Source organism: Devosia sp. BK, assembly GCF_032907385.1.
GTDB lineage: Bacteria > Pseudomonadota > Alphaproteobacteria > Rhizobiales > Devosiaceae > Devosia.
This window is the reverse complement of sequence record NZ_JAIMBX010000001.1, coordinates 1,823,030-1,880,700: the sequence shown is the minus strand read 5'-3', so window position 1 is coordinate 1,880,700 and position 57,671 is coordinate 1,823,030. Positions and strand designations below refer to the sequence as shown.

45 protein-coding genes, 1 pseudogene and 1 other annotated feature (1 of these 47 cut by a window edge) are annotated in these 57,671 nt (G+C 61.0%); of the genes and pseudogenes, 13 read left to right on the top strand and 33 right to left on the bottom strand.

Features of this window, described 5'->3' with window-relative positions:
* Window positions 1-73: 73 nt before the first annotated feature.
* The 11 genes from DevBK_RS09145 to DevBK_RS09095 form a co-directional block, all read right to left on the bottom strand.
* On the bottom strand, window positions 74-3,349 hold the full coding sequence (locus DevBK_RS09145) for an efflux RND transporter permease subunit (RefSeq protein WP_317185200.1): 3,276 nt from the start codon (window positions 3,347-3,349) through the stop codon (window positions 74-76).
* An 11-nt stretch (window positions 3,350-3,360) separates the two neighbouring features.
* Window positions 3,361-4,629, bottom strand: coding sequence for an efflux RND transporter periplasmic adaptor subunit (locus DevBK_RS09140; protein ID WP_317185199.1), 1,269 nt, complete (start codon window positions 4,627-4,629; stop codon window positions 3,361-3,363).
* A 16-nt stretch (window positions 4,630-4,645) separates the two neighbouring features.
* Complete coding sequence (locus DevBK_RS09135) at window positions 4,646-5,194, bottom strand: PadR family transcriptional regulator (protein ID WP_317185198.1); 549 nt, start codon at window positions 5,192-5,194, stop codon at window positions 4,646-4,648.
* A gap of 175 nt (window positions 5,195-5,369) precedes the next feature.
* A complete protein-coding gene (gene cysQ / locus DevBK_RS09130) occupies window positions 5,370-6,197 on the bottom strand; it encodes a 3'(2'),5'-bisphosphate nucleotidase CysQ (RefSeq protein WP_061908035.1) in 828 nt (275 codons plus the stop codon).
* A 150-nt stretch (window positions 6,198-6,347) separates the two neighbouring features.
* Window positions 6,348-7,133: an SDR family NAD(P)-dependent oxidoreductase gene (locus DevBK_RS09125; RefSeq protein WP_317185197.1), complete on the bottom strand. Its 786-nt coding sequence runs from the start codon at window positions 7,131-7,133 to the stop codon at window positions 6,348-6,350.
* A gap of 171 nt (window positions 7,134-7,304) precedes the next feature.
* On the bottom strand, window positions 7,305-8,579 hold the full coding sequence (locus DevBK_RS09120; RefSeq protein ID WP_317185196.1) for an AGE family epimerase/isomerase: 1,275 nt from the start codon (window positions 8,577-8,579) through the stop codon (window positions 7,305-7,307).
* A gap of 281 nt (window positions 8,580-8,860) precedes the next feature.
* Window positions 8,861-9,808 carry a class 1 fructose-bisphosphatase gene (locus tag DevBK_RS09115; RefSeq protein WP_317185195.1) on the bottom strand — a complete coding sequence of 316 codons (948 nt, stop codon included), beginning with the start codon at window positions 9,806-9,808 and terminating at the stop codon, window positions 8,861-8,863.
* Between the two features lie 135 nt (window positions 9,809-9,943).
* Window positions 9,944-14,623, bottom strand: coding sequence for an NAD-glutamate dehydrogenase (locus tag DevBK_RS09110; protein ID WP_317185194.1), 4,680 nt, complete (start codon window positions 14,621-14,623; stop codon window positions 9,944-9,946).
* 376 nt (window positions 14,624-14,999) lie between these two features.
* Window positions 15,000-15,311 (bottom strand): DUF6894 family protein, encoded by a 312-nt coding sequence (locus DevBK_RS09105; protein WP_317185193.1) that lies wholly within the window; start codon window positions 15,309-15,311, stop codon window positions 15,000-15,002.
* Window positions 15,312-15,375: 64 nt separating this feature from the next.
* On the bottom strand, window positions 15,376-15,915 hold the full coding sequence (locus tag DevBK_RS09100; RefSeq protein ID WP_317185192.1) for a flavin reductase family protein: 540 nt from the start codon (window positions 15,913-15,915) through the stop codon (window positions 15,376-15,378).
* A gap of 126 nt (window positions 15,916-16,041) precedes the next feature.
* Window positions 16,042-16,644 (bottom strand): superoxide dismutase, encoded by a 603-nt coding sequence (locus tag DevBK_RS09095; protein ID WP_061908040.1) that lies wholly within the window; start codon window positions 16,642-16,644, stop codon window positions 16,042-16,044.
* A 195-nt stretch (window positions 16,645-16,839) separates the two neighbouring features.
* Here DevBK_RS09095 and DevBK_RS09090 point away from each other — a divergent pair, with 195 nt between their 5' ends.
* The 4 genes from DevBK_RS09090 (at window position 16,840) to DevBK_RS09075 (ending at window position 19,940) form a co-directional block, all read left to right on the top strand.
* A complete protein-coding gene (locus DevBK_RS09090; protein ID WP_244487052.1) occupies window positions 16,840-17,445 on the top strand; it encodes a helix-turn-helix transcriptional regulator in 606 nt (201 codons plus the stop codon).
* Window positions 17,442-17,930, top strand: coding sequence for a group III truncated hemoglobin (locus tag DevBK_RS09085; protein WP_061908042.1), 489 nt, complete (start codon window positions 17,442-17,444; stop codon window positions 17,928-17,930). The genes DevBK_RS09090 and DevBK_RS09085 overlap by 4 nt, the downstream gene beginning before the upstream one ends.
* 146 nt (window positions 17,931-18,076) lie before the next feature.
* A complete protein-coding gene (locus tag DevBK_RS09080; RefSeq protein WP_317185191.1) occupies window positions 18,077-19,009 on the top strand; it encodes a manganese catalase family protein in 933 nt (310 codons plus the stop codon).
* A gap of 97 nt (window positions 19,010-19,106) precedes the next feature.
* Window positions 19,107-19,940, top strand: coding sequence for a Ku protein (locus DevBK_RS09075; RefSeq protein ID WP_317185190.1), 834 nt, complete (start codon window positions 19,107-19,109; stop codon window positions 19,938-19,940).
* On the opposite strand, the gene DevBK_RS09070 is transcribed toward DevBK_RS09075, so the two are convergent.
* The 4 genes from DevBK_RS09070 to DevBK_RS09055 form a co-directional block, all read right to left on the bottom strand.
* Window positions 19,937-20,815: a Ku protein gene (locus DevBK_RS09070; RefSeq protein WP_317185189.1), complete on the bottom strand. Its 879-nt coding sequence runs from the start codon at window positions 20,813-20,815 to the stop codon at window positions 19,937-19,939. The genes DevBK_RS09075 and DevBK_RS09070 overlap by 4 nt on opposite strands.
* Window positions 20,816-20,905: 90 nt before the next feature.
* Window positions 20,906-22,507, bottom strand: coding sequence for an FAD/NAD(P)-binding protein (locus DevBK_RS09065; protein ID WP_317185188.1), 1,602 nt, complete (start codon window positions 22,505-22,507; stop codon window positions 20,906-20,908).
* Between the two features lie 157 nt (window positions 22,508-22,664).
* On the bottom strand, window positions 22,665-24,146 hold the full coding sequence (locus tag DevBK_RS09060; protein ID WP_317185187.1) for a SulP family inorganic anion transporter: 1,482 nt from the start codon (window positions 24,144-24,146) through the stop codon (window positions 22,665-22,667).
* A gap of 61 nt (window positions 24,147-24,207) precedes the next feature.
* Window positions 24,208-24,263, bottom strand: a sequence feature (sul1 is cis-regulatory element that is thought to sense ions involved in sulfur or methionine metabolism; They are found in Alphaproteobacteria).
* A gap of 62 nt (window positions 24,264-24,325) precedes the next feature.
* Entirely contained in the window at window positions 24,326-25,231 is a 906-nt protein-coding gene (locus DevBK_RS09055; RefSeq protein ID WP_317185186.1) for a LysR family transcriptional regulator, read from the bottom strand.
* Between the two features lie 16 nt (window positions 25,232-25,247).
* Between DevBK_RS09055 and DevBK_RS09050 the strand changes: the two genes are divergently transcribed.
* On the top strand, window positions 25,248-26,174 hold the full coding sequence (locus DevBK_RS09050; protein ID WP_317185185.1) for an NAD(P)H-binding protein: 927 nt from the start codon (window positions 25,248-25,250) through the stop codon (window positions 26,172-26,174).
* Here DevBK_RS09050 and DevBK_RS09045 read toward each other — a convergent pair.
* The 9 genes from DevBK_RS09045 to DevBK_RS09005 form a co-directional block, all read right to left on the bottom strand.
* Window positions 26,152-26,985: an alpha/beta hydrolase gene (locus tag DevBK_RS09045; protein ID WP_317185184.1), complete on the bottom strand. Its 834-nt coding sequence runs from the start codon at window positions 26,983-26,985 to the stop codon at window positions 26,152-26,154. The genes DevBK_RS09050 and DevBK_RS09045 overlap by 23 nt on opposite strands.
* A 221-nt stretch (window positions 26,986-27,206) precedes the next feature.
* Window positions 27,207-28,148 carry a hypothetical protein gene (locus tag DevBK_RS09040; protein ID WP_317185183.1) on the bottom strand — a complete coding sequence of 314 codons (942 nt, stop codon included), beginning with the start codon at window positions 28,146-28,148 and terminating at the stop codon, window positions 27,207-27,209.
* 236 nt (window positions 28,149-28,384) lie between these two features.
* Entirely contained in the window at window positions 28,385-29,299 is a 915-nt protein-coding gene (locus DevBK_RS09035) for an ABC transporter ATP-binding protein (RefSeq protein WP_317185182.1), read from the bottom strand.
* Window positions 29,296-30,336, bottom strand: a complete 1,041-nt coding sequence (locus DevBK_RS09030; protein WP_317185181.1) for an ABC transporter ATP-binding protein — start codon at window positions 30,334-30,336, stop codon at window positions 29,296-29,298. Before DevBK_RS09030 ends, DevBK_RS09035 begins: the two co-directional genes overlap by 4 nt.
* 2 nt (window positions 30,337-30,338) lie before the next feature.
* Window positions 30,339-31,196: an ABC transporter permease gene (locus DevBK_RS09025; protein ID WP_061908053.1), complete on the bottom strand. Its 858-nt coding sequence runs from the start codon at window positions 31,194-31,196 to the stop codon at window positions 30,339-30,341.
* A gap of 4 nt (window positions 31,197-31,200) precedes the next feature.
* Entirely contained in the window at window positions 31,201-32,205 is a 1,005-nt protein-coding gene (locus DevBK_RS09020) for an ABC transporter permease (RefSeq protein ID WP_061908054.1), read from the bottom strand.
* A 268-nt stretch (window positions 32,206-32,473) separates the two neighbouring features.
* Window positions 32,474-34,357, bottom strand: a complete 1,884-nt coding sequence (locus DevBK_RS09015) for an ABC transporter substrate-binding protein (RefSeq protein WP_410494065.1) — start codon at window positions 34,355-34,357, stop codon at window positions 32,474-32,476.
* Between the two features lie 359 nt (window positions 34,358-34,716).
* Window positions 34,717-36,228, bottom strand: coding sequence for an alpha-N-arabinofuranosidase (locus DevBK_RS09010; protein WP_317185179.1), 1,512 nt, complete (start codon window positions 36,226-36,228; stop codon window positions 34,717-34,719).
* Between the two features lie 267 nt (window positions 36,229-36,495).
* The gene (locus DevBK_RS09005; RefSeq protein WP_062630890.1) at window positions 36,496-37,425 is read right to left on the bottom strand and encodes an ArsR/SmtB family transcription factor; all 930 of its coding nucleotides are present in this window, start codon (window positions 37,423-37,425) and stop codon (window positions 36,496-36,498) included.
* 207 nt (window positions 37,426-37,632) lie between these two features.
* Between DevBK_RS09005 and DevBK_RS09000 the strand changes: the two genes are divergently transcribed.
* Window positions 37,633-38,625 carry an MDR family oxidoreductase gene (locus tag DevBK_RS09000; RefSeq protein ID WP_062630891.1) on the top strand — a complete coding sequence of 331 codons (993 nt, stop codon included), beginning with the start codon at window positions 37,633-37,635 and terminating at the stop codon, window positions 38,623-38,625.
* Between the two features lie 3 nt (window positions 38,626-38,628).
* Here the strand turns inward: DevBK_RS09000 and cobA are convergent.
* From cobA to DevBK_RS08975, 5 genes and pseudogenes are all read right to left on the bottom strand, one after another.
* Window positions 38,629-39,399: pseudogene (cobA, locus tag DevBK_RS08995) on the bottom strand (uroporphyrinogen-III C-methyltransferase); the annotation flags it as partial.
* Window positions 39,400-39,480: 81 nt separating this feature from the next.
* Window positions 39,481-39,816, bottom strand: a complete 336-nt coding sequence (nirD, locus tag DevBK_RS08990; RefSeq protein WP_156352160.1) for a nitrite reductase small subunit NirD — start codon at window positions 39,814-39,816, stop codon at window positions 39,481-39,483.
* A gap of 5 nt (window positions 39,817-39,821) precedes the next feature.
* A complete protein-coding gene (nirB, locus tag DevBK_RS08985; protein ID WP_317185178.1) occupies window positions 39,822-42,311 on the bottom strand; it encodes a nitrite reductase large subunit NirB in 2,490 nt (829 codons plus the stop codon).
* Between the two features lie 557 nt (window positions 42,312-42,868).
* Complete coding sequence (locus DevBK_RS08980; RefSeq protein ID WP_317185177.1) at window positions 42,869-44,035, bottom strand: CmpA/NrtA family ABC transporter substrate-binding protein; 1,167 nt, start codon at window positions 44,033-44,035, stop codon at window positions 42,869-42,871.
* 6 nt (window positions 44,036-44,041) lie between these two features.
* The gene (locus DevBK_RS08975) at window positions 44,042-44,632 is read right to left on the bottom strand and encodes an ANTAR domain-containing response regulator (RefSeq protein WP_061907240.1); all 591 of its coding nucleotides are present in this window, start codon (window positions 44,630-44,632) and stop codon (window positions 44,042-44,044) included.
* A gap of 144 nt (window positions 44,633-44,776) precedes the next feature.
* Between DevBK_RS08975 and DevBK_RS08970 the strand changes: the two genes are divergently transcribed.
* The 7 genes from DevBK_RS08970 (at window position 44,777) to DevBK_RS08940 (ending at window position 54,715) form a co-directional block, all read left to right on the top strand.
* Complete coding sequence (locus DevBK_RS08970) at window positions 44,777-45,763, top strand: LacI family DNA-binding transcriptional regulator (RefSeq protein WP_062630894.1); 987 nt, start codon at window positions 44,777-44,779, stop codon at window positions 45,761-45,763.
* A 95-nt stretch (window positions 45,764-45,858) separates the two neighbouring features.
* A complete protein-coding gene (locus DevBK_RS08965) occupies window positions 45,859-47,139 on the top strand; it encodes an ABC transporter substrate-binding protein (RefSeq protein ID WP_317185176.1) in 1,281 nt (426 codons plus the stop codon).
* A gap of 223 nt (window positions 47,140-47,362) precedes the next feature.
* Complete coding sequence (locus DevBK_RS08960; protein ID WP_061907298.1) at window positions 47,363-48,208, top strand: carbohydrate ABC transporter permease; 846 nt, start codon at window positions 47,363-47,365, stop codon at window positions 48,206-48,208.
* Window positions 48,205-49,017, top strand: a complete 813-nt coding sequence (locus tag DevBK_RS08955; protein ID WP_061907238.1) for a carbohydrate ABC transporter permease — start codon at window positions 48,205-48,207, stop codon at window positions 49,015-49,017. The genes DevBK_RS08960 and DevBK_RS08955 overlap by 4 nt, the downstream gene beginning before the upstream one ends.
* A gap of 9 nt (window positions 49,018-49,026) precedes the next feature.
* Window positions 49,027-51,228: a glycoside hydrolase family 2 protein gene (locus DevBK_RS08950; protein WP_317185175.1), complete on the top strand. Its 2,202-nt coding sequence runs from the start codon at window positions 49,027-49,029 to the stop codon at window positions 51,226-51,228.
* Between the two features lie 11 nt (window positions 51,229-51,239).
* Window positions 51,240-52,301, top strand: coding sequence for an ABC transporter ATP-binding protein (locus DevBK_RS08945; protein WP_061907236.1), 1,062 nt, complete (start codon window positions 51,240-51,242; stop codon window positions 52,299-52,301).
* Between the two features lie 215 nt (window positions 52,302-52,516).
* Window positions 52,517-54,715: an AI-2E family transporter gene (locus tag DevBK_RS08940; protein ID WP_317185174.1), complete on the top strand. Its 2,199-nt coding sequence runs from the start codon at window positions 52,517-52,519 to the stop codon at window positions 54,713-54,715.
* Window positions 54,716-54,718: 3 nt separating this feature from the next.
* On the opposite strand, the gene DevBK_RS08935 is transcribed toward DevBK_RS08940, so the two are convergent.
* From DevBK_RS08935 to DevBK_RS08920, 4 genes are all read right to left on the bottom strand, one after another.
* Window positions 54,719-55,609, bottom strand: a complete 891-nt coding sequence (locus tag DevBK_RS08935; RefSeq protein WP_317185173.1) for a lipid kinase — start codon at window positions 55,607-55,609, stop codon at window positions 54,719-54,721.
* A gap of 66 nt (window positions 55,610-55,675) precedes the next feature.
* The gene (locus DevBK_RS08930; RefSeq protein ID WP_062630899.1) at window positions 55,676-56,833 is read right to left on the bottom strand and encodes a glutathionylspermidine synthase family protein; all 1,158 of its coding nucleotides are present in this window, start codon (window positions 56,831-56,833) and stop codon (window positions 55,676-55,678) included.
* 3 nt (window positions 56,834-56,836) lie between these two features.
* A complete protein-coding gene (locus tag DevBK_RS08925) occupies window positions 56,837-57,421 on the bottom strand; it encodes a DUF1190 domain-containing protein (protein ID WP_062631347.1) in 585 nt (194 codons plus the stop codon).
* A gap of 11 nt (window positions 57,422-57,432) precedes the next feature.
* Window positions 57,433-57,671: the 3' portion of a DUF350 domain-containing protein gene (locus tag DevBK_RS08920; protein ID WP_061907232.1), read on the bottom strand. Its footprint extends 163 nt past the window's final position; 239 of the gene's 402 nt are visible here — the last part of the coding sequence; its start codon lies off the right edge, out of view — the gene reads right to left on this strand; the stop codon is at window positions 57,433-57,435.

The following is a 57,671-nucleotide window of genomic DNA, read 5'->3' as shown; positions in this document are numbered from 1 at the left end:
TTCATGGTGCTAAGCCAATAAAAAAAGGCCCGCAGCGCTGCGGGCCTTTTTCATTCGTTTCAATTCCAAACCTCTATTCCGCCGCATCCCGGCGATCGTCCAGCCCGGCATCTTTGCTGACGACAAAGCGCTGGGTGCCATCGGCGGTTTCTTCGACGGCCATGCCGTCAAAGCCTGCCGGAGTAGCCGTGGCCGGCCGGCGGCGCATGCTGCGGATCCATTCGCCCGTGCCCTTGATCTGGCGCCAGAGAACGCTTGGCGCAGTGATCATCACCGGAACCATGATCAGCGTTAGGAGCGTCGAGAAGAAGAGACCAGACACGAGCGCTGCCGAGAGGTGGATGAACCACGAACCCGCCAGACCACCCACCACGATTTCGCGGCGGATGAAGTCGAACTCGACGTTCGCCCACATCGGGATAACGCCTAGCGCCGTGAGGAACGCAGTCAGCAACACCGGACGCACACGCTGCGCGACCGTCAACAACATGGCCTTCACCGGCTCGACATGCTGGTGGCGGTTGTAGTCATTGTATGTATCGATCAGCACGATGCCGTTCTTCACCACAATGCCCGCCAGCGCCACGATGCCGAGACCGGTCATGATGGCCGAGAAGGTCATCCCCGTTGCCAGCATGCCCAGAAGCACGCCTGCGACCGACATCACCACCGTCGAGAGCGTCACCATTACCTGGAAGAAGCTGTTATATTCGAGCAGCAGGATGAAGAAGATCAGCGCCATAGCCATGCCCATCGCCGTAACGATAAAGGCATTGGCATCACCCATCTGCTCTTCGGCACCACCAAAAGCGACGTTGACGCTTTCTGGGAAATTCTGCTCGCCAATCCACTTCTGCAGTTCCGCAACCTTATCGGCGGCATAGACGCCTTCGGGCAGGTTCACCAGCCCAGCCGCCACGTTCATCACATAGACCTGGTTGCGGCGCTCGATATTGGCGACCTTGGGCACAGCCTTGCGGTCGATGAAGTTCGAGACCGGGATCATGCCGCCCGCGGTTGCGATGCGCATGGAATCGAGCGCATCAAACGTGCGTTCGTCCTTGGGCAGGCGAACGCGAATATCGAGCTCGTCGCCTTCCTCGTCGCGATAGGTGCCGAGCTTCACGCCATTGGTGATGAGCTGCACATAGGGCACGAGTTCACGCACGCCGAGACCATATTTGCCGGCCTCTGCCCGATCGACAGTGATCTGCCAATCGATGCCGGGGGAGGGGCGGCCGTCTTCGGCATCAACCACTTCAGGCCAAGTGGAGAGGTGATTGCGGATCGCAGTCACCACCGGCACGAGGTCGTCGTAATTGGTGCTCTCCACCCGCAGGTTGATATCCTTGCCGGCCGGAGGTCCGTTCTCGACCGCCAGAACCTGAACATCGAGCCCGGCAATGCCGGCAACGCGGTTGCGGATATCGGCGAAAATCTGTTCCGCCTTGATGCGCTGGTTCCAGTTGGTGAGCTGGAGCTGGAAATTGCCGATCGTGTCAGGCGGCATGGTGCCGGCGGCGCCGGTCGTGCCAAATTGCATGATCACATCCTGGATGCCATTGACCTGCAAAAGCTGGTCCTCGACCTCGATCAGCATGTCGCGCACTTCTTCGGGCGAGTAATTGCCCTGTCCGACCACGGCCACCGTCGCATATTCCGGCTCGGAAGCCGGGAAGGCTTCGGAGCCCGTCGGATGCGTGGCGTACGTAACGAAGATCGCGACGATGATGCCGAACCCGACAGCCAGTGTCGGCACCGGCCAGGAAATCAGCTTGTCCATCAACCGCACATAGAGCCCGGTCAGGCCCGACACCTTCTTGGTGTCGAACTTGTCGGGATACATGACGATATCGGCCTTGGCCTTTGCAACCGGATCGACATGGGTCGAAGCGATGACGGAGCCGATAACTGGCATGAAGATCAGCGCCGAAATGAACGAGGCGATCATGACGATGATCACGATCATCGGCAGATAGCTCATGAACTTGCCGATGATCCCAGGCCAGAAGAGGAGCGGAATGAAAGCGCCAAGAGTCGTCGCCGTCGCGCCAACCACGGGCACGAACATCTTGCGCATGGCCATGATGAAGGCTTCCTTCTTCGGAACGCCCTCCATCAGTTTTCGCTCGGCATATTCGACCACCACGACAGGGTCGTCGACGAGCACACCAACCGCGATCACGAGCCCGAACATCACCATCATATTGATGGTCATGCCCAGCATTTCGGCGACGAGGAAGGCCATCATGAACGAGAGCGGGATCGAAAGCCCGATCATCAGCGCAGGGCGCAGGCCAAGCGTTGCGATACAGGTGATCAGCACCAGCGCCACAGCGGTCAAAACAGCGGCTTCGAGCGAGCGGAAGAGGTTGGTGGTTGTCTCCGCCTGATCGAGGAAGAAGCTGTAGCCAACCCCGTTACCCCAGCTCTTCGCCAATTCAGCCGTCGTCGCGCGGATCTGGTTCGAGACGTCGATAATGTTGGTGCCGGCTTTCTTCGACACGCCCAGAATCTGCGCCGGCGAGCCGTTCACCTGCGTATATTCCGTAGCGTCGGCCAGCGTGCGCGTAATTGTCGCCACATCGCCGAAGGTGACGACGGTGTTGCCGTCCGTCTTGATCGGCAGATTGTAGACGTCCTCGGCATTGCTGATGAGGCCGGGCACTTCGATATTGAATGAGCCCTGTCCGGTGTTGAGCGTACCGCCAGGCACGACCATGTTGTTGCGCGAAAGCGCGTCGAAGAGCTGGTTGGCCGTCAGGCCATAGGCCTCGAGCCGGAGCAGGTCGATGCGGACTTCGAGCTGTTCCTTGCGCGCGCCCGAAAGCTTGACTTCGCGGACGTCGCCCAGCGCTTCGAGCGCATCCTGCAATTGCTCGGCGCGACGGTTGAGTTCCTTTTCAGGCGCCGTGCCATAGATGGCCACTGACATGACAGGGCCGATGAAATCGACCTCGCTCACGGTCGGATCGTCGGCGTCGGCGGGGAGCTTGGCCTTGATCGCGTCCATCTTGGCGCGCGTATCCTGCAGCGCCTGGTCCTTATTGGTGTTGATGTCGAATTCGAGGATCACCGAGGCATGGCCGGTGGTCGAGGTCGACGAGATGTTCTGGAGGCCCGGCAGATTGGCCAGTTCCTCTTCGGCAGGCTTTGCCAGAAGGTTTTCTGCGTCGCGCGGTGAAACGCCGGTCTGGCTGATCGAGACGTAGAGATAGGGCACGTCGATGGCCGGGAAGCTTTCCTTGGGCATGGAAAGATAGGCCGCCGTACCAGCCGTCAGGACGATCGCCATGACGGTGAGGACGACTCTGGGCATCCTCAAAATCTTTTCGATGAAGTCGAGCATGAAACTCGTCCTTAGCTGGCTACGGGTTCAGTCGGCGTAGTCGCCGCCGGGCTGGCCTTCACGGCCTGTCCGGCAGTCACACTTTCCTGGCCCACGGTAATCACATCGGCCGTTACGGGCAGGCCTGTCACCCACACGCCCTGGCGTGTGTCGCTCACGATCGTCACGGGATGGAAGGCGACGACGCCGTTCTCCACAGTGCGCACGCCAAGCGTACCTTCGTCGTCGAGCGTCAGGACCGACTGCGGCAGCAGGTGTCCGGGCGCAGCGCCGAGATTGACCTTGGCTTCCGCCGTCACGCCGTCCTTGATGGCAAAGTCGGCGTTCGGGATTTCGATTTCGACCGGGAAAGAGCGCGTCGCATTGTCGGCCTGCGAGGCGATATAGGTCACCTTGCCCTCGACACTCTGGCCGGTCACGGTCGTGATCGTCGCCTCAAGCCCGACTTTGGCGAGGCCGATATGCTTTTCCGGAACCATGCCGGCAAAGACCATCGGATCGAGCTGCACGATCGTGGCGCAAGCACCACCGGCATTGAGCATCGCACCAGCCGTCGCAACCGGGTCCTGCACGAGGCCGGCGACCTTGGCCGTAATTTCCGTGCGGTCGAGTTCGGCCTGGGCATTGTCGAGACCCGCCGCGGCCTGGCTCACGCCGGCCTTCGCCTGGGCAAGCGCCACATCAGCGGCGTTGGCGGTGTTTGCAGCAGCAAGGCCACGCTGGCGAAGGTCGGCATTGGTGTCGAAGTTCAGCTGCGCCTGGGCGAGCGCTGCATTGGCCTGATCGACGCCGGCCTGGGCCTGGGCAACTGCGGCGGCGCGCGTGCCCTGGTCGAGCGTGCAGAGCGCATCGCCCACATTGACGCGCTGGCCCTTGGTCACATGCACCGTATCAACTGTGCCTGCGGTTTCGGCAACGGCAGTAATGCTGGATTTGGCGATAGTACGGCCGCGCAGCGGCACTTCGATCGGCATGGGCTGGGCGGTAAAGGTTTGGACCCGAACATCCGGCATCTGGGCATTGGCGCCGGTTGTCTCTTCATTGCGCTGGGCAATGGTCAGGGCAGGGTCGACTTCCGGCTCATGGTGTTCGGCCAGCAGCCCGGCATTGCCGAGCGCCGTCGCCACTGGACCATGTTCCTTGCCTTCGATCACCGAGACGATTGGCTTTTCGCCATTGCCCGGTCCGTTGCCGCCCATCACGAGCGTTCCGGTCGAAAGCCACGCGCCTGCACCCAGAAGAATCAGCAGCGCGAGCCCGTAGGAAAACAATGCACGCATAGAATAGTCGCCCCTTTTATTCCGCCGCGTCCTTGCGTTGCTCGGCTCGCGATAAAGTGATCAGTTCGTGCATATGGGTGCGCAAATAGCGTTCCGCAACATCCAATACTGCTCGACCGTAATTGATGACCCAGCAATCAGCCGGGCTGCAGTTTCCGTCAGCTTCGCCCTGTTCGAGCCGCTGGCGGTCCTTTGCAATTCGCTCCAGATGTTCTTCGGCGCGTTGCGCCACCAAGTTCTGCGGCAAGATGCTGACAAACCGTGCCAGTAGGAGAAACGGACTGCGAAAAACGTCTTCCCCGATCGGGCCGGACAGGTCTTCGGCAAAAGCCTCCCGCCCGGTGTCGGTGATGGAGTAGACCTTGCGCGCCGGCTTGCCGTCTTGCGGCACGATCTGGCTCGTCACGAGGCCATCCTCTTCGAGCTTGGCCAGTGCCGGATAGATCGACCCAAAACTGGCCTCGACGAAATAGGCGAACTCGCCTTCCGAGGCCATGCGGCGGATATCGTAGCCGGTGGCTTCGCCCTCATAGAGAACCGACAGGCAAAGCGTCCGCACGTTCATCAAGCACCCATCCTCCGGCCTATTCCGGTTCGATATATGCTCGGGCTATATATTGTCCAACCCCCTCACGGCAAGATTTACGAGGAGAGGCATCGCGCAGATCAGTTAAGCGTGTGTTGCATGTCCCCCAATGTTCCCCTGACAAAGTCTATAGGGACGGGACATTGCCGCAGTATTACGCAAGCAGCGTTCGCATTTTATCCGCTGCCCGCTGAGCAAGCTCTAGGCTCGCTGCAGCAACGAAATATGGATTGAGAAATCCCAGTGCGTGCTTGCCATAGCGCATGGGCGCGCCATCAAGTGTTACCACGGCGCCCCCGGCCGCTTCCAGTACCGCCTGACCAGCTGCGGTATCCCATTCGCAAGTTGGGGTAAAGCGTGGGTAAAGCTGCGCATCGCCACGCGCCAGCAAGCAGAATTTTAGCGACGATCCCACGGACACATCGCTCTCAACGTCGAAACTCTCGCAGAGCTGCTCCAGTGCTGCATGACCATGCGAGCGGCTGGCGACGATCCGCAAACGCGGCATAAAGCCGATGCTGATCGGCGCGCGCCCCGTCACGACGCCATCGACGATCTTCCCGGCCCAGGCGCCATCCGCGTCACCGACGAAAATTTCGCCCGTCACCGGCGCCAGCACCACGCCCATTGTCGGCTTGCCGTCTTCGACCAAGGCAATATTGACGGTGAATTCCCCGTTCCGCTTGATGAATTCCTTGGTCCCATCGAGCGGATCGACGACGAAATACCGGTCGCCCAGTTCGGGAATAATCCCTGCCGCGACGCTTTCTTCCCCGAGCACCGGCACCCCAGTGCCGGCCAAATGCGCAATGATGATCTTCTCGGCCGCCGCATCCGCCTCCGTCACCGGCGACCCGTCGGATTTTTTGACGGCATGGATCGGCCGCGCATAAACCTCGAGAATAACCTCTGCCGCCGCAATCGAAGCCGTAACGGCAAGATCGGTCAGGCTCTGAGACGAAGCGGGCAGGGGATCGGACATAAGTGACACTTGCGCAGGGAAATCCGCCGTTCTCTACGCCTCTCCCGCCGCCCTGACAATCTGGTCCCTGTATCCCAAGACCGGGAGCCACCACCTCTCCCTCTGGGGGAGAGGTCGACGCGCAGCGGCGGGTGAGGGGGCCTTAAACCCCTACCGCAGCAAACTCTGCCCGCCATCGATCCAAAGCGGCGACCCCGTAATGTGCCGCGACGCATCCGAAACCAAAAACAACACTGCCTCGGCCACATCCTCGGCCTTGCCCGGCTTGCCATCGGTAATCGGAATATCCCCCTTCGGAAATTTTACTGGAATCTCCGTCTTTTCCGTCCCACGCTGCTCGGTATTGTCGTCGATCTCGCTTTCGATCGCCCCTGGACAGATGGCATTCACCCGGATTTTCCGCGGTCCCAGTTCCAGCGCCAATTGCTGCGCCATTGCCACCTGCGCGGCCTTCGTCGCCGAATAGGCAGAAGCGCCCGGCGTCGTGAACGTTCGCGTCCCGTTGATCGACGAAATGATCACGATCGCCCCGCCACCCGCCGCTTCGAGCTTCGGGACTGCATGATGGATCGTCAGATAGGTCCCGCGCAGATTGACCGTTATCGTCTTGTCCCACTCATCGGGCGTAATATCCTCGATCGGCGCCCACACGCCATTGATCCCGGCATTGGCCACCACGATGTCGAGGCTGCCAAACTTTTCGACGACGGTCTCGATGGCCTTCTTCATGTCGCCATCGCTCGAAGTATCGCCCGGAATGCTGATTGCCGTGCCGCCCGCCGCCTCGATTTCTGCCGCAACCTTATCGATTTCTTCCTTGGTCCGGCTCAAGACAGCCACCTTCGCGCCCGCCTTGGCCAAGCGCAGCGCCGTTGCCTTGCCCAGTCCCGAACCGGCTCCCGTCACCAGCGCCGCCTTGTTGCTCAGATCGTTCATGGTTCTCTCCTGTTCGAAAGCCAGAACGCAAAAAAGGGCGCCAGGGTTGACCCCGACGCCCCAAACTCTCGTGACCCAACAGGCTTAGTGGCTCTGAAACGACCTAGACCGTTCGAACTCCCAACGCCCGTCACCACCCGGCTTGGCCGGGTGGTCCATCGCCAGGCAGCCTTAGTGGCCGCCGCGCGTCGTTTGATCCTGCTCGATAATGCCGTGGGTTAAGCTACCCGTCGCCGGATAAAGCGGAATAAGGCAGGCCTGCAGCGCGTGATAAATGTCGGGCTTGCCGACAAAGAGGTTCGAGGCTGGCGTCAGGTCCTCCGACAATTCGCTCAGCCACCCGCCGCGCGCATGGTCGATCACATGGTTCTCGGCATAGTCCCAGAGCTTGCGATACCAGATCTGGAAATAGTCCTCATTGTCATGCGCAGAAATGTAAGCCGCCGCGCCAATGGCTTCAGCCACCGGCCACCACAGCTTTTCGCGGATCGCCGGCTTGTCGTCCCAGTCGAGCGTGTAGAAAAACCCGCCATGCACCTTATCCCAGCCAAGGTCGATCGACCTCGTGAACAGATTGCGTGCCGCATCGGTCATCCAGCTATGCTGCTTCTGCCCCAGCACCCAGAGCTGATAAAGCAGCCGCGACCATTCGAGCCAATGCCCCGGCGTGGTGCCAGACGGGCGGAACATCTCGTTCTCGTGCTTATAGTTCTTGTCGACGCCCCAGTTCTCGTCGAAATGCTCGGCCACGCGATGCCCGAGCGGCACCGCATTGTCGCGGATAACGCGCTGCGCGATCCGCTCGGCCTTCCTGAGATAATCCTTGTTGCCCGTCGCCTCATATGCCGCCATCAGCGCTTCGGTCAGGTGCATGTTCGAATTCTGCCCGCGATAGCCCGGCACTTCGACCCAGTCCGCGCTAAACTCCTCGCGCACAGCCCCGGCCTTGTCGTCCCAGAAGCGCCGCTCGATCACCTCGGTCACGTCGGCAATCACCTTGTCGGCCAGCGGATGCCCAACCAGCTTGGCGCTCGACCCGGCCAGCAACACGAAGGCATGTCCATAGGCCTGCTTGACGCCGTCTTTCACACCATTGTCGTCAAGCGACCAGAAATAGCCCCCGCGCTCCGCATCGCGGTGCTTTTCCCAGAGATAAGTCATCCCGTGGTCGATGATTTCGTCGGACCCCGGCCGCCCGATCAGGCTTCCGACAACGGCGCAATGGATCATGCGCGTCGTCACATGGATTTGCCGCAAGCCATTCTCTTCGCCAATCGGAAAGCCTTCATCGTCGAGCTCGAAAAACCCACCCTTGGGATTGATCGACGCCGCTTCAAAAAAGTCGAACAGGTCATTGGCCTGCCGCATCAGGTACTGACGGTGAAAAGGCCGCTTTTGCCAGGGGCTGGCATTGGTGCGGGGCAGGGAAAGGGTCGGCTCGCTCATCATATCTCCCCTCCGGCCATCACTGCCGGACGTTTGCCACGCTTCTACCGACATCATCGCAACGTTGCAATTTTTCAGTGTGCGGTCTTCTTTCTGCTCACCCCAACCACCGTCCCTCCCTCGCCCCTTGCGGGAGAGGGACAGACTTTTCGCGTTCAGCGAAAAGTCAGGGTGAGGGGCTTCGAGCCGTCCTGCAGGGCAAATCATGCCACTGGCATGATTTGAGGAGAGAAGGCCATGAGAGCTACGCTCGAATGGCATCTTCCGCAGCGGGAGGGCCATCACCCCTTAGCATACCACCCCTCAACCCGCCTCACTTCCTCCGCCGACCCCAAGATCACCGGCACCCGCTGATGAATCCCCGTCGGCACAATATCCAAAATCCCTTGCGTCCCCGTCGTCGAAAGCCCACCAGCCCCTTCGACCAGCCAAGCCATCGGGTTCGCCTCATAGAGCAGCCGCAAGCGCCCGCCCTTGCTTACGGTCTCGCTATCGAGCGGATAAAGAAAAATCCCGCCGCGCATCAGGATGCGATGGATATCAGCCACCATCGACCCCACCCAGCGCATATTATAGCGCTTGCCGGCCGGTCCCGTTTCGCCCGCCACGCTTTCCTTCACGTAGCCTGTCGTCGCCGCATCCCAAAACCGCTCGCGCGCCGTATTGATCGCGAACTCGCCCGAAGCCTCAGGGACCTTCGCGGCCACCACCGTCTGTAGCCATTCGCCCGTGGCACTGAGCGTAAACACCGAGACGTCGCCCTTGATCCGGATGACCAAGCTCGTCGCCGGCCCATACGCCACATACCCCGCCGCCGCCTGGGCTCTGCCCTGCTGCAACAACCCACCCGCACTCGGCAGCACCGAAAAAATCGTGCCCACAGTGACATTCACATCGAGATTGGACGACCCATCGAGCGGATCGGTCGCCACGAGATAAGCGCCGCCATCCGCCAGATGCACGGCCTCATCCAGTTCCTCCGAAATCAACACAGCCACCGCCGCATTGCCCGTCAAATGCTTGAGCACAATGTCATTAGAAATGACATCGAGCGCCTTCTGCGCTTCGCCCTGCACATTGGTATGCCCCGCCAGCCCCGTCTGCCCGGCAATCGGCGCCTCCCGCAAAACCCCCGAAAGTTCCGCACTCGCCGCCGCCATGCTCAAAACCACCGAAGCCAGCGCCGCATCATCCGTCTCAGTCTCAAGCCATTGGGCAAGCGTGGTCATAGGCAACTCCATGTTTGGCCATCAATCTGGTCATTAGGACCAAACGAACAAGACCGACTTTGGGCTTATGAGGCAGGGAGCCACCACCTCTCCCTTTGGGGGAGAGGTCGACGCGAAGCGTCGGGTGAGGGGCCCTTACCCCTCCCGCGCCAAATCCCCCAGCAGCCCCGCCGCCACGCTCAGCCGCGACACCGTCGCCGCGCCGCCCGTCAGCTCCGTCACCGCCTTCACTGTTCGCGCGATCCCCGCATCGTGCTTGGCCCGCCACGCATCGATATCCCCCGCCGCCAACACGTCCGCTGTCAAATCCCGCACCGCGCGCATCAGGTTCGCTAGTGCCCGATCAAGGGCCATGCGGTCGAACCGATCGCTGAGCGCAATCGCGCGTCCTTCCTCGACGATACGGAAGAAATCGAATAGCCCCGCCACCCCGAAGAAGGCCCGTGCCGCCTCGTCATGTTCGACCCCGGCGCGCTCGGCGACCAGCACCACGTCGCTTGCAAAACTGAGCACCGGCATCTGCCCGATCCGCCGCGCCAGGTCCTCGGCGACCCCATGGCTGATCAGCCCATTGACCCGCGCCGAAAGCGCCTCGCGCTCCTTGGCCGGCAGCAGCGTGTCGACCTCGCTCCGCAGCGTTTCGACCCCGGCCTGATGCCGCCGCACGAGATCGGCCACATCGCTCCCTGCCACATTGCCATTGCGCAGGAACCACAGCGTTTCGCGCCGCAGCAACGCCTCGACCTGCGCATAAAGCGCCAGTTGCACGCTGCCCGGCACCACGGTGTCGAGCGCATCCACTGCGGAATTGAGCTCCGTCAGCCCATAGATATCGCGCACCGCCGCATAGGCCAGCGCCACATCCCCAGCACTCGCGCTCGTCCCCGCCGTCAGCTCCGACACATAAGCCGGCCCGCCGCGATTGATCATCGCATTGGCCAGCACTGTTGCGATCACCTCGCGCTTCAACCGGTGCCCCTCGACGGCCTCGGGATAGGCCTCGTGCAGCGTCTGCGGGAAGTAGCGGAACAATTCATTGGCAAGATAAGGCGCATCGACCGCCGTACCGGCCATCAGGTCGTCAAACAGCGACAGCTTGGCATAGGCAAGGATCACCGCCAGTTCCGGCCGCGTCAGCGCCTTGCCCTGCGCTGCCCGCGCATCGAGCACCGCATCGCTGGGCAGGTATTCCACCGCCCGATCCAGCCGACCACGTTCCTCCAGCGTCTCGATCAGCCCGCGATGATCCGGCAGTTCGGCCGTCCCTGCGCGCTCAGCCAGCGACAGCGCCAGGGTCTGCAGATAATTGTTCCGCAAACAGAGCGCCGCCACCTCATCGGTCATGGTCGCCAGAAATGCATTCCGCGCCTCTTCAGCCAGCGCGCCAGAAGCGACAACCGGCGCCAGCGCAATCTTGATATTGACCTCAAGGTCAGACGAATTCACGCCAGCCGAATTGTCGATGGCATCGGTATTGATCCGCCCGCCATTAAGCGCGAAAGCAATGCGCCCACGTTGCGTGACGCCGAGATTAGCCCCTTCGCCGATCACCTTGGCGCGCACTTCGCCCGCCGTTACGCGGATCGCGTCATTGGCGCGATCGCCCACCGCAGCATCGTCTTCTTCCGCCGCACGGATATAGGTGCCGATCCCGCCAAACCAGAGCAGGTCCACCTGCGCTGTCAAAATCGCGCGCATCACCTCGGCCGGCGTCGCCGTCGCTTTTTTCAGCCCAAGCAGCGCCTGCACCTCCTCGGTCAGCGCAATCACCTTGAGGCTGCGCGAGAAAACCCCGCCTCCAGCGGAAATCAGGCTCTTGTCATAATCCTGCCAGCTCGACCGGGGCAGGGTGAACAGCCGCTGCCTTTCGGCAAAACTTTTCGCCGCATCCGGCTTTGGATCAATGAAGATATCGCGGTGGTCGAACGCCGCCCTGAGCCGGATTTCCGGCGATAGCAACATGCCATTGCCAAAGACGTCCCCGCTCATATCGCCAACGCCAACGACGCTGAACGCCTCGCGCTGGATATCGCGGTTCATCTCGCGGAAGTGCCGCTTCACCGCCTCCCAGCCGCCCCGCGCGGTAATGCCCATCTTCTTGTGGTCGTACCCGACAGACCCGCCCGAGGCGAAGGCATCGCCGAGCCAGAAGCCGCGCCCCAAGGCGATGGCATTGGCCGTATCGGAAAAACTCGCCGTGCCCTTGTCGGCCGCGACGACGAGATAGGGATCGTCCCCATCCCGCCGCATCGTTTGGGCTGGCGGCACGACAGCGCCTTCGATCAGGTTGTCGGTGACATCGAGCAGCGCGCCGACGAAAATCTTGTAGCTCTCGGTCCCCTCGGCCATGAAAGCCTCGCGCGCCATGCCGGTCACGAGCCGCTTGGGCACGAACCCGCCCTTGGCGCCGACGGGCACGATCACTGCATTCTTGACCTGCTGCGCCTTGACCAGCCCCAGCACTTCGGTGCGGAAATCCTCCGGCCGGTCCGACCAGCGAATGCCCCCACGCGCAATGGCGCCAAAGCGCAGATGCACGCCCTCGACACGCGGCGAATAGACCGAAATCTCGCGATAAGGCCGCGGCGCCACCATGCCGGCGACGGCGGCGGAATCGAACTTGATCGCCAGTGCCGGCCGCCTTGCGCCAGCCTCGTCGCGCTGGAACGCATTGGTCCGCAGCGAAGCATCCATCAGGTTCAAAAACCGCCGGATGATCGTGTCCTCGTCCAGCGAACTTGTCGCCTCGAGCTGCGCCGCGATTGTGTCGCGCGCCGCCGCCTCTGCCATGCCGCGGCTTTCGAGCTTCGGATCGTGCAGCGCCGCAAAGAGCGTCACTAGCGCCTTGGCCGCCTCCGCCTGTGTCACCAGCACCTGCGCGATATAGCGCTGCGAATAGGAGATCCCGATCTGCCGCAGATAGCGCGACAGCGCGCGCAACAGCGCCGCCTCGGTCCAGTCGAGACCCGCCTGCGTCACGAGCGCATTGATCTGGTCGCTTTCCGCCAGCCCCGCCCAGACCGCAAGCAGTCCCTCCTCGATCGCCTTGCCCCGCAAGGCGACATTGAGTTCGCCGCCCGAAGCCGGCGCCAAAACCATGTCGTGGATGAAGCGTTCGACCCCATCACGCGGCACCACGGTATAGGTCCGCTCGTCGATCACCTTGAACCCAAAGTGCTCGAGCATGGGCACGCGATCGCTCAGCGCAATCGCCCCGCCCTTGGAATAGAATTTGAGGCCCAGCGCCCCTTCCGCGCCTTCGCGCGTCCTGAGCTTCAAGCCAATCTGCCCCTCGGCCAGTGCCCGCAAGGCGGCGATATCGGCCAGCGCATCCTCGGCCGTATTGCGCGACTGATAGGCCTGCGAAAAGGCCGAGCGATAGTCGCTGATCTCGGCCGGCTCTGTTGCCTGCGCCTGCAAGAGGTCAGAAAAATCCTGCGTCAGCGCCTCGACCCGCGCTTCGAGCACCGTGCGCGTCGGCTTCGGCGTCGGCCCGCTCAGCCGTCCGATGATCACATGCAGCCGAACAAGCTCGCCCTCGGGAAAATGTGGATAATAGGCCGAAACGCGCCCGTCATAGACTTCGGCAAGATAGCGCGTAATCCGCGCCCGCACGTCCCCGTCATAGCGATCGCGCGGCACGAAAACCAATATCGAGACGAAATTGTCGAAGCGGTCTATACGCGGCAAGACGCGCACGCGCGGTCGGTCATAAAGCCCCGCAATCGCCTCGGCGAATTCCGCCAGCTGCGCGATATCGATCTGAAACATTTCGTCGCGCGGATAAGAATCGAGCGCGCTGAGCAGCGCCCGGCCGGCATGGCCCAGCGGATCGAGCCCGCTCTTGCGCATCACCTCGGCAATCTTGCGCCGGATGATCGGCACCTCGGTATGCGGCGTCGCCAGCGCCTGCGCCGTAAAGAGCCCGACAATGCGCAATTCCCCGCGCACCGCGCCGTCGGCGCCGTAAATCTTGACCCCCACATAGTCCATGTGCTGCCGCCGATGCACGCGCGAGCGCACATTGGCCTTGGTCACCAGCAGCGGTTCGGCGGTCTGCAAAAACGCCACGAGTTCGGGCGTTGAATCCACATAAACCTGCCCATTGCGCAGAACTTTCAGGCTCTCATCGCGCCAGAGCCCCAGCCCGGTCCCGGCCATGGGCACCAGTTCCGCGCCCTCGAGCCGGTATTCCTGCACGCCCAAAAACGTAAAGTTATGCTCGGCCAGCCATTCGAGAAACCGCGCGGGCTCATCGCGCAGCGCCGGCTTGACGCCATTGAGCCCGGTCATTGCCTGCCGCACCCGGTCGAGCATAGCTCGCCAATCGACGACCGCTCGCGATACATCGGTCAGCGTCGCCCGGATTTCCTCCTTGAGCGCCGCAAGATCCGCCACCGGTTCACTCAAGATATGCAGCACGCTGATCGCCGCACCCCCGATCTCGACCACCTGCGCCTGGTTCACATGCACGACGGGGTGGGCAAAAAGCCGGATCGTCCCGCCCATCGCCCGCAAGGCGGCAAGCGTGGAATCGACGATAAACGGCATATCGGGCGAGATCACATCGATCGCGAGCAGTTCGCCCGGCGCCGTCGGTGGCGTCATCTGGATGCGCGTTTCCTGCAGCGGACCGAAAATCGCCGCCGCATGGCTCCGCTTCAATCCGGCCAGGAAAGTGTCCGGCGTTTGCCGCGCCAGGTCGTCGGGATCGGTCGCCTTGATCGCCGCCACCAGGAACCGGTCAAGGCTCGCATCGCCCTGTGCCAGTGCCCTTGCAGCCTCGATAAAGCTCCAGATCCGCTCGTCCGACATACGCCGCTCCTACCGTTATTCGCGCCCACTCTATCAGCCAAAGTGAGTCTGTCTGCCTTCCTGCGTCACGCATCGGACAGGAGCGTGACGGTAGACTCTTTTCATCAAACCGTCACAACGAGGCAAAGCGTTTCCACCGCAGGCCTTCCGGCATACGGTTTACAGCTTGTTAATCTCGATTAGTCTGGTAGTCTTTGGGCCATAGCTCGTGAGGCCGCCATGACCAACGTCCAGCTCTACGTCTCCTACGCCGCTCTCGCCGCCGCCCTCATCCTCGGCTTCGTCGTCACCGCCCACGGCGGCCCGCTCTTCTTGTAATTAGAACTTTCGCCATTTACGGCGTCATTCCCGCGAAAGCGGGAATCCATTGCAAAAATCAGTGCACGCTCGCCGGCGTCACCGGGGTGCCCTCGCTGCCAATCTTCGGCCCTTCCCAAAACACTACATAAAGCAGCTCCTCGCCGCCCGCATCGGTGATTTCGATGGTCCGTGGCAGCTTGGTTTCGCCCCCTTGCCCCGCCAGTCGCTCGATGATCGCCTTACCCATTTCCGCCGCCTGCGTTTCCGCGGCGTCGAGATCGGCGAGTTCGCTGCCCGCTTCGTCGCGGATCAGTTCCTCATCGGTGCGATAGTGGAAAAAGTAACGTGGCAAGACCGCCTCCTCAGCGCCGGCACTGGAGGAAAACATCTCGCCTCCAGCGCGGTTCAACCTGAATCGGGAAAACGCTGTCAGTGTGGCACTTTGGACCGCTTCAGTCCAATTCCGTCAACGCATGATAATCGTGCCGCTGCCAGAGCAGCGGCTGCCGGTCCTCATGCGTCTCGACATCGACGATCGCGCCCGCAAACAGCACATGCGTCCCCGTCGCGATCGAGCCGATCACTTCGCAATCGAGCACCGTCATCGCCCCGTCGAGCTGCGGATGTCCCGATGGCCATTGGTGCCATGTCCCAAGCGTAAACCGCTCCGCCTGCGCCACCTTGCCGGCAAAGGCATTGGCAATCTCGTCCTGTCCCGCTGCCAGCATCGACAGCGAAAACCCACCGGTCTTGGCGATCAAATCCGCCAGCCGGCTCATGATGTCGATCGAAATCAGAATAGCCGGCGGCGTCGCCGAAAGCGACATCACCGCCGTCACCGTGCGCCCAACCCGCTCCTCGCCCCGCCGCGCCGTCACCACCGAGACACTCGCCGCCATCGACGCCATGGCGCTCCGGAACTCGGCCGAACCCACCACCGGCCGTCGCGTCGGCCGCAGCGTCATGCTCTCAGGCAATTCAAAATCAGGCATCACGCTACTCGAAAGTGTCGATGGTTGCGGGGTCACTCGATTTCACCGCGTCATTCCCGCGAAAGCGGGAATCCCTTTTGGTAAGCGAGACCCCCACTTTCGCGGGGATGACGCTGCGTACGGGTGTCAGCCCAAATTCGCTTCCGCAAACTCATAGTTCGCGAGCTTGTCGAGGAAGTTCGTCACATAATCCGGGCGACGATTGCGGAAGTCGACATAGTAGGAGTGTTCCCAAACATCGAGGCCCAGCAGCGGCTTGCCTTCGCCAGTCGCGAGCGGGTTCGAGCCATTCGCCGTCTTGGTCGCTTTGAGCTTGCCGTCATTGCCGAGCACGAGCCAGGCCCAGCCCGAACCGAACTGCGTGGTCGCCGCGGTCTTGAACGCGTCCTTGAACGCATCGACCGACCCGAAGTCTTGCGTGATCTTGGCTTCGAGCTTGCCCGGCAGTTTGCCGCCGGTGGGGGAAAGCGCGTTCCAGAAGTGGATGTGGTTCCAGTGCTGGCCGGCATTGTTGAAAACAGGCGCGAGGTCTGCCTTGTCCTTGGCAAAGAGCACGATTTCTTCGAGGCTCTTGCCCTGCAGATCCGGGTTCTTTTCCACAAAGCCGTTGAGCGCGGTCACATAGGCCTGGTGGTGCTTGCCGTGGTGCAGTTCCAGCGTTTCCTGGCTCATGCCGGCATTGGCAAGGGCATTGGTCGAATAGGGCAGGGTGGGCAGTTCGAAGGCCATTTGAGGCTCCTTTTGCATTGTGCATCGGGAAAATCGAAGCACCTCGCTTGAGGTTCCTTCCGGCCCGGCTTGCCATCTGCGGCTAACCGGACTATTTTCCAAGCAATGACTTTGAAAACCCTTCCGCCCAATATGTCAAGTTCAGACTTGGAAAATCCGGCCTGGTCCCCCCGCAGCCCGCGCGAGCGTGTGCTGATGGCGCTAAAAATGCGCTCGGGCCTGTCGTCCGGCGCCATCGGCCAGGAATTGGGGATCACCGGTGAGGCCGCGCGCCAGCAATTGCTGCGCCTCGCCCAGGAAGGCCTCGTCGAAGCCATGGCCTCCTCGACCGGCGTCGGACGCCCGACCCAGCTCTGGTCCCTGACCCCAGCCGCCCAGTCGCGCTTCCCCGATACCCACGCGGCGCTCACCGTCCAGCTTCTCGAACTCGTCGAAACCACCCTCGGCCCCAACGCGCTCGATGCCGTCATCACCGCCCGCGAAACCCTCACCCGCGAGGCCTACGAAGCCGCCGTCGCCGATAAAACCGACCTCAAATCCCGCACCGCCGCGCTCGTCGATCTCCGCACACGCGAAGGCTATATGGCCGAGTGGCGCGAAGAGCCCGATGGCTCGCTCCTCCTCATCGAAAACCATTGCCCGATCTGCGCCGCCGCCACTGCCTGCCAGGGCTTTTGCCGCGCTGAGCTCGATGTCTTCCGCTCGATTCTCGGCCCCGAAGCCCAGATCGAGCGCGAGGAACATATCGTCAGCGGTGGCCGCCGCTGCTCCTATCGCATCACGTCCGAGACCGTCTCATGACCGATCCCCGCCCACCCGCCGGCACGCGCCTTCACCGCATCGGCTGGGATACGCCCGAGGGGCTCGACGAAGCCATGATCGCCCGCGTGGTCGTGAGCTTTTATGCCGCCGCCCGCCGCGATCCGGTCATCGGCCCTGTCTTTAATCGCGTCATCCCCGAAGCCCACTGGCCTGCCCATATCGCAACGATCACCGATTTCTGGAGCTCCATGCTCCTCGGCACCGGCAAATATGGCGGCCGGCCCATGCCCAAGCACATGGCCATCCCCGAACTCAGCGATGCCCATTTCATGCGCTGGCTCCGCCTCTTCCGCGAAACCGTCGACGCCCTCTGCCCGCCCGACATCGCCGCCCTTTTCACCGAGCGCTCCGAACGCATCGGCAACTCCTTCCGCATGAACATCGCCATGCGCCGCGGCGAAGACATCACCCATATGGGCCCGCTCAAACGCGAAGCCGACACGGCCGTCTGGAAGCCTGAATAGGTCTATCCACCGCCGTGAACCCGCCCTGATCTCGCGAGATTTTCCCGCGGCAGCAGACTGACAACCCGCAAATGAAACCGAGGATGGTTTCAGGAACATCGCCATGTGCGCTCCGTTGGCCCTGCAGCCAATCAGGAGACTTGTCCATGTTTATGCGTGTCGACCGTCTGATCACCGAATTGCCTCCGCCGAAAAAACAGGACCCCAATGCTGCCGCAGCGCTTCAGGAATTGCTCGGCGGCAAATATGGGGAGCTGTCGACGCTGGGGAACTACATGTTCCAAAGCTTCAATTTCCGCAGCAAGGACAAGCTGAGGCCGTTTTACAGCCTCGTTGCCTCGATCACTGCCGAAGAACTCGCCCATGTCGAACTCGTCAGCAATGGCGTTGCCATGCTCAACAATGGCCCCGACAAGCGCGGTGGCGATAAGGGCGATGGTGGCGATATCAGCAAGTCGCCCTTCGAAGCTATGCAGGACATCCGCCTCGCCTCGGCGTTTCTGTCCAATGGCGGCGGTGCAACCCCGGTCAACGCCAATGGCGTCTCGTGGAACAACGACTTCATCACGACGACCGGCAATGTCATCTTCGATCTCCTCCACAATTTCCATCTCGAATGCGGCGCGCGTCTTCACAAGCTGCGCGTTTATGAGACGCTGAGCGCCGACGATGCCACCGGCCGCGAAGTCTGTGGCTATCTCCTGGTCCGTGGCTCAGTCCACGCCCATTCCTATGCGCTGGCCCTGAAGAAACTGACCGGCGTCGAAATCGAGAAAATGCTGCCCACGCCCAACATTCCGCTCTCCAAAATTCCGGAATGCCAGAAATACCTCGACGAGGGCTCGCACCGCCGGCTCTACACCTGGAGCCAGGACGACTATAAGGAAATCTCGGGCATCTGGTCCAACGATGAAGTCGCGCTGCCGACCGATCCGCCGGGGCCGCTGGAAGTGGTCGAAGGCATGCCGGAAGGCGGCAAGATGCAGCAGCTTGTCGGCGTCCCCTCCGCCTTCACGCCAGATTATGCGCCCGAAGAGTTCTTCGAAATCGCATCCAAGCTTTACAAAGCCTCGCGCTAATTCGCTTTGGGCCCTGCTCACCAGCGCAGGGCCTTTCTAACCGCGCGGAACATCCCGCAGGGCCCCGCGTTTTCCGCCTGTTCTCAGGAGGTCGCAAATGGCAGGTCGTCCCTATTGGAAGGGCTTTTTGAAGCTCTCTCTCGTCACCTGTCCGATCACCCTTACCCCCGCGACCACCGAGGGCGAAAAGGTTCGGTTCCACACCCTCAATCGCAAGACCAATTCCCGCATTTACACGCGCTATGTCGATGCCGTTTCCGGCAAAACGGTCGAGCGCGATGATCAGGTGCGCGGTTTTGAAAAAGGCGAGGACGATTATGTCGTGCTCGAAGAAGACGATCTCGATGCCGTGCAACTCGACAGCACCAAGACGATCGACATCCAGGAATTCGCGCCTGAGGACACGATCGAATGGACGTATTTCGATACGCCCTATTTTCTCGTGCCCGATGCCGAAATCAGCGAGGAAGCCTTCAGCGTCATACGCCAGGCCATGGCCAATAAAGGCGTGGTCGGTATTTCCCGTCTCGTCATCGGCGGCCGCGAACGCGCGGTCATGCTCCAGCCCTGGGAAGAAGGCATCGTCCTCTGGACGCTGCGTTTCGGCGACGAAGTGCGCGATGAAGATGAATATTGGGAAAAGGTCGACGACCACAAAGTCGATAAGAAAATGATGGGCATGGTCGAAGAGCTCATCAAAAAGCGCACGACCAAATGGTCCGAAACCATGGTCGAGGACCCCGTGCAGGATCGTCTCCTCGACATCATCAAATCCAAGAAAACCCAGAAGCCGGCGGCCAAGTCAGCAAAGAAGATCGAAGCCGAGGACGAAGACAGCGCGCCGAGCAATGTCATCGATCTCATGGCTGCCCTCAAGAAAAGCCTCGAGGGCAAGCCGGACGATACCCCGAAGCGAAAGCGCCGCAGCTAACTGGCTTTGCGGCGCGGGGCGGGCTTCGTTTCGCCCTCGGCCTTTTTGCGGCTCGTCGTTTTCTTAGGTGTGCCTTTCTTCTCGGGCGCCTTGTCCTCTTCTTTGCCGCCGGCACTCATCCGCAGCGCTTCCAGCAGATCGTTCTTTTTGGTCGGTTCGGGGCGCTTGAGCGGAATCACCTTGCGCCCATCGATCTTGGCCTTCACCAATTCGGCCAGTGCATCCTCGTAGCGGTCTTCGAACGCGCTGGGGTCAAAGCTGCCGGCTTTTGTCTCCAGGATATGCTCGGCAAGTTCGAGCATTTCCGCATCGATCTTGCGTTTGCCGATATCCTTGAAAGCCTCTTTTGCCGAGCGGACTTCGTAATCGAAGTTGAGTGTCGTCGCGATCAGCCCCTTGCGATGCGCCCTGATCAGCACGGGCCGTAATCTGCGGAACAGCACGGTATGGGCAATTGCCGCCGCCTTCTGGTTGCGCAACGCTTCCCGGATCAGCACGAAAGCCTCTTCGGCCGCATCGGATGCTGGCAGAAGATAATAAGGCTTGTCGAAATAGGTCGTCTCGATCTGCCCGCAGGTGATGAAATTATCGACCTTGAGCACCTTGTCGCTGTCGGGCACCGCAGCAGTGATTTCTTCGGGCTCGAGCACCACGTAGTGGCCCGCACTCGTCTCATAGCCCTTGACCTGATCTTCGCGCTCGACTGGTTTGTCGGTCTTTTCGTCGACATAGAGCCGTTTGAGCCGATTGCCCGTCTTGCGATTGAGTAGGTTGAGCGAAATACGCTCGGAGGTCGTGGCTGCCGTATACATTTTGACCGGGCACGCGATCTCCGCGATCTTGATCGCCCCGCTCCAGATTGCCCTCGCAGCCATCAGCCAACCTCCATGTCACCTGGAAAAACGAGATCTGCGGAAACCCGTTCCACACTGATGCACGGGAGCGTTTTCCGGCGGCTTCAGCCGTCAAATTGCATCCGCAACGAGCTTTGCCGCATCGGCGCACGCAACGAGTCCCTGGGCAAACGGATAGCGCTTCATCATGATCGGGATGGAGAGGCAGAAAATATCCGACTTCGGCTGACCTCTGAGCGGCACGCGGAATTGGTGCTCCGCGGCTTCCCCCTCGCTGCGCTTGAGAAAATCCTCGACATCGACGGCCTGATCCAGCTGCTCAAACCCGAGATCCGCCAGCGACACCATCACCTGTCCACGTGCATCGATCAGCGTCCTGAAACTCTGCTCTTTCTCGACGCCAACCAGCTCGAACGCGCCGGCGCGATAGATGATCTTGCCGCTGTCACCTAAGGCAATCACGTCGAGGCACCCGGCCTGATGCAAAGCTAAAAGCCGCTCAATGGATTTATGCGGAATGCAGCCATAGGCATCGGCAAAGACCGGCGTCAGGTGGGTTCTGAACGTCTTGAGATCCTTGCTATCGAAGTACGGCACGATCTCGCTGAACACTTCATGGGCCCGCATCAGCGTATAGCGCCACATCACCGTGCGTCGCTCGCGATAGTTCCGCTCGGATTCGCGCAGGTTCTGAGCAATCGCCTTGAACCCCTGGCGATCGCGCCGCATCTCGAAGTAGGCTTTGGCAAAAGCCTCCGGCGTAAACCGCTTCAGCCCCAATCGCGCAAGAAATTCGGGATCGTCCGTCGCCAATTGCTGCTTGAAGAGCTTCATAGCGCGACCGAGAAATCCCGTCTTCCCTTCAGCTTGCAAGGCTTCGAGACGCGCCGGCGTGAAGATCAGTAGCGGCTCTTCGGGGATGGGATAGAAAAAGTCGGCATCAGGGATAATCCCCTTGCGCGACGTCATGACGAGACGGATAGGCGAGGGGCCTTTCGGCTCATATCGAAACGCCGTCCCCTCCGCGATGAACGTGCCGTGTTGGGAGGCAAGTGCCACCACAGCATCGATCCCGCTCAACGATGATCCGAGGATCAGCGCCGCAAGGTCTTTGTCCAGCGTTAGGTTCTGCGTCGGATAGGGCGAACGATAAAGCCGTGTCGGCCGTTTCAGCTTTCCGAAATCCGTTAGATGACCCGTCGCCAGAATAACGCGATCGAACCGACGATGCGCCGTCTTTTCGCCCGACCGCGTCAAGACCGAGGTCCCGTCCTTTACCGGCTCGATATCGACGACATGCGTATCCGTTTCGACGGTAATCGCATGTCCCGCCGCTGATCCCGCTTCCATCAATTGGCGCAGTTGATCGACGTAATAGGCCCCGAGCAAGATCCGCGGATAAAAATCTCGATCGCCAACCGCCTCCCGATCGATCCCAAAACGCTTGAGGAATTTTGCGTCACGGGCCCGCACCCAATCGGCGAGAGAGACCAATACCGGCGGAATTTCAATTGAGGTGATGTTCGCCATCATCTCGGGCGTATTATGCTCTTCCGAATAGGGAATGCCGCAGCCGGCGACCTTGCCGGCCTCGAAGATGGTGACCGAATAGCGTCCTGATTTTTGCAGCAGGTTCTTGAGCGTATAGACGGCAGTTGGCCCGCCACCGACAATGGCGACTTTGGTCACGCTCTTTGTCAGCGTCTGGTGCATCCGGGTTCTCTCGATTAGCGACCCTGACTAACGCTGGGGAGATCGTTTCAGACCCGGCCGACCAAAGTTTTTCTGCAAGAAACGTCCGGAAGTCCTGCAAAGCGGTCATGCAAGCGAACGCCAGGGCAAAATCCCCGGCGTCCGCTATGCTTTAGGTTTAGTGTCCCAAAACCTTCGCGATCGCATCTGGCCGATCATGCTGGGCGAACTTGTCCATGATCGTCGCACTCGCTCCATTCATGCCGATCACCTCGACCGCGACATTGACGCGCCGGAACTTCAACACGGCCTGATCGACGGCATTCACCCCCGTCAGATCCCAGATATGGGCCCGTGTCAGGTCGATCCGGACGCGCTGCAGTGGTTCGGCAAAGTCGAACGCCTCGAGGAATTCTTCGGCCGAAGCAAAGAACAATTGCCCCTCGACCGCATAGTGGCGCTCGCCGGGGGCGGCCAGATCGGACGACACCCGGAAAACCTGCGACACTTTCCACGCAAAGAAGAGCCCCGATAGCAACACGCCGACCCCAACGCCGAGCGCCAGATTATGCGTGCCCACAACGGTGATCACGGTCGCAAGCATCACGAGGCTCGACCGCCGAGGGTGGTGCGCAAGATCGCGCAGCGACGACCAGGAAAATGTCCCGATCGACACCATGATCATGATGGCAACGAGCGCCGGCATGGGAATGAGCCCTACCCATTCGCCCAGCACCATCAACAAAAACAGCAGGAACGCTCCCGCCGTAAAGGTCGAGAGCCGCGTCCGGCCACCTGATCTGACATTGATGGTGGATTGCCCGATCATGGCGCAGCCGCCCATGCCGCCGAAAAAGCCACTGGCGATATTGGCTATGCCTTGGCCGATGCTTTCCCGGTTCTTGTCGCTCTTGGTATCAGTCATGCCATCGACGATCGAGGCCGTCAGCAGACTTTCGAGCAGCCCCACTGCCGCCACCGCGATCGAGGTCGGCAGGATGATCTGCAGGGTTTCGAGCGTCAGCGGCACATTGGGAAACAGCAAGACCGGCAAGGCATTGGGCAGCGCGCCGAGATCGGCGACCGTCCGCGTATCCACCCCGAAGGCCAGCGCAATCCCCGTAAGCACGAGAATGCAGATCAGCGGCGAGGGCACAGCGCGCGTCAGTCGCGGAAAGAGATAGATGATGGCAAGACCGAGCGCGATCATCACATAGGACTGCCACGTCACTCCGATGAGTTCGGGAAGCTGCGCCATGAAGATCAGGATCGCGAGCGCATTGACGAAACCGGTCATCACCGAGCGCGACACGAAGCGCATGACCGAACCGATCCGCAACCACCCGAGCCCGATCTGGATGACGCCGGCAAGGATCGTCGCCGCCAGCAGATATTGCAGCCCATGTTCCCGCACGAGTGTCCCGAACAACACGGCCGTCGCGGCGGTTGCCGCCGAAATCATGGCCGGTCGCCCGCCTGCAAATGAAATGACGATGGCGATCACCACCGAGGCGTAGAGCCCAACCTTGGGGTCGACCCCAGCGATAATGGAAAAGCCGATGGCCTCAGGGATGAGCGCCAGGGCGACGACGATACCGGCAAGGATATCGGCGCGAATATTGGAAAACCAGTTGCGGTGGATGGTTTGCGAGAGAGACATGAAAACACCAAGAAGCCAGCGCGGTCCTCAAAGGAACCCGGCACGAAAATCGGCTTTGCTTGATTGTCCGGCGGATCGGCGGCCGGAAGAGCCACCCGGAATTGCACCGGGTCCAGGATGAATGATCCTCTCATGCCAGATCGCGCCCCACCCGGCAAGGCTTCTGCGTCGGTGATCGATCACCCCGCCTGGCTTTGGCAAACCGTGATAAAGGCCCGCAACGGCGCCCCAGCGAACCGGCTCGGGTAGTAAAGCCGTGGCCCATCCAGCACCGGCCAATGCTTTTCGAGCACCGGCACCAGCGTCCCCGCGCGAAAATCCGCCTCGCACCAATTTCTGAAAACGCCGATGATCCCCATCCCGGCGCGCGCATAGCTCAAGCCGCTATCAAAGGCATTGACGCTGATGACGAGCGAACGCTGCGGCTCGACCATCACCGTTTCCCCCGCCGCGTTCCGCAACCGCCATGGCAGCAAGGTCCCCCCAGGCAGCCTGTAGCGGATCGCCGCGTGGCCGGTCAGGTCCTCAGGCAACTCCGGCTTCGGATGAGCATTCAAATAGTCCGGCGACGCCGCAAAAGCCATCTGCTGGGTCCGCGGCCCGATCGGGATCGAAACCATATCCTTGGCCAGATGCGCGCCATAGCGGATCCCCGCATCGCACCCAGCCGCGATGATATCAACGCGATCATTCTCGACGACGATTTCGATCTCGACCTCGGGATGCAGCCGCTGGAATTCTGCGATCAACGGCGGCAGGATGTCGGGCACGACGGCGCCGGGCACATTGAGCGCCAGCCTCCCGCGCACCGTCCCCATCGAATTGGCCGCCTCGCTCACCGCTTCCTCGACCTCATCAAAGAGCGGCCGAATGGTATCAGCCAGCCGGCGTCCCTGTTCGGTCGCTCTGACGCTGCGGGTCGAGCGCAGCAAGAGCGGCACGCCAAGCTCCGCCTCGAGCCGCGCCACCGTGGTGCTCACCCGTGATGGCACCGTGCCCAGCCTGAGCGCCGCCGCCCGAAAGCCCCCTGCATCCAGCACCGCGAGGAAAATCTTCAATCGATCCGGCGAGACACTGTTCTTCATGGAGAACAGCCTATTCTTGGCTAAGCCGATTATCAACGCGCATGAGAACAGCCAGATTGCCGCCAACACGGAGATCATCATGCTCGTCATCACCGGCGCATCCGGCCAACTCGGTCGAAAGATCGCCCAAAACCTCCTCGCCCGCGTCCCCGCCAACCGCATCGCCGTCAGCGTGCGCGACCCAGAAAAGGTCGCCGACCTCACCGCGGCCGGCATCCGCGTGCGTCAGGGCGATTTCGACGATGCCGCTAGCCTCCGCCACGCCTGGCAAGGCGCCGAGCATCTGCTGCTGGTATCCTCCAATGCCGCAGCCAGCGGCGGCGATCCGCTGGCCCAGCACGCTACGGCCATCGCCGTTGCCCGGGAGCTGTCGGTAAAGCACGTCTTCTACACGAGCCAGATCGCGAGCTCTTCGACCTCACACTTCCCGCCCGCCCTGACCCATGCGGCCACCGAAGCCATGCTCGCCCAGTCCGGCCTAGCCTGGACCGCCCTCCGCCATGGTTTCTATGCCGATAGCGCCCTCGCCATGAACGCCCGCGGTTTTGCGAGCGGCATGCTCGCCGCCCCGGTGGATGGCAAGGTGTCCTGGACGACCCACGACGATCTCGCGGCCGCCGATGCCGCGCTGCTTGCCGGCGCCGAAACCATCGATGGCCCAACGCCACCCCTCACAGGCGCCGAGCCCCTCGACCTATCCGATCTCGCCCAATACGCCACGACCATCCTCGGCAGGCCTGTCACCCGAGAAATCCTCGACGACGACATCATGCTGGCAAATGCTACCGCCGGTGGGGAATCCCCAGAACGCATCGCTATCATGATGGGCTATTATCGCGCCGCCCGATCCGGCGAATTCGCCGCCATCGATCCGCTCCTCGAAAAACTCATCGGCCGTCCGCCCCAAAGCATGAGCGCCTTCATGGCCGACCGGCTCCGCTGAGCAATCCAACGCGCGCTGAGTTTAAGAAATCCAGCACCGCACCATTGAACACCTCTGGCCGCTGCACTGGCGCAAAGTGGCTGACATCCTCCAGAAGGACGAACTCAGCGCCTGGCACCGTTTCGGCAACATAGCGCGCATGCTCGACGCGGATGAATTCGTCCCGCTCCGCTTGCGCCACCGTCACCGGCACGGCGATCGTCTGCAAATCCGCGGCCGAATAATCCGGCTGGCTCCCTTGCATCACCTGCAGCGCCGCACTCATCTCGTCGAAGCGTTCCGGTCGCGGCGACAGCGCCGCATAGTCCTTTTGGTGCCGTGTGAGGCAATTGCCGATCGTGTCGGTCATCACGAAAGGCAAGCTGCCGGTCGCGTCCACATTACAGGCAAAATAGAAGACGCCTGCCACCCGCTCGGGCGCCGCCTTGGCCATGGCAAGCCCAGCGCATGCCCCGTCGCTCCAGCCGACCACGGCCGCGCGGGAAATCCCTAGGACATCGAGGATCGCCAACGCATCCCCGGCAAATTGCTCATAGGAAAAAGGCGTCCCGCCCCAGCCACTTCGCCCTTGGCCGCGACTGTCCATAACGACTACCCGAAAACCCGCCGCCAGCAGCACCGGCACCTGATGCCCGAAATTGGTTGAGTTCCCCATGCCGCCATGGAGCAGCATCACTGCCGGACCCGCGCCATAGCTCGCATACCAAACGCCGACGCCATTCCGATCCAAAACGGTGCCCCCCGCCGGCAGGGCAGGGGGACCGTCCTTGGCAAAGGCCTCAAGCCCATCATCCCGGAAAGTGCGATCCATTCTGTTCCTCCATCTGTGACACCAGCGCGACGAACGAACAGACCAGGCTTCGACACCCAGCGTTCCCAGCCGTCTAGTATCCCAGCCAGCTATGCCCCCAGCCATCCACGGCGTCATTCCCGCGAAAGCGGGAATCTCTACTGCGGAGTTTTGGATTCCCGCTTTCGCGAGAACGACCCAGGTGTCTTTGCACTTTAAGGCGCGGGAAAGAGAACTGGCACCTACCTTAGCAGTGCCGCATCCGCCGGAATATTCCGCTCCAGTACCAGCACACCATCCTCCACCGTCAATCGCGCATGGTGAATGACCGTCGCCCGCTCCGCCGCATTCCGCGGCCCTTCGGTTTGGCTATGCTCGTCCCAATCGGGATGGGTAAAGTAATACAGCGCTGCATGATCGGCAAAGGCCACCACATCGGCGTGCCGCACGAAGCGAATGTCGCCTTTGTCCGTGCCAGCCTCACCGCCGATCACCCCCTGCCGCACCCAGTTTTTCGCGTCCGTCGAGCGATAGACTCCTTGCCCATGCCACTCGTCGACGATCATCCAGATGAATCCGCCAAGCGCAAAGACATTGGGCCCCTCATGCGGCGCCGCGCTCGGCGAACCGGGGATCACCTCGCCCTCGACCGTCCAGTCGAACAGGTCCGGGCTCGTCGCGCACCACGTCGCCGAGCCATGGTCCTCGTCCTTGTACCAAAGCCGCCAAAGCCCATCGGGGCAGTGATAAACTGCCGCATCGATCACCCGATCGCTCGACAGCTTTAGCGGCCCCACCCGCCGCCAATTTTCCAGATCATCGCTGACAAAATGCGTAATCGTCCGCGGCACCTGCCAATGCGACGGCGCTCCGGTAATATAGGTCAGATACATGTGATATTGCCCCGCGGCAAAAATCACCTCCGGCGCCCAATGCGTATTGAGCCCATCGTCCCCCGGCGCATCGAGCCCCTTCACTGTCCCCCGATAGTCCCAACTCGCCCCATCATCGGTCGAAACCGCCACCCCGATCGGCGACCCATGGATCCAGGTATGTCCCTCGCCCCCCGCCGCCGCGCGCCGATTGGTGTAAAACATCCACCACTCATCGGTCCCCTCTTTGCGAACCACCACCGGATCCGCCGCCCCATCCTGAACCGGATCCCGAAATATCGGCGCACTCATAGTTTTGGGTCCTTAGGTTTGGAGATGTAGTGGAGCCCCCACCTCTCCCTTGCGGGAGAGGTCGACGGCGTAGCCGGCGGGTGAGGGGGGCCTTTGGCACGGTCGAGAGCAAAGGAAAGATCTCCACCTAACCTCCCCCTGAAGGGGGAGCAATCTGCCGGTGGCCCGCAGCCGCAAGGGCAAACTCGATGCGTCCCTCCTCCTTACCAGGGGGAGGCTAGGTGGGGGTTCCTCCCCTACCCATAAACCCGAACTTCCCGTCCATCCGGCCGCATCACCAGCTTCCCGGCCTCGCCGACCAATCCATTGGCCGCCTGCACCATGCCCGGATCGGTCGCGAGCTTCCCAGCCCCCGCATCATCCGTCGACAGCACCGAGGCCTTCAGCAACTTCGAATAAGGATGCTGCGGATTATCGAGCACCGTCCGCGCATCGCCCATTTCGACGATCCGCCCGCGCTGCATGATGATCAGACGGTTGGAAATGTAATAGGCCGTCGCAAGGTCATGCGTGATGTAGATCACCGACACCTTCAGATCATCGCGCAGGCTCTTGAGCAGGTTGACGATGCTCATCCGCAGCGACGCATCGACCATCGAGACAGGCTCGTCAGTGATCAGCAGCGGCGGATTGGGGATCAGCGCCCGCGCAATGGCGCAGCGCTGCAATTGCCCGCCGCTCATTTCATGCGGAAACCGCCCGCGCACTTCCTTGAGGCTCAAGCCCACCTTCTGCAGCGCCTCGTCCATCGCCCGGTCGATCGCCGCCCGGTCCTTGGTATGGAGAAACTGCCGCGCGGTGGATTCGAGATACCGCTCGATCTTCTTGAGCGGATTGAACGCTTCAAAGGGGTTCTGAAACACCGGCTGCACCTTGGACATGAACGCCAGGCGCTCGGCCTTGCTCGCATGCCGGCTCACCTTCTGCCCCTGGAAGAGGATTTCCCCCTCGCTGGGATCTTCGAGCCCCAAAACCATGCGGGCCAGCGTCGTCTTACCCGAGCCGGATTCCCCGATAATCGTAAAAATCTCGGGCTTTTCCGCCGAAAGCGAAAAGCTCGCATCCATCACCGCATTAACGGTCTTGCGCCCGAAAATCCCGCCCATGGTGAAGCTCTTGGAGACATTGCGCACATCGAGAAGCGTCGTCATGCCATAACTCCTGCCGGATGCGCCGAACCAACCAGCGGCTTGACGTCCTGCCAGCGCCAGCATGCCGTGCGATGATCGACATCTACCGTTTCAAGCGGCGGCACTTCCTGCCGGCATTTGTCCACGGCCAGCGGACAGCGCGGATGGAAGCGGCAACCCTGCGGTGGATCGGCCAGATTCGGCGGCCGCCCTTCGAGTGCCGGTCGCTGCTGCATATCCCCGATCCGCGGCAGGCTCGCCACCAGATGCGCCGTATAGGGGTGCTTGGGCGTAAAAAACATCTGCCGCGTCGGGCCTTCCTCGACGAGGCGCCCGGCATAGATGATGCCCACGCGATCGGCGATATTGGCGTGCACGCTCATGTCATGGGTCACGAAGACGACGGATGAATCCATCTCCTTCTGGATATCACGAATGAGGCTCAGCACTTCTTTCTGCACAACGACGTCGAGCGCTGTCGTCGGCTCGTCGGCAATGATGAATTCGGGGTGGCAGACCGTCGCGAGCCCAATGGTCACGCGCTGCCGCATGCCGCCCGAAAGCTCGTGCGGATAGGCTTTCAACACTTCCGGCGGTAGCTTGAGCCGCGCCAGATGCGACACCACCCGCGCTTCGAATGCCGCGCCGGTCAGCCCCAACGGCCGCTGCGCAAAATCCTTGAACGTCCGCCCGATCCGGCGCACCGGATTGAGCACGCTCATCGAGCCCTGCATGATGTAGGAGAGGTGCTTCCAGCGCACATCCTCGACCTGCGCCTTGCTCGCTGTCGTCACCTCGATGGGGCCGTTCTTGAACTCGTATTTGACCGTGCCTTCAACTACCTTGAGGGGCGGACGAATGGCGGCGGCAAGCACCTTGATGAAGCTGGTCTTGCCCGAAGAGCTTTCCCCGGCAATGCCGTAGACCTCCCCGCGCTTGATGTTCATCGAGATCCCATCCACGGCGCGCACTTCGCGTTCCACGCCGTAGTAGTTCATCTGGTAATAGGCCTTGAGCCCTTCGACTTTCAGAAGATCGGGTTTGCTGTCGCGGGTCATAGTCAGGCCCCCATGCGGCGCAGGCGGCTGCGCGGGTCGATATATTCGTTCATGCTCACGGCGAGGAGGAACAGGCCAAGGAAGGTCATGACGATCAGGATCACCGGAATGACGATCCACCACCATGTCCCCACCACCATCGCCGAGTGGCTATTGGCCCAATAGAGCACCGTGCCGATCGTCGGATTGTTGATATTGGTGAAGCCGAGAACGGCGAGGGTCACCTCCATGCCGATCGACCAGAGCATGTTGTTCATGAAGGTCGAAAAGACGATGGGCATCACATAGGGCAGGTGCTCTTCGAGCAGCACTTTTCGCGTCGACATGCCGGCAAAGACGGCATGTCGCGTGAATTCGCGATGTTTCAGGCCCAGCGCCACCGAGCGGATCAGGCGCGCGTCGAACGGCCAGCCGAAACAGGCGAGGATCAGCGCCATGGTGAAGCTGTCCATGTTGTTGCGCAGGACAAAGTAGAACAGCACGAGGATCGGGAAGATCGGCACGGCAACGAAGATGTCGTTGATGAACATCAACACGCGATCGACCCAGCCGCCGAGATAGCCCGCAGCGAGCCCAACCGAAATCGAGATGATGCGCGACAGCACGGCGACGGTAATGCCAAAGCCAAGGCTGTTCCGGAACGCAGCCGAAAGGTGCCAGAACAGATCCTGGCCGCGCGAATTGGTCCCAAACCAATATTGCGCCGAAGGCGGCTGGTCGGGGATCGCCATATAGATCAGGGTCGGATCGACCGGCGAAAAGAACGAGAGTGCCGCAAAGATCACCATGATGCCGACGAGAACGAGGCCGATGGCGAATTCGAGATTGTAGCGGATAAGGTCGCGGAAAACGGCGAACATGGCCTTACTCCGTACGCACGCGTGGATCGAGCAGCGGATGCAGCAAGTCCACGATGAAGATGGCAAAGGCGACGGCGGTGATCGACACCGTGCACACGGCAAGCACGGTCGAATAATCGCCCGCATTCACCGCATCGACGAGCAGTGATCCCATGCCGGGATAGTTGAACACCTGCTCGGTGATGATCGTGCCGGAGAATACCCCGCCGATCACCATGGCGAGCGCCGTCACCTGCGGCACCAGCGCATTGCGCATCACATAGCCGCTGACGATCGTCTCGCGCTTGACGCCGGCAAGCTCGGCATAGGTCACATAGTCTTCCGTCACGATATTGGAGACCAGCGCGCGCATGCCGATGAACCAGCCACCGAGGCCCACGAGCACCAGCGAAAAGGCCGGGAGCAGCGAGTGCTGCAGCACCGAGAGAATGAACGGCATGGTCCAGCTCGGCCGCACGTCCATGCTGAACCCGCCCGAAATCGGCAGCACAGGCCAGAGGAAACCGAAGATGACCAGAATGATGAAGGCGACTATGTAGTAGGGGATCGGCTGGAGGCCCATGGTCACGATGCCAAAGGCCTTGAAGAACCGGTTGTTCTGAAAATAGCCGGCGAGCCCGCCCATCAGATTGCCGACGATAAAGGTGATGACTGTCGAGGTGAGCAGGAGGCCCAGAGTCCAGGGCATGCCGCGCATCACCAATTCCATGGCCGGCGTCGGAAACGCCATCAGCGAAGCGCCGAGATCGCCTTGGATCAGCCGGGTCCAGAAATTCCAATATTGCACATGCATCGGCTGCCCGGTGCCGAACATCGCCGTCAGCGCCTCGCGCGTCGAGGCAATGGCTTCAGGTGAAAGGTTCGACCGCGCCGAAAGCCGGCCCAGGACCTGTTCCACCGGATCGATGGGGGAGAGATAAGTGACCAGAAACATGGCCGATATGCCAAAGAAGATCACTGCAAACATCAGCAGCGCCCGCTTCCCGACAAACAACAAATAACCGTGCATACGGTCTCCTCAACTTCGAACCGTGCCGCAGGCAAATTTGCTCCAGTGGAGCGAATTTAGGTGAGAAGGCCATGAGAGCTGCGCTCGAATGGCATGCACCGAAGCCTGGTCTATATCTCTACACCCGACAGCTGGCGCTCGATCCCAATGGAATGGGCGTGGGGCTCTTCCGACGCGCGAGCTGCGAGCAAAAATCCACGGGATGCGCAGTGGCCCGCGCATCCCGGGGGCAGCCCAGCCTGAAAGACCGGGCCACCAGGGAGGACTGTTACGCCGCGCCGTCGACCGGAGTGATCTGGGTGAAGATGTAGCGGCCGTTCGACCAGTTGGTCACCGGGTTGGCATAGTTGTTTTCCGCGTTCGGCCAGCCGGTCCAGAACCGGTTCGACTGAATGGAGAACACGTTGTAGGCCATGATCGGGATATTCGGCATTTCTTCGAGGTGGAGCTTGACGAAGTCGTGGCCGAGTTCGGTGCCCTTGGGGTCGTTGAAGTCGGTACCGCGGATCTCTTCGATGATCGCGTCGAGACGCGGATCCTTCCAGCGCATCCAGTTGCGGTCAGGCTGAGAGGCGCCCGGCTCGGCGACATAGGCCGAGTGGTAGCTGTCGAGGAAGAACGAGAGGTCGGGGTGACCGCCCCAGGTTTCCACGGCCCAGGCAATGTTGACTTCGAAATTGCCGACGCGCTGGCGGCCCCATGGATCGGCGTCGACTTCGGCAGTGGCGCCGATGCCGTTCTGGGCCCAGGTCTGGGCGATGATCACGCCGAGACGGTTGACCACGCCTTCCTGCGGCACCATCACCGAGAAGGTGAAGGGCTGGCCGTCGGGCATCATCCACTGATTGCCGTTCTTGGTGAAACCGGCATCGGTGAGGAGGGCTTCAGCGGTGGGAATGTCCTGCTTCCACCAGCCATAGCCGAAGGCGTTGCGCACGGCTTCTTCTTCGCTCGGCACCGCGTCGCCAAACTGGCCGCGAACCATATCGGCGATCTGCATGCCGATGTTCGGGTCGTATGGCTTCACCTTGTTGCCGCCGGCTTCCACTTCGTAATTGATGAGGAAATCCTGCAGCGGCGCATGGTAATCGCGCGGATGCGTACCGGTCGGTGGCACGGAGATGGCCGAGAGCGTTGCCGCGCCGCGATATGAGGCCATGGACATGGTGCGCGCATCGAGCATGAGCGCCAGAGCCCAGCGGACGCGCTTGTCCTGGAATTTTGGATTCTGATGGTTCGGGATCGCCATGACGAGCGTGGGATCGGGATGCGCATAGGGGAAGCCCGGGAACCAGCCCTGGATCTGCGGATCCTGCTGCACCACCGAGAAAGTGCCTTCCGGCGTCAGATCGTGCACCATGTCGAGATTGCCGTTGCGGATCTCGATCAGGCGATTGTCGGTCGAAATATTGTTCCGGTAGATGACATATTTCGGATGCGGTTCCGAAATCATGCCCATGGCCGTGCGCTGCCAGTCTTCGCGGCGCTGCCAGATATACCAGGTGCCGTTCGGGTCGAACGAGTGGAGCGTGTAGGGCCCGATGGAAACCGGCGGGTTCGCATCGTAGCTGAGGATGTCTTCGACGCCTTCATAGACATGCTTTGGCATGATCCAGGCGGCGGTCCAGCGCACGGCGAACAGGGTATGGAAGCGCGAGTTCGGTTTGTTGAGTTTGAAGTGGACGGTATATTTGTCCGGCGCCGTAACTTCGGCAACCTGAACCGAGAACGCACCATTGTACGGCGTGCCGGGTGTCGAAGCCTGCTTCTGGACGGTGAACACCACGTCATCAGCGGTGAATTCGACGTCGTCGCTCCAGAAGATGCCCTGCTTGAGCTTCACGGTCATTTCCGTGAAGTCTTCGTTATATTGCCAGAGGTCGTCGGCCAGCGAATTGTAGACGGCGTTCTCGCTGGCGCCTTCGAGGCCTGCATCTGGATCGATGAACCAGAGCGTGTCGGTCGTCAGCTGGTGCAGGCCGTTGGACGTGCCGTTGCCGGCGCCCACAGCCCACAGGTTGAACCAAGCCGGATTGCGAATGATGCCTTCCGGATTGTGGACGATCACCGTCTCGTTGCGTGGAAATTGGGCCAGGTCAGGCGCCGTGCCTTCGGCTTCCTGCGCGAAGGCCAGGCCCTTGCCTGCAACCATCAGCGCGCCGACTGCCGTCGTCCCGATAAGGAAACTACGTCTATCCATTCTGTATCCTCCCAAGAGCGGAAATGCCTCCGCACTTCCTTTGGCACCCTCCAGTGCCATCAAAAGTCATACTAACGAGGGCTTAATTCTTGTCAATCGCCGAAGTGATATAAATCGGGAAACATGATACAAAAAGCAAAGGGACACACCGTGGCCGATGTGTCCCCTGTTTCACCGTTGGGAGGCGGTGAATGTTACCGTAATGCTACCCAACCCGCATCTCAAAGACGCGTGTTGGACGCTTAACCTCTCCCTTTGGGGGAGAGGTCGGCGCAACGCGCCAGGTGAGGGGGCCTTTAAGGGGCCCGACCTTAAATCTTCACCCGCACCATCTGGTACGAATAAGGCGGCAGGGTCACTGTCAGCTTGCCATCGGCAATCTTGGCGCCTTCGCCCTTCTTTGGCTTGACTTCATCCTGCTTGCCGGCCGTGTTGACGGCCTTCAGATCCGGATGCGTCATCACCTGATGGTCGATCACCGAACCACCCGCAAAGCCCTGCAGGCTCACTTCGGTTTCGATGCTGTCCGTCGTGTGGCGATTGACGAGGAAGAGGCTCAGCGTGCCTTCTTCTTCATTGTGCACGCCGGAAACGTCGACAAATGCCGTGTCCTTGGCGTGGGTCGTTTCGTAGCCCGGCGAGGTCGTCAGCAGTTGCAGCGCGGTGCCGCGGCCGAAGACGGAAGCGAAGTAGTAGGGGTAGTAGATGGTCTGGGCCCAGGCTGGGCCACCCTTTTCGGTCATGATCGGCGCGATCACGTTCACGAGCTGGGCGATACAGGCGATCTTCACCACATCCGAGCGGCGGATGAAGGTGTTGAGGATCAGGCCGACCATCAGGACGTCTTCGAAATTGTAGATGTCTTCGAGCAAGCCCGGCGCGTGCGGCCAGCCGCTGTTGCCGTCGAGGATCTCGCGATCCTTCTTGTTCGAATGGTACCAGACGTTCCATTCGTCAAAGGAGATGTAGATGTCCTTCTTGCTCTTCTTCTTGGCCTTGACCTGCTTGATCGTCGAAGCGACGGTCTCGATATAGCGGTCGAGCTTTTCGCTCAGGCCCAGATAGTTAGGCGTGTTGTCATCGCGATTGGCGAAGTACATATGGAGCGAGATGTGGTCCACATGGTCATAGGTATGCTCGAGCACGATGCGTTCCCAGTCGGGGAAGCTCGGCATGTCCATATGCGAGGAACCGCAGACGATCAGTTCGAGGTCCTTGTCGAACATGCGCATGGCGCGGGCGGTGTTGGCAGCGAGCTTGCCATATTCGTCGGCATCCTTGTGGCCGACCTGCCAGGGGCCGTCCATCTCGTTGCCAAGGCACCACATCTTGACGTTCCACGGGTCCTTGCGGCCGTTCTTGATGCGGAGGTCCGACCAGTAGGTGCCGCCGGGATGGTTCACATATTCAAGGAAATTGCGGGCCTCATCGACGCCGCGCGAACCAAGGTTCACGGCCAGCATCATTTCGGTGCCGACAGTCGCGCACCAGTCGGCAAATTCGTGGACGCCCACGGCATTGCTTTCCGACGTGTGCCAGGCAAGGTCCAGGCGGGTCGGGCGCTCCTCACGCGGGCCGATGCCGTCTTCCCAATTATAGGCGGAAACGAAGTTACCCCCGGGATAGCGCACCACGGGTACATTGAGGTCCTTTACGAGCTTGGCGACGTCGCCACGCATCCCGTCTTTGTCGGCCGTCGGATGGTCAGGCTCATAAATGCCTTCATAGATTGCGCGGCCGAGGTGCTCCAAAAATGCCCCATAGACACGATCGTCAATTTTAGAGATCGTGTAGTCCTTATTCGCAACGACAGAAGCCTTCACCCCGTCCTCCCATTCAATCCGTTTTTCTGATTTGGATCAGTTAATCGGTTGTACAGGAGTTAAACGCCTCTGCGCAAGCGGTCCCGCGCACTTTTGTATGATTTTTGGAGAGGCGTAGTTTTGCACTAGACCGTGCGACCAGTTGAGTCAGAGCGAGGCGAAAATGGTGGTTTTCGAGAACCGGAGCGGAGCGTACATCCGTACGTGAGCACCGGAAGCGGAGAAAACCGGCATTTGCAGGCCGCTATGGCCGACTGGGCGTATGGTCTAGCGAGCCGTCTGCAACCGCATAATGATATCCTGGTCATAGTTCCCAAAACCGCGACCAAACACATTGATCCCGCCCGGATGCTTGGCATCGGGTTTCACCGCAATGCGCAAGCGGATCGAGTGGTGGTTCGCCAAATCCAGATCCACCAGCGACACCGGCGAAATCTTCACCCCGTCGACATAGGTGCCTTCATTGGTCACGCGCCAGCTCTTGAGCTTGCCATATTGGCTGCCCTTGAGCTTCCACCAGTCCGGTGTGTAGACGCCGCGCTTGTCGCCAAAGTCCCCCGGCGACGTCCAGGTACCGATCTCGGTCCCATTGACCGAAAGCGTGATATCGCTTGGCCAATCCGCCGACGTCCCTGGCACTTCCGAGCTTAATTCCAGCGCAAATTCAAGCACTTCAATCGTATTCTGTGCAAGCTTTGCATTGTTCGGAAACTGATATTCCAAAAAGCCCTGCGTGAACCAGATCAGCCCCGCCTTCATGCGCTCGGGATCAAGGAAAGTGTCCGGCACATCGAGGAGACCGATGATCCCTTCGGTCGAACAGAGCCCGCACGGCGCCGACACGTCAAAGCTCGTATAGAGCCCCAACGGCATCGCCACCTCGACTGCATTCGAGCGCAGCGGCGAGATGTCTTCCTTGAACATCACCAGCACTTCGTCGAACGTCGAGTGGCAAATCTTCTGGTTGCCCTTGCGCGCCTTCTGCGTCTCGGTCCGGATCAGACCGGCATTTTCCAGGATCTGCAGATTGGTGGAAACCGTCGATTGCGGCAGCGTCAGGCGCTCGGCAATGTCATTGCCATTCAGCGGCCCCTCGACATGGAGCAATTTCAAAATCCGCACCCGGATCGGAGACGCGAGACCCTTCAAGACCTCGATATCCTCCTCGGGATCGACGACCAGAAAATTGCGGCTCATGGGACAACGTCTTTCGGATGATAGAGAGCAAATGTCTATCCAAAAGTCTGAACCAATCAAGTCGCGCGCAACAAATTCGTCACAAAAGCCTGGATTTTCCAGTGTTCCCAAGCAAATCACATTCCCTGAATCAAATTACCCCTGTCCGCTTTTGACTTTCCCGCCCAAGACTCTACCTTTCACCCAATTCTTGGGAGGAGAAACGGCATGAGCTTCCGCGCCCTGGTGTCGCAAAGGGATGAAAACGGCACCGTCACCAATTCCGTCGAGACCTTGGAAGACGCCGCGCTCCCTGAAGGCAATGTCACCGTCGACATCGAATGGGCCGGCCTCAACTATAAGGATGGCCTCTGCCTGACAGGGCAGGGCGGTCTCGTCCGCACCTTCCCCCATATCGCTGGCATAGACTTCTCGGGCACCGTCGGCGACAGTTCCGACCCGCGCTATGCCCCTGGCGATGCTGTAGTTTTAACCGGCTGGCGCGTCGGCGAGACCCATTGGGGCGGCTATTCTACCCGCGCCCGCGTCAACGGCGATTGGCTCGTCCCGCTGCCCAAAGGCCTCACCACCCGCGATACCATGATCGTTGGCACCGCGGGCCTCACCGCCATGCTCGCCGTCGATCGCCTGGAATCCGAACGCCTCACCCCCGCGCAAGGCGATGTCCTCGTCACCGGCGCCTCCGGCGGCGTCGGCACCATCGCCATCGCGCTCCTCGCACGCCTGGGCTATTCCGTCACCGCGCTCACCGGCCGCCCAGAAAACAGCGACAGCCTCACCGCCCTCGGCGCCAAGTCCTTGCTTGGCCGCGATGATTTCCTCGCCGAACCCGACAAGCCGCTCGAACCCGCCCGCTGGGCCGGCGTCGTCGATTGTGTCGGCGGCAATATCCTGGGCAAAGGGCTCAAGCAGGTCAAATACGGCGGCTCCGTCGCCGCACTCGGCAACACCGCCGGCGTCGCTCTCAGCACCAATGTGCTGCCCTTCCTCCTCCGCGGCGTGAACCTTCTCGGCATCGACAGCGTCATGCAGCCCTATGAGCGCCGCATCGCGGCCTGGTCCCGCATCGCCGAACTCTTCGACGTTTCGGCCTATGCCGCCCTGGTCGAAGAGGTCGGCCTCGAAGACCTCCCCGCCGCGGCCACCCGCATTCTCAGTGGCCAGATCCGCGGCCGCGTCCTCGTCCGACCCGATCGCTAGCCCTCACCCCGCCCGGCGCCACTCGTCTTCGGCCGCCGCCACCATCATGCCAACCCCCAACGCGTCGCCCACAGCCACCAACGTCGGCGCATCGATATCCATCGTCTCCGCCGCCGCCACCAGTTCCGCCAGCGGCCCGCGCCAGATCGCCTCGTCGCCGCGCCCGAGATTGATCGCCACCGTCGCCGGCGTTGCCGCACTCATCCCAAAAGCCCCGAGCTTCTCGACGATTTTCGGCAGCATCCGCCGCGCCATATAAAACACCGTCGTCGTCCGACTATCCGCGAGGCCCTGCCAATCGAGCCCCTCCGGCAGATCGCCCTTGCGCGAGTGCCCCGTCACGAACCGCACCGATTGCGCGTGGTCCCGATGTGTCAGCGACACGCCGAGCCGGCTCGCCAGTGCCAGCCCCGCCGTAATCCCCGGCACCACCGCCACCGGTATGCCCTCGGCCTCGATGCTCGCAATCTCCTCGCCCGCGCGGCCAAAGATCATCGGGTCGCCCGATTTCAGCCGCACCACATGCTTGCCCTGTTTGGCCAGCGTCAACATCATGGCGTTGATATCTTCCTGCCGGCAGCTATCGCGCCCCGCACGCTTGCCCACCAGCATGCGCTTGGCCTCCCGCCGTGCCAGCTCCAGCACCTCGTCGGAAACGAGATCATCGAAGAGAATGACATCGGCTGATTGCAGCGCCTTCACAGCCTTCAGCGTAAGCAGCTCCGCATCCCCCGGCCCGGCACCAACCAGCGTCACGCGGCCCACAGCAGTCCCTGGCAAAATCGACATCATGACACCTTTGGAAAATGAATGAGTGAGGCGCCCGGGGGGAGACATCCGGGCGCCCGCTGCCGATCACTCGGCAGCGATTTGCATGAGTACGTCGGGCGCAATTGAAATCAGCCCGTTCTCGACCCGTACGGGAAACGTCCGGACCCGCCCCTCGTCGGCGCCCTGCGCCTCGCCGGTCGACAGGTCGAAAACCCAGTTGTGCAGCGGGCAGGTCACGTGCCGCCCATGCACAATGCCCTCGGCGAGCGGCCCGCCCTTGTGCGGGCAGCGATTTTCGATCGCGTAAATCTGGTCCTCTGCCGTCCGAAACACCGCGATCTTGCCGCCCGGCGTCGTCACGCAGCGTGCGCCCCGGCGCGGCACGGCAGCAACGGGTCCGAGTTCAATCCATTCGGTCATGGCCATTACTCCGCTGCCACTGGAAATCCGAATTCGGCCATGGCGGCGAATTCGTGGGCGTCCTTGCCGTTGACGCGCTCTTCCCAAGGGTCGACCTGGGCAAATTGCTGGGAATAGGCAAAGCGATCAAAGAGCTGCTTGCGCTTGGCGCCATCTTCGATGACCGCCGCCTTGATCGTGTCGATCCCGACGCGCTTGGCCCATTTGTAGATGCGTTCGAGATAATAGCCCTGCTCGCGATAGAGCTGGGTCAGTGCCGCGATGATTTCGAGCGCCTCGTCCTCGCTGTCGGCGTGGCCGAGCAGTTCCGTGCCCTTGATATCGAGCCCGGCGGCGCCGGCAAAATGGATGTCATATCCACTATCGATGCAGATCACGCCGATATCCTTGCAGGTCGCCTCGGCGCAATTGCGCGGGCAGCCGGACACCGCGAGCTTCAGCTTTGCCGGCGTCCACGCGCCCCAGAGATACTTTTCGAGCCGAATGCCGAAGCCAGTCGAATCCTGGGTCCCAAACCGGCACCAATCCGATCCGACACAGGTCTTTACCGTCCGCAGCCCCTTGGCATAGGCCGCGCCCGACATCATCCCGGCCGCATTGAGATCGGCCCAGACGCCGGGCAGGTCTTCCTTCCTGACGCCCAGCAGATCGATGCGCTGCCCACCCGTCACCTTGACGGCCGGGATGTTGAACTTGTCGGCGACATCGGCAATGGCGCGCAGTTCCTTGGGGTTGGTCATCCCGCCCCACATGCGCGGCACCACTGAATAGGTCCCGTCCTTCTGGATATTGGCGTGCACACGTTCGTTGATGAATCGGCTCTGCCCGTCATCCTCATATTCGCCCGGCCATTCGGCCACGAGATAGTAATTGAGCGCTGGCCGGCACTTGGCGCAGCCGCAGGAGGTCTTCCATTCGAGCTCCTGCATCACCTCGGGAATGGATTTGAGTCCCTTGGCGACGATCAATCGGCGCACCGCGCCATGATCATAGTCGGTGCAGGGACACATCGGCTTCACGGCGGCGGGGTTGTAAGCATCGCCCAGCGTAATCGCCATCAGCTTTTCAACGAGATGCGTGCACGATCCGCATGAGGCCGAAGCCTTGGTATGGGCGCGCACCCCATCGAGATCGGTCAGGCCCATCCCCGTGATCGCGCCAGTGATCTTGCCCTTGCAAACGCCATTGCAGCCGCAGATTTCAGCATCGTCCGGCAGCGCCGCCACGGCCGCCATCGGGTCGAGGGCCGCACCACCCTGATAGGCCTGTCCGAAGATCAGCGTATCGCGCAGCTCTGTCGTGTCCGTGCCCTTGCGCAGCATGTCGTAGAACCACGGCCCATCGCCGGTCTCGCCATAAAGCACCGCGCCAAGGATCTTGTTGTCCTTGAGCACCACGCGCTTATAGATGCCCGATGCCGCGTCGCGCAGCACGATCTCTTCCCGGTCCTCGGCATCGGCAAAGTCGCCGGCCGAATAAACGGAAACACCCGTCACCTTCAGTTGCGTCGCCGTCTGCACGGGGCGGAAAGCGGCGTCCTGCTTGGCCAGCGTCTTGGCCAAAACCTTAGCCTGGTCATAAAGCGGCGCCACGAGCCCATAGACCACCCGCTCATGCTCGACGCATTCCCCAAGCGCCAGAATGTCGGGGTCCGAGGTCACCATCTGGTCGTTGACGACAATGCCGCGCTCGACATGGAGGCCAGCATCGACGGCAAGGCGCGTTTCGGGCCGAATGCCGGCCGCCATCACCACGATATCGGCGCCATAGGTCGTGCCATCGTCGAGCGCCACAGCCTCTACGCAGTTCTCGCCAAGGATCGCCTTGGTCTGTGCCGTGCAATGCACCTTGATGCCGCGCTTTTCGAGATCCCGCTGCAACAGATACCCTGCTGCGGGATCGAGCTGCCGGTCCATCACATGGCCCATAATGTGCAGCACCACCACTTCCATGCCGCGCAACCGCAGCGCCGCCGCCGCTTCGAGCCCAAGCAAGCCGCCTCCAATGACGACTGCCTTCGGGTTGGGCCGCTGTGCCGCTTCCACCATGGCATTGACGTCATCAAGATCGCGAAACACCATCACGCCCGGTAGGTCCTTGCCGGGGAGCGGGATGATGAATGGCGCCGAGCCCGTCGCGATGATCAGCCTGTCATAAGGCGTCTCGCCCGCTTTGCTGATGACGACCTTGCGCTGGCGATCAATTCCCGTGATCGTTTCGCCAAATCGGGTCGAAACCCCATGCCGCTCATACCAGGTGGTGTCGTGGGTGATGATCTGCTCATATTCTTTTTCGCCGCCCAAAACCGGCGAGAGCATTAGCCGGTTATAATTGCCGCGCGGCTCCGAGCCGAACAGCGTCACCTCAAACCGGCCAGGTGTTTCTTCAAAAATATGCTCCAGCGCCCGGCCCGAGGCCATGCCGGCCCCGATCACCACCAGCTTCTCGGTGCGGGTCGCCTGCGCGGGCGCTGAAAATTCAGCCAATAGGTCCATCGGGTGGGGCTCCGTGTGTTCCAGCGAAAAACAAAAAGGCCGCCAACTGATGCGTCGCCGGAAAATCCGGTTCGCACCTGTTGGCAGCCTTGCCTTTGACGCCCAGCATTGGACATCGATCATCGAGAGCGTCTTGGGAGGAGCTCTTGCCCAAGACATTGCACGAACCATGCCAATCAAAGGGCAAGGCGGATCGTCAAGTGATCACAATGCTTTAAGCGTGTTCGATTGGAGGTCGCCGTGCTGGCCGATAAGGCCTAGTCGCTCACATCATCGCCAGCTTGATCATTTTGTGTGCATGAGATTGGCGTGATGAAATTTCAGACGTCCACCGAAGGCGCCGTTATCACCCCACCAACTGTCCTTCCCCCGGGCTTGACCCGAGGGCCATTGTGGAACCCACAAGCTTTGTCGAATGGGTAAGAGACCCTCGGGTCAAGCCCGAGGGAAGTCCGATAGTTAGGCGAGATATTTTCTGACAAAATTCCGGCAAACGCCGGGGCCATCTAGCCTCTTCTTATGATGGCAAACATCAAGCGGAGCTGGGAGAGCTAACCCTACCCAACCCGCGCCTCAAACACCCCACCATCGAAAAACCGGTTCGGACCCATGGCGACTCCATCGAGCGCATACCCTTCCGCCCGATCGCCCTCGCGCTTGTAATCTACCTCTGGCAGCGCGATCCCCATCGGCGCCAGCGCCGCCCGGTAGAGGTCCGGCCGAAAACTCTCCGCCGCCAAATGCGCGCTATCCGCGCTCACGGCAACCTCGCCCCAGCGCGCCATCTGCTCGAAATACCAAAGCGCCTGGCTCTTCCATGGGAAATTCGCGGCGCCATCGTGCGGAATATAAAAGTCCGGCAGCGTAAACACCGCGTCGCCCGCATCGATCTCCCCGGTCAGCGCCCGCGCCACAATATCTACCGGCAGATCGAGATAGGCCGGTCGCGCCATGATCTCCGCCGCTGCCAGCCGGTTTTCCCGCTGCTGGCACCATTCACCCGCCCGATAGATCGCGCGGATCAGCCCGGCCACCGTCTCGGGATTGCGCTCGGCCCAATCGGCGCGCATGCCCATGACCTTGTCCGGGCTCCATTCCCAGATCTTCGATTTCGTCGTGACGATATGTGCGCCGTGCTGCGCCACCCCAACACTGTTCCAGGGTTCGCCCACGCAATAGCCATCGAGCCCACCTGCGCCCAACGCCTCCGGCAAAAGGGGCGGTGGCAGCACGACGATCTCGACATGACGATCCGGCACGATGCCGCTCGCGGCCAGCCAGTAGCGCAGCTCATAATTGTGCGACGAGGTCTGGTGCACGACGCCAAAGCGCAGCTTTTTGCCGCCACTCGCGACCACTTTCGCCAAGGCGGTACCAGCGGGGCCCGCCTCGAGATCGGTAACCGCACCCTCGCGCTGCATCTGCTCCCAGAGCGCGGCGCTGACGGTGATCGCATTATTTCCCAAGCCCAGCACCACCGGCGCAATCATCTTGGTCGCAATCGGCGTCAGTCCAAGGCTTGCGGCAATCGGCATGGGCGCCAGCATCTGCGCCACATCGAAATGTCCAAGCGCCGAGCGGTCGCGGATATTCGCCCACGATGTCTCGCGCGTCAGTTGCAGCGCCAGGCCCTCGTTCTCGGCAAAGCCCAGTTCCTTGGCGAGCACCAGCAGCACGCTGTCGAGCAGCGGCAAAAATCCGGCATGGAGCAGGGTGGTCGACATGATCTTCTATGGCCCCAGGAGTTTTGCGGCGGTGATCAGGCTTTGGGCGATATCGATGATCCGCCGATTCTGGTTCATCGCTGTCTTGCGCAGGAGATTGTAGGCCTCTGGCTCGGAAAGCCCCCGCGTCTCGATCAGGATCGATTTTGCCTGATCGATGATTTTCCGCTCTTCAAGCGCCGATCGCGCTTCTTCCAGCTCCCGCGTCAGCCGGGCAAAGGCATTGAAGCGCGAGACCGCCATGTCGAGGATCGATTTGACGCGCTCTTTCTTGAGCCCATCCACCACATAGGCCGAAACCCCGGCCTCGACCGCTTTTTCGATCATTCCCACATCGGAGCGGTCGACGAACATGGCGATCGGCCGCTGCACCGCGCGCGATAACGAGAAAAAATGCTCGAGCGTATCGCGCTTGGGATTTTCGAGATCGATGACGATCACATCGGGCGCTACCCGCTCGATCGTCCGCGCCACTTCGTTGACGTCGTGGATCACCGCGACTTCCGTGTGCCCGGCCTCACGCAAACCTTCCTCGATGATCGAGGCGCGGATGCGATTCTCGTCAATGATCAGGATCGAAAGCTCGGTTCGGGCCATGTCTCACTGGTCCGTTTAAGTGTGGCAATATTCCTGTCATATTGGCGCGGCTCCGGCAAATCCATTTGCATGGCCTTTGGAAAAACCGCGCGACTTGATACGTGTTGTTGACCGCGCGCATGGCCTGACTATAGCTTCGCGCCCATGGTCACCCTCCGGGAAATCGCAGCCGCAGTGGGCGTTTCAAGCGCCACGGTTTCGCGCGTGCTCAACTACGATATGACGCTGTCGATTTCGACCCGTAAGCGCCAGGCGATCATCGAAACGGCCGAAGCGCTCAACTATTCGACCCCGCGCAATCGCAACCGCGCCAACCAGCAGCAGGGCCTGATCAAGGTTGCGCTGGTGCATTTTCTCGCTCCCGAGCGCGAACTGGTCGATCCCTACTATGTCGCCATGCGCCTCGGCATCGAGCGCCGCTGCGCCGCGCTCAAGATCGAAACGGTAAAAGTTTACCACACCGACGCGCGCCCCGATGCGAACCTCCTGCAGGACGCGTCCGGCACGATCGTCATCGGCCGTCACGACGAAGACGAGATCGATTGGCTCCGCCACCACTGCCGCCAGATCGTCTTTGCCGATCACGTCCCGCCCGATGACGACATCGATTCCGTGTCCGCCGATCTCTGGTCCGCCATGGAAAAGCTGCTCGCCGCGCTCTCTCAGCGCGGCTACCGGCGCATCGCCTATATCGGCTGGGGCGATCGCCGCGCCCAGGCCTTCGTTCACTGGATGACCGCCGCCGGCTGGTTCGATGACCGTCTCTTCCGCTCGGGCGACAATACGGAGGAGGGCGGCTATCGCCTGACGCGCGATCTCCTCGCCGATCGCCGCCCGTTCGATGCCATCGTTACCTTCAACGATTCAATGGCCATCGGTGCCTATCGCGCCATTCACGAGCGCGGCCTGACCATTCCCGGCGATATCGGGGTGGCGAGTTTCAATGACATTTCCGTCGCGCAGTTCCTCAATCCGCCGCTGACGACGGTTCATCTGCCTGCCGAAGAGATCGGCGAGGCGGCCATCGAGCTCTTGCTCGAGCGGGTCGGGGGGCGTGATCTTGCCAAGCAAATTACCTTGGCATCCAAGCTGGTTTGGCGCGCGAGCACCCGCCAACCCGTTGAAAAATAACGCAGTAAAAATTTACTGAAATTATTTGCGCGCTGGAATTTTAGCGGCTACAGTCTCCCTCAAGGTGGTGAGGACCACCTCTATGGGAGGAAACTATGACAGATATGTCCATGCGCTGGAAGCGCACCCTTTGTGTTGCCCTGGCTGGTATCAGCATCGTGACCGTCGCTGCGGCTTCTGCCTCTGCCGGCGAAATCTCGGTTTGGGTTTGGGATAAGGCCTTCAATGGCGACACCATGCGCGAAGCTGGTGAAATCTACACCAAGGCTCATCCGGAAACGACGTTCAACGTCGACGATACCGCGAGCCAGGACGACATCCGTGCCAAGCTGCAGACTCAGCTTCTCGCTGGCAGCACCGATGGTCTCCCCGATATCGTTCTGATCCAGGACGACATTGCCCAGAAGTACCTGCAGTCGTTCCCCGGCGCTTTCGAGCCGCTTTCGGATTCGATCGATATGTCGGTTTTCGCGCCCTATAAGGTTGCGGCCGCGACCCTCGATGGCAAGTCCTACTCGGTCCCGTTCGACTCCGGCGTGACCGGTCTCTTCTACCGCTCGGACTACCTCGAAGAAGCTGGCTTCAAGGCCGCTGATCTCGAAAACATCACCTGGGACCAGCTTGTCGAAATCGGCAAGACCGTCAAGGAAAAGACCGGCAAGCAGCTGCTCGACCTCGACATGAACGATACCGGCGTCATCCGCATGATGATGCAGTCGGCTGGCGAATGGTACTTCAACGAAGACGGCTCGCTCCACATCACGGACAATGCTGCGCTCAAGAAGTCGCTCGAAACCTATGCCAAGTTCTACCAGGCTGACCTCGTCAAGCCGGTTTCCGGCTGGGCCGAATATACCGGTGCCTTCACCGGTGGCGAAGTTGCCGTGGTTCCCGTCGGTGTCTGGATCACCGCGACGATCAAGGCCAATGCTGATCAGTCCGGCAAGTGGGCTGTTGCCCCGATCCCGCGCCTCGATCTCGAAGGTTCGGTCAATGCGTCCAACCAGGGCGGCTCGAGCTGGTTCCTCTTGTCCTCTTCGGACAACAAGGAAGAAGCTATCGACTTCTTCAAGACCGTCTGGGCCGGCGACCAGGATTTCTATCAGGACATCCTGATCAAGCGCGGCGCTGTCGGTTCGCTCCTCTCGGCGCGTGAAGGCGAAGCCTATAAGGCCTCCGACGATTTCTTCGGCGGTGCGCCCGTTTGGCAGAACTTCTCGACCTGGCTCGGTCAGATCCCGAGCGTCAGCTATGGCACCTTCACGGCCGAAGTTGACTCCGCTGTCGCGGCTCAGTTGCCCACGATCATCCAGGGCGGTGATATCGATGCGGCCCTCCAGGCCATCAACGATCAGGCCCAGCAGCAGATGCAGTAATCTGCACGGGGGCGGCAACGTCGCCCCCAATTCTGTCCTCCCAGGGGCTTCGCGAGTGATCGCGGGGCCCTCGGCTGTATCCTTTCATGGGCAGTCGGGCAGGGCGGTCTGATGTCTTCATCTCGTATCGAGGTGAGTGAAACAGCAATCCACCGACAAGGAGTCTGTCGTGGCGCAATCGGGTCTCGCGCGCAGTGAGCGGATAAATGGCTGGCTTTTCGTCATGCCGGCATTGGTCCTGCTTGGGCTGTTCATGATCTATCCCATCGTCTGGTCGCTCTGGATGAGCTTCCAGGTCGGCAAGGGGATGAATCTCAGCTTTGGCGGTCTCGCCAATATCCAGCGCCTGACAAAGGACCCGGTCTTTATCCGCGCCCTGATCAATACCTTCACGTTCTTCATCGTGCAGGTGCCGATCATGATCACGCTGGCGCTGCTTTTCGCCGTCGCGCTCAATGACTCGACTCTTCGCTTCCGCGGCCTGTTCCGCACCGCGATCTTCCTCCCCTGCGTCACCTCGCTGATTGCTTACTCCACCATCTTCAAGTCGATGTTCGCCGTCGATGGCGTCGTCAATCAGACGCTGATGGCGCTGCACATCATTGGCGGCCCCATCTCCTGGCTCGGCGACCCCTTCTGGGCCAAGGTCACCATCATCATGGCCATCACCTGGCGGTGGACCGGCTACAACATGATCTTCTATCTCGCAGCGCTCCAGAACATCGATCGCTCGATCTATGAAGCCGCGCGCATCGATGGCGTCCCCGCCTGGGCCCGCTTCCGCTACCTCACCATCCCGATGCTGAAGCCGGTGATCCTCTTCACCACCGTGGTCTCGACCATCGGTACGCTGCAGCTCTTCGATGAGGTCTTCAACCTCACTGGCGGCACCGGCGGCCCCTCGGATTCCACCGTCACCCTGTCGCTCTACATCTACAATCTGACCTTCAAGTTCATGCCCAGCTTCGGCTATTCGGCCACTGTCTCCTGGGTCATCGTGGTGTTGGTCGCCATTCTCAGCTTCCTGCAGTTCCTCGTGGCGCGTGATCGCAAGGTGAAGTCATCATGAACCCAGCAATTCTCCGTCGCGGCCTGGTCTATGCGCTCCTGAGCCTTGCTGCCTTCATTTCGGTCTTCCCGTTCTATTGGATGATCATCGGCGCCACCAATGCGTCCGCCGATATCATTCGCGGCAAGACGACGCCCGGCGGTGCCTTCCTCACCAATGCCGCCACCTTCTTTGCTCAGGTCGATGCCCCGCGCATCTTCATGAACTCGGCCATCATCGCCATTGTCGGCACGGTATTGACGCTGATCATTTCATCGCTGGCCGGTTATGGCTTCGAGATGTTCCGCTCGCGGGTGCGCGAAAAGGTCTTCGCGCTGCTGCTTTTGCTGCTCTCGATCCCCTTCGCCGCCATGATGGTCCCGCTCTTTGTCATGTTCTCCCAGGCAAAGCTCGTGAACACGTTTGCGGCGGCGATCCTGCCGACCGTGGCGTCGATCTTCATCATCTTTTACTTCCGCCAGGCCACCAAGGCGTTCCCGAGCGAGCTGCGTGACGCCGCCAAGATCGATGGCCTCAACGAGTGGCAGATCTTCTTTTATGTCTATATGCCGGTGATGCGCTCGACCTATGCGGCGGCCACCATCATCGTCTTCATGGCCAATTGGAATAACTACCTCTGGCCGCTGATCGTGCTGCAAACCGCAGATAACAAGACGATCACGCTGATCCTCTCGGCTCTCACTTCGGCCTATACCCCCGATTACGGCATGCTGCTGTTCGGGACCGTCTTGGCCACGCTTCCCACCCTGATCATTTTCTTTGTCCTCCAGCGCCGCTTCGTCGAAGGCATGCTGGGCGCCGTTAAGTAGAACCTGAATATGCGTCCTTTGATCGATTTTAATACCGGCTGGCTCTTTGAAGGCAGTCAAACCGTTCGCCTGCCACACAACGCGGTCGAGCTTCCCTATTCCTATTTCGACGAGAAGGCCTATCAGCGCGTCTTCACTTACGAAAAGCGCTTTACGGCCGATGCGGCCTGGCAGGGCAAGGACGTGTCCGTCGTCTTCGACGGCGCCATGGCCAATGCCCGCGTCCTTCTCAATGGCGCCGAGATCGCAGCGCACAAGGATGGCTATACTCCCTTCGAAGGCCGCCTGACCGGCAAGCTCAACGATGGCGAAAACGTCCTCACCGTCATCATCGACGGCAGCGAGAACCCCGAGATCCCACCATTCGGCGGCCAGATCGATTACCTGACCTATGCCGGCCTCTACCGCGAAGCCTGGCTGCGCGTCACGGCGCCGGTTTTCGTCGGCAATGCCAAGATCGAAACGCCAAACGTGCTCGCCGAGAAGAAGTCGGTTCGCGCCCGCGTCGAGCTGGCCAATCCCCAGCATCATGCGCTTTCGGGCACGCTTGTCGCAGCGATCAAGGACGCCTCGGGCAATACCATTGCCACGACCGATGCCGCCATCACCGGCGACACGGTCGAAGTTGCCTTCAACGACCTCTCGGGCATTACGCTGTGGGATCTCAAGACCCCCACCCTTTATAGCCTCGAAATCACCCTCGACACCGCGGCTGGCCAGGATGTGGCAAATATCCGCTTCGGTTTCCGTAGCGCCGAATTCACCACCGACGGCTTCAAGCTCAACGGCAAGCTGCTCAAACTGCGTGGCCTCAACCGCCACCAGTCCTTCCCCTATATCGGCTACGCCATGGGCAAGTCGGCACAGGTCAAGGATGCCGAAATCCTCAAGCACGAGCTCAAGCTCAACATGGTTCGCACTTCGCACTATCCGCAGAGCCACTACTTCCTCGACGCTTGTGACGAACTCGGTCTCCTCGTCTTTGAAGAAATCCCCGGCTGGCAGCATATCGGCCCCGCCGCGTGGAAGGACGAGTCGGTCGAAAACGTCCGCCGCATGATCACGCGCGATTGGAACCACCCATCGATTGTCATCTGGGGCGTTCGCATCAATGAATCGCAGGACGATCACGATTTCTACGTTCGCACCAACAAACTGGCGCGCGAACTCGATCCGACCCGCCAGACCGGCGGCGTCCGCTACATCACCGATAGCGAGCTGCTCGAAGACGTTTACACCATGAACGACTTCATCCTCGGCAACGAGGAATGGGGTGGTAACCGTCCGCGCACCCCGCTGCGTCCGCAGCAGGAAGTCACCGGCCTTGATCGCGTCGTGCCTTACATGATCACCGAATATGGTGGTCACATGTATCCGACCAAGTCCTACGATCAGGAGCAGCGCCAGGCCGAGCATGTGCGCCGGCACCTCGAAGTCATGAATGCCGCCTATGGCGATCCGCAGATCGCGGGCTGCATCGGCTGGTGCGCGTTCGACTACAATACGCACAAAGACTTTGGCTCCGGCGACCGCCTCTGCCACCATGGCGTCATGGACATGTTCCGCGAGCCCAAGTTCGCCGCCTTCGCCTATGCCAGCCAATGCGAGCCGGAAGATGAGGTCATCTTGAAGCCCGTGACCTTCTGGGCCCGTGGCGAGCGCAATATCGGTGGCGTCCTGCCGCTGATGATCCTGACCAATTGCGACGAAGTCGAACTCGCTTACGGCAATAACGCGCCCAAGCGCCTTGGCCCTGATCGCGCGGCGTTCCCGCATCTTCCCCATGCGCCTGTCGTCATCAAACGCGAAGACCTCAGCGAAGAAGAGCTCGGTCTCTGGGGCATGTCCTGGGAAGACGCAACCATCACCGGCTATATCGACGGCAAGGCCGTCAAGACGGTCAAGTTCATCTCCGACCCGATCGCCCATGAGATTGAAGTTGCGCCCGATGCGACCGAAATCGGCGCCGAAGGCGACACCGTTCGCGTTCTCGTCCGTGCGCTCGATCAGTCGGGCAAGAAGCTCCCCTTCTTCCCCGAGCCTGTCTCGATCGAAGTGTCGGGCGCTGCCGAACGCATCGGACCGGGCCTCGTCCCGCTTCGCGCGGGTTCGGCCGGCTTCTGGCTCCGCTCGACCGGCAAGGGTCCGATCACCGTCACTGTCACCAATGAGCGGCTTGGCCGCACCATCGCAACGCTCACCGCTGTCTGAGGAGTGCTACCATGTCCGGGTTGAAACTTAGCAATGTCCGCAAGACCTTCGGCTCGGTCGAGGTCATCAAGGGTGTCGATCTCGACATCGAAGACAAGGAATTCGTCGTCTTTGTCGGCCCCTCGGGCTGCGGTAAGTCGACGCTCCTGCGCATGATCGCCGGCCTTGAACAGATCACCTCGGGTGATCTCTTCATCGGCGACAAGCGCATGAACGATGTCGATCCGTCCAATCGCGGCATCGCCATGGTGTTCCAGTCCTATGCGCTCTATCCGCATATGACGGTTCGCGAAAACATGGGCTTTGCCCTCAAATTCGCTGGCCGCTCCAAGGAAGAGATTGCCAAGCAGGTCGGGGAAGCCGCGCGTATCCTCGAACTCGGCGCCTTGCTCGACCGCTTCCCCAAGCAGCTCTCGGGCGGCCAGCGCCAGCGCGTCGCCATCGGTCGCGCCATCGTCCGTCACCCCGATGTGTTCCTCTTCGACGAACCGCTCTCCAACCTCGATGCCGAACTCCGCGTTCACATGCGCATCGAGATCGCGCGGCTCCACAAGGAACTGCAGACCACCATCATCTACGTGACCCACGATCAGGTCGAGGCCATGACCCTCGCCAACAAGATCGTCGTGCTGCGCGATGGCATCATCGAACAGGCCGGCTCGCCGCTCGATCTCTATGACAATCCGGACAACCTCTTTGTCGCCGGCTTCATCGGCTCGCCCAAGATGAACCTCCTTCCCGGCATCGCCGAAGCGGGCGGCATCCGCCTCACGGATTTCCCCGGTCAGATTCTGCCGTCGCCCGTCCCGGTTTCTCCGGGTGCCTCCGTCACCGTCGGCATCCGCCCCGAGCACTTCGATCCCGAAGGCAGCGCCGCGCTTCAAACCCGCGTCGAGATCATCGAGCACCTCGGCGGCGAGACCTATGCCTATGCACGCGGCGAGGGCAACACGCTCCTCACTATCGCGACCGGCAATGATCGTCACCTCAAGACGGGCGAAACCTACAATGCCCATTTTGACCCGAAGAACCTTCTCGTCTTCGGCCAGGACGGCAAGCGCATCCGCGCATAGTTTACGCAAGGTGCCGGCCGGAAACCGCCGGCACCGCAATAATCCGCTAAATCCTCGTCGATGATAACGGAATGCTACCCAAATCATGACCAGTTCACCCAATAATTGGTGACAGTCAGCGGCGCTCCAAAATAGAATTAATTTCGAGCCTGAACCAAAAGGGCGCCGCGGCGCTTTAGCAACTGTCCCCACATAGCGTGGCCAAGAGGGTTGTGATGGTTGAACGTCGTATCGAACCGTCCATCGTGCGCCGCCATACGCCCTTTGAATCCATTGCAACTTTTGCTCTGGTTGCCGCGCTTCTCTACTTCGGCGCCGGCATTATCGTGCCGCTGGTTCTCGCCATCCTCCTCGCCTTTGCGCTGACCCCCCTCGTCACCTGGCTCAACCGCCGCCTCCACCTCCCCGATGCGGTCGCTGTCATCCTCGCTGTCGTTGGTGCCCTCTGCCTTTTGCTCAGTCTCGCCACTTTGGCAGGTTTACAACTTGCCCGACTAGCCGAGGATTTGCCGGGCTATCAGCAGACCGTTTCCACCAAGCTGACCGGGCTTCAGGAGCAGTTCGGTGGCGAGTTGATGGAGCGGATCAACGGCACGATAAGTAGTCTTTCCGCTCAGGTTTCCGACGTCACCCAAGTCGAGGCGCCCGCCGAGGGCCGCCCGGTTCCGGTTGCGATCACCAACAATGTCGGACCGCTCGGACTGCTTTCTTCCGTGCTGGGCTCCATCGTCGGACCTGTGGCAACCCTCGCCATCGTCGTGATTTTCCTCATCTTTCTGCTTCTCGGCCGCGCCGACATGCTCGAAAGATTCATCCGCCTCGTCGGCTCCGGCGACTATGCCAAAACCAATCTCGCCATGGCCGATGCCAGCCGCCGAGTGGGCCGATACCTGCTGGTCCAATTGGCCGTAAACTCAACGTACGGCGTGCTTTTCGGGCTCGGTCTTTGGCTGATCGGCGTGCCGAGCGCCCTCTTATGGGGCGTCCTCATCGTTGTCTTCCGCTACATTCCCTTTGTCGGCGCCCTGATCATCGCAACCGTTCCATTCGCCCTCGCCTTCGCGGTCGACCCGACCTGGAATATGTTGCTGCTGACCCTCGGTCTTTTCCTCGTTCTCGACCTCACGACGGCCAATGTCGTTGAGCCCCGGCTTTATGGTTCGAGCACCGGCGTTTCGCCCATAGCCATCCTGATCTCGGCCATGTTCTGGGCCACGCTTTGGGGGCCGATCGGGCTTATTCTCGCGACCCCGATGACCGTCTGCCTCGTCGTCATTGGCCGTCATATTCCCGAGTTGCGGTTCCTCGATACCCTGCTGGGCAGCGAGCCCGTGCTGACCCCACCGGAACAACTCTATCAGCGCCTCCTCAAAGGCGACCCGATCGCGGCGACCGAGATTCTCGAAGAATATACGACCGAACATAGCCAAGCCGACTTCATAGATGAGGTCGCTTTGCCGGCGCTGATCATGGCGAGCGAGGAATTGACCGACCGCCCGGCAGCTTTCGAGCAAAGGCGCCAGATGGTCGAATCTTTCAACATGATGCTCGAAGAGTTCGAGACCTCTGACGTCGAGGACGGTCCAATCATCTTGCTGATCGGCGGTCGCACCGAGGTCGACGAGGCCGCTGCCAGACTGCTCGCCATCCAGCTTTCCGAAAGAGGCATCCCGACCCGGGTGCTACCCCCGCTCGCGATCAAGCCACAGGCCATAGAACGGCTTGATCTCGACGATGTCGGTGTCGTCGCCATGGTCTTCCTCGGCGCCGATATCCGATCGCAGGCGCGCTACGTGTCGCGCCGGCTGCGGAGGAGGAGCGGGGATATCAAGCTTGTCGCCTGTGCTTTTGGCGAGCCGACTGACGGCGAGACTGTGGAGCGGCTGCATCTGGATGCGATCTACCGCAATCACGTCGACGCCACGAAATTTCTGCACAGGCAATGGGAGAGCGACCTGGGTCCCGTCGAGCGCGTGCCACTTTCGCCGCGCCTTGATCCCACCAAGACGCTGGTTCAAGCGCGACTGCAGAAAATTGCTGCGGACTTCGGCGTGGCCGTCGCGCGTGTCGACCTGTTGGGACAGGTCAATGTCGGCAACGAGGCCCCTTCGGACGAACTCACGCGACTTGCCGCGCACGGCAATAAGCCTCTGTTTGTTACGCAAGAGATGAATGCCGCGCTTCTGGCTCACGACGCATTTCTGCAATCGAACGGCATACTTCTCTATGCCGGCACTCCGCTAAAAATGCCAAACGGCGACCGTGTCGGCGTGTTGGCCCTGCTGGATTATCAAAGCGTGACCTTGAGCGATGCCGACCTCGAAAGGCTTGAGCGCAGCGCGGCCGGCCTTGTCGATCTGATGCTCGCCGAGCAGGTCAGCCTGGACTTGCCCCAACCGATGCTCGTGGGCTAGCGCTCACTGCGGCGCAAAAACCGCAATGGCCCGTGGCCGGATCACGAAATGGGCCGGGGTCTCGGTGACGAGATCGCCATCGGTGTTGACGGCCATCGGCACTTCCGTGCGGATATCAAACTCGGTGCTCTTGGCCGTGCGCACTTCATCCCAGGCGCCATGGCGACCCTGGCGGAAGGCGCCCAGCATCAATCCGAACTTCCAGACATTCTTGAGCTCAAGACTGTAGAGATCGAGATGACCATCTTCGATGGTCGCATCGGCATGGATCATCGTGCCCCCGCCATAGTGCACGCCATTCCCCACCGCGATCTGTAGCGTTTTGACTTTTGCCTTGCCGGTATCGCTGATGATTTCGGCGCGGAAGCGTTCAGCGCGGGTCGCGACCTTGATCGCTGCCAGCGCATAGCCAAGTTTGCCCCATCGCCGTTTCGCCTCGGGCGTCAGGCCACGCGCGAGATCGACGCTGAGCCCCATACTTGCGACATTGAAGAATGGGTGGCCGTTCACTTCGCCCAAGTCGACGCGCCGGATTGAGCCATTGATGATGACGTCCGTGGCCTGCAGAAGATTGTTCGGAATGCCGAGGGTACGGGCCAAATCATTTGCCGTGCCCATCGGCATGATGCCCATGGGCAGACCAGTTTCCAGAATGCCCTTGGCGGCTGAGTTGATGGTGCCGTCGCCGCCGCAGACGATGACCAGGTCAGCCTCGTGCCGGCGCCTTGCGATATCGGCGGACACCTCATCAGGCGTTTCGAACCGTTCGACGACAGCATCGACCCCGCCATTGGCGAAACGCTCTATTATTGGATCGAGAGTTTCCGCACCGCGCCGTGCATTGGGGTTGACCAGCATCAGAGCGCGGCGGCGGGCGGGCGGAGATACGCTCATTGAAGGCACCTTGAACGGGAAGACTGCCTCAAATGGCGTTGAAAGAGGGCGGCGACAAGGCCGACTTCAGTCGAGGATGACGTGCGGCACGAAGCGCGAGAGATTTGCCGTGATCCGAGACCGGTCTTCGCGCATCCCAAGCCCCGCTGCGCGGTCACCGATCATCCAGCTCCCCAACACGGCAAATCCGCCTTCGCTCTCGAAGAGAGGCGCGTATTGCTGGATGATGAAACCCTCGTCGCCATAATCGCCCGGAGCCGATGCCAGCTCTTTGCCATCCGTTGTGATGGTGACGTTTTCACCCTCGCGCGACAGGAGCGGCTTGCGCACGAAACTCGTGAGGCTTTGGGCGTCGTGATCGTCCTCAAAGAAGGCGGGGAGCAGGTTGGGATGGTTGGGATAGCGCTTCCACAAAAGCGGGAGGAGGCCCTTATTGGAGAGCACGGCTTTCCAAGCGGGCTCGACGAAGACGTGACCAGACTGCGGGAGATGCTCGGCGAATTTTTCGCGCAACATGAATTCCCAAGGATAGAGCTTGAAGCAACGGTCGATAACCCGGTCCTGAAGGTCAGTGAACCGACCTTGCGCATCGACGCCGATATCCTTGATGTCGAGCAATTCGACGCGGTGCCCGGCCTGACTGGCGCAATCCATCAGATAGACAGTCGTGCCGCGATCCTCCTCATTGTCGGTCATCGCTGCAAAATGAAAGATCGGATCGGTCGAAAAGCTGGAAAAGGCGTCGATCAGGCTTTCCTGCACCGAATTGAACTGGTCAGCAGCTTCGGGCAACACGCCGGCCTCGATCTGGTCGGTCAGCCAGTTGTATTGGAAGTAGGCCGTCTCGAAGATCGAAGTGGGCGTATCGGCATTAAATTCGAGGAGTTTGGCCGGGCCGATACCGTCATAGGCAAGGTCGAACCGTCCATAGAGATGCCGATCGCCGCGCTGCCATGATGAGCGGACGAGATCGCGCAGGTCCTCCGGCACGGCGAGGCGATCAAGGCTCTCTTCGCTCGCCACGATATCGCCGACGAGGTCCATGCACATTTCGTGCAGTTCCTCGCTCGGGGCTTCGATGCGCTCTTCGATTTCCTCCAGCGTGAAGGCATAGGCGGCATCGTCGAGCCAATAGGGCTCGCCATACATTTCATGGAAACCGAAGCCGGCAGCACGCGCTTTTTCGCGCCAGCCGGGACGCTCAGGATAGGTAAGGCGTTTCATGGTTCAGCCGCCCAAACTGTAATTGCCGCCACCACCAAAGCCCTGGCGAACGACGGTGCGGGTGTTGACGTTGACCGGCTGCATGGTCTGGCGGCCCGGGGCGACGACATCGCCGCCGGGACGCGAGCCCGGTGTCAGCGTCTGGCCGCTGCGATTGCGGTAGATGGGCGTCGAGCCATAGGCATAGCCGTTGTTAAGCTGAGTGCGTCGATAATTGTTATAGTCGGTCAGGTTGTTGATGGTCGAGGAGAGGAGATAGCCCGCGAGGAACGGCGTGAAAAAGCTGCCGCCACCGCCGGTATTGGTTGCGCTGGTCGACTCCTCGGTGCACTGCCCGGCGCCATACTCGGCCTCACAGGCGGCAAGGCCATCAAAGCGCGGGGCGTTGGCCAGATGTGATTGCATCGCGTCCTGGTATCCAGCCTGGCACACCTGGGCATCCATGCCTGCAGTGATGCACTGATCGACCGACGAGAACAGTACTTCGCCCGGCGGATCACCGGCACAGGCGGAAAGGGCCATGGACGAGAGGGCTATGGTCCCCAAGGAAAGAAGCGGCGGCTTGCGCCCGCTGAGACGTCTGCGCATGGCGGTCTCCATCAATAGGTCATGCAGGCGGCGTTGAGAATGCCGACCGCAAGCGCGATGCCACCGCCCCAGATACCCGCCGTCACATCACCATTGGTGATCTTCTCGTGCAGATTTTTGAGGGTGAAGTTGGCAACGTAATAGGCGAGGATTTGAGCGAGGATGCCGATCGCTGCCCAGATGATGTAGTCGATAATGCTGACTGAATTGGCGGCCGCCGAGGCGAGCGGCAAGCTGAAGCCGAGGATGG

Coding starts and splice junctions, on each gene's coding strand:
- DevBK_RS09145 (WP_317185200.1), bottom strand. CDS start 3,349: ATGCTCGACTTCATCGAAAAGATTTTGAGGATGCCCAGAGTCGTCCTC.
- DevBK_RS09140 (WP_317185199.1), bottom strand. CDS start 4,629: ATGCGTGCATTGTTTTCCTACGGGCTCGCGCTGCTGATTCTTCTGGGT.
- DevBK_RS09135 (WP_317185198.1), bottom strand. CDS start 5,194: ATGAACGTGCGGACGCTTTGCCTGTCGGTTCTCTATGAGGGCGAAGCC.
- cysQ (WP_061908035.1), bottom strand. CDS start 6,197: ATGTCCGATCCCCTGCCCGCTTCGTCTCAGAGCCTGACCGATCTTGCC.
- DevBK_RS09125 (WP_317185197.1), bottom strand. CDS start 7,133: ATGAACGATCTGAGCAACAAGGCGGCGCTGGTGACGGGAGCCGGTTCG.
- DevBK_RS09120 (WP_317185196.1), bottom strand. CDS start 8,579: ATGAGCGAGCCGACCCTTTCCCTGCCCCGCACCAATGCCAGCCCCTGG.
- DevBK_RS09115 (WP_317185195.1), bottom strand. CDS start 9,808: ATGACCACGCTTGCCCAATGGCTTGAGACTGAGACGGATGATGCGGCG.
- DevBK_RS09110 (WP_317185194.1), bottom strand. CDS start 14,623: ATGTCGGACGAGCGGATCTGGAGCTTTATCGAGGCTGCAAGGGCACTG.
- DevBK_RS09105 (WP_317185193.1), bottom strand. CDS start 15,311: ATGTTTTCCTCCAGTGCCGGCGCTGAGGAGGCGGTCTTGCCACGTTAC.
- DevBK_RS09100 (WP_317185192.1), bottom strand. CDS start 15,915: ATGCCTGATTTTGAATTGCCTGAGAGCATGACGCTGCGGCCGACGCGA.
- DevBK_RS09095 (WP_061908040.1), bottom strand. CDS start 16,644: ATGGCCTTCGAACTGCCCACCCTGCCCTATTCGACCAATGCCCTTGCC.
- DevBK_RS09090 (WP_244487052.1), top strand. CDS start 16,840: ATGGCGCTAAAAATGCGCTCGGGCCTGTCGTCCGGCGCCATCGGCCAG.
- DevBK_RS09085 (WP_061908042.1), top strand. CDS start 17,442: ATGACCGATCCCCGCCCACCCGCCGGCACGCGCCTTCACCGCATCGGC.
- DevBK_RS09080 (WP_317185191.1), top strand. CDS start 18,077: ATGTTTATGCGTGTCGACCGTCTGATCACCGAATTGCCTCCGCCGAAA.
- DevBK_RS09075 (WP_317185190.1), top strand. CDS start 19,107: ATGGCAGGTCGTCCCTATTGGAAGGGCTTTTTGAAGCTCTCTCTCGTC.
- DevBK_RS09070 (WP_317185189.1), bottom strand. CDS start 20,815: ATGGCTGCGAGGGCAATCTGGAGCGGGGCGATCAAGATCGCGGAGATC.
- DevBK_RS09065 (WP_317185188.1), bottom strand. CDS start 22,507: ATGCACCAGACGCTGACAAAGAGCGTGACCAAAGTCGCCATTGTCGGT.
- DevBK_RS09060 (WP_317185187.1), bottom strand. CDS start 24,146: ATGTCTCTCTCGCAAACCATCCACCGCAACTGGTTTTCCAATATTCGC.
- DevBK_RS09055 (WP_317185186.1), bottom strand. CDS start 25,231: ATGAAGAACAGTGTCTCGCCGGATCGATTGAAGATTTTCCTCGCGGTG.
- DevBK_RS09045 (WP_317185184.1), bottom strand. CDS start 26,985: ATGGATCGCACTTTCCGGGATGATGGGCTTGAGGCCTTTGCCAAGGAC.
- DevBK_RS09040 (WP_317185183.1), bottom strand. CDS start 28,148: ATGAGTGCGCCGATATTTCGGGATCCGGTTCAGGATGGGGCGGCGGAT.
- DevBK_RS09035 (WP_317185182.1), bottom strand. CDS start 29,299: ATGACGACGCTTCTCGATGTGCGCAATGTCTCCAAGAGCTTCACCATG.
- DevBK_RS09030 (WP_317185181.1), bottom strand. CDS start 30,336: ATGACCCGCGACAGCAAACCCGATCTTCTGAAAGTCGAAGGGCTCAAG.
- DevBK_RS09025 (WP_061908053.1), bottom strand. CDS start 31,196: ATGTTCGCCGTTTTCCGCGACCTTATCCGCTACAATCTCGAATTCGCC.
- DevBK_RS09020 (WP_061908054.1), bottom strand. CDS start 32,205: ATGCACGGTTATTTGTTGTTTGTCGGGAAGCGGGCGCTGCTGATGTTT.
- DevBK_RS09015 (WP_410494065.1), bottom strand. CDS start 34,357: ATGGTTGCAGGCAAGGGCCTGGCCTTCGCGCAGGAAGCCGAAGGCACG.
- DevBK_RS09005 (WP_062630890.1), bottom strand. CDS start 37,425: ATGAGCCGCAATTTTCTGGTCGTCGATCCCGAGGAGGATATCGAGGTC.
- DevBK_RS09000 (WP_062630891.1), top strand. CDS start 37,633: ATGAGCTTCCGCGCCCTGGTGTCGCAAAGGGATGAAAACGGCACCGTC.
- nirD (WP_156352160.1), bottom strand. CDS start 39,816: ATGACCGAATGGATTGAACTCGGACCCGTTGCTGCCGTGCCGCGCCGG.
- nirB (WP_317185178.1), bottom strand. CDS start 42,311: ATGGACCTATTGGCTGAATTTTCAGCGCCCGCGCAGGCGACCCGCACC.
- DevBK_RS08980 (WP_317185177.1), bottom strand. CDS start 44,035: ATGTCGACCACCCTGCTCCATGCCGGATTTTTGCCGCTGCTCGACAGC.
- DevBK_RS08975 (WP_061907240.1), bottom strand. CDS start 44,632: ATGGCCCGAACCGAGCTTTCGATCCTGATCATTGACGAGAATCGCATC.
- DevBK_RS08970 (WP_062630894.1), top strand. CDS start 44,777: ATGGTCACCCTCCGGGAAATCGCAGCCGCAGTGGGCGTTTCAAGCGCC.
- DevBK_RS08965 (WP_317185176.1), top strand. CDS start 45,859: ATGACAGATATGTCCATGCGCTGGAAGCGCACCCTTTGTGTTGCCCTG.
- DevBK_RS08960 (WP_061907298.1), top strand. CDS start 47,363: ATGCCGGCATTGGTCCTGCTTGGGCTGTTCATGATCTATCCCATCGTC.
- DevBK_RS08955 (WP_061907238.1), top strand. CDS start 48,205: ATGAACCCAGCAATTCTCCGTCGCGGCCTGGTCTATGCGCTCCTGAGC.
- DevBK_RS08950 (WP_317185175.1), top strand. CDS start 49,027: ATGCGTCCTTTGATCGATTTTAATACCGGCTGGCTCTTTGAAGGCAGT.
- DevBK_RS08945 (WP_061907236.1), top strand. CDS start 51,240: ATGTCCGGGTTGAAACTTAGCAATGTCCGCAAGACCTTCGGCTCGGTC.
- DevBK_RS08940 (WP_317185174.1), top strand. CDS start 52,517: ATGGTTGAACGTCGTATCGAACCGTCCATCGTGCGCCGCCATACGCCC.
- DevBK_RS08935 (WP_317185173.1), bottom strand. CDS start 55,609: ATGAGCGTATCTCCGCCCGCCCGCCGCCGCGCTCTGATGCTGGTCAAC.
- DevBK_RS08930 (WP_062630899.1), bottom strand. CDS start 56,833: ATGAAACGCCTTACCTATCCTGAGCGTCCCGGCTGGCGCGAAAAAGCG.
- DevBK_RS08925 (WP_062631347.1), bottom strand. CDS start 57,421: ATGCGCAGACGTCTCAGCGGGCGCAAGCCGCCGCTTCTTTCCTTGGGG.